Genomic DNA, 54,387 nt, shown 5'->3' on the forward strand with positions numbered 1-54,387 from the left:
TCGGAGTTGCCGTGGTTCTCCTCAGCCGCCTCGGCCGTCTTCTTGTCATTGCCGACGCCGTTGCCCGGCTTGGAGTCATCTTCAGCCGACTCCCTGGCTGCGGCCTTTTCAGCTCCTTGCTCCGAAGCATGCTCGGAGTTGCCGCGGCCCGCACTGTCGGCCGTTGCGACGCTAGGCTGAACGATCTCGTTCAGCCCCGACGAATCGCCGGTGCCCGCATTGATCGGCTCACTCTTCAATGTGGGATTTTCAACTGCCGTAACCTTCACGCTATGAGCAAGCACGATCGATGATGCGTGAGCCGACGCGGCAGACGCGCCATCGCTCTCTTCCGTTGCATCCGCCGAATCGCTGGCGACACTTCTCGACCTCGTCGACGCCCCCAATCCGGTCCGGGTCTGGCCGAACTGAAACCTCAGGCCATCGTCGGCCCGAATGTTCCAGAACCCAGCAGTCTCGACTGTGCTCTCGCCCGCCCCGCCAATGGCATGGACGTTGTCCGTACTCAGAACAGTCTCATCGGTTGCGGCCGCCGATGTCAGCGCTGCCTCGAGCTGCTCCAAGGTGATCGCGACAGCCGCGCCTTCCGGCTGGCCGACGAAATCCTGCTCCGCAACGGACACGATCCCCTGCAGATGGATCTCCACCAGGCCGCGATCGCCGATATCGAGACTACGATCGGTCTGATTGACATAGACGATCGTTTCATTGCTTGCAGGGTCGTAGATCCAGGCAAGGGTATGTGGCGGTATGGACTTGCTTGCTGCTGTCATATGCAGCCAGGCAAGCGCTCCGAAAGCCGCAAGATTGATCCTGCTCGAGCCGGATCCGAAATCAAAGGCAGCGTCGGAAGAGGTCGAATGGGAATCGATCGGGGAACGAGAAGCAACGTTTTCAACGTTGCCGCCCGTCAGCTGATCGCGGCCATCTCCGCCAAGATCGGCATCCTGACCAAGATTCAATAAGCCAAGCAGTTTTTGGAGGTCGGCACCCGCGCCGTCACCCGCAGCGCCATGACCGATCTGGCCTCCCCCGCCTTCTCCAGCGACGCTTTCGTTTCCAGTGTTCACAAACGCGGAAGACGGCTGGGACTCGTGCGAAGCCGAGGCAGAGTTGTCGACATGACGAGCGCCAGCATCGGCCAGTTTTGTGGTCGCACTCTCGCGGATGAAGCTCACGAAGCCGTCGAGCGACGCTTTGCCCGGATCGTGCGACTGCGCGCCGAGATGAGGGTCGTGCAGCGCATCGATCAACGCACCGGCGAGAGTGGCGAAGGTGCCATATCCTCCCTGAAGCGACATCGGATTGGACGCAAGCCGCGGGACGAGATGGTCCGGGGCCGGGTCACCTCCCATCTGTGCGTTTCCTCGCGGCAAAAGCGCGGGAAGATTGGGTGTGCTCGATCCGACGGGACCGTGGTCTTTCGATGGTTTGGAGACTGCAGACTGCTCGGCCGCGTGCAGTGCTTCGCTTGCCGCCGCCGGGTCCGTGACCTGGCTAACCTTGGCAAGAACGTCTCTCTGCGTGACCGGGGGCGTCTCGCCGGATTCCCAGGCGATGCGGTGCCGGAGAATGGCCTTTTTCCAGGGCTCATATTCGGCGTGCTCGCCCGCGTGGCCGATGCCGTCGTCATCCGGAAGCACGTCGTTCGCTTCCGACGCCTTGAGTTCGTCGGCAATGGCGACCACCAGAAGCGCCAGCGAGAGCGCGCTGAAGCCGGAGGCGCGTTGCAACAATGCGATGGTCGCGAGCACCGTTCTGTTGGTGATCTCGAGCTTCTGGAAAATATTGTACAGATGGACTTTGACCGTCCCATGGGACACGTCGAGCTGGCGCGCGATCTCCTTGTTCGACATTCCCTCCGACACCAGTCGAACGATCTGACGTTCCCGGTGCGTCAGCAGCTCCAGCATCTTTTCGATTTTGCCGCCGTCAACTTCCTTGCCGGTTGGCGAGAGATCGGACTGCTCCAGCGACACACCGCTCTTCGTCATCAGCCTCAGTGATCGCAGCATCGTGGCGGGAGAGGCATACTTCGAAATTGCGCTGCAGGTGCCGGCAGCAATAGCTGCGGTCAGTTCGTCGTAGGTGTCGGACTCGGTGAAGAACACCAGGCGCGTGGAAAGCTTCTCGGCTTTCGCGATCGCGATGATCTTGGAGACCGTCAGGTCCGGCAGGGTGTCGGCAACAAGCGCGACGTCGGGTGCCAATTTCCTGATGGCTTCGAGGCAGCTTGTCCCGTCGCTGGACGATGCGACGACGTCGAAGTCCTGCTGTGCCGCGAATACCGACTTCAGTCCCTGTAGAACGATCGGTTGTCGATCTGCGATCACGAGCCGGATGCGCTGAAATATCCCCTGCTTCGCAATGTCCAACATGAAATATGCCTCGCCCCGGTTCTATGTCCTTCGGCATATGGCCGGGGCCGGGTACGGGTATTAAAATACAATTAATCGTTTAGAGAAAGAGGCTTAGCGGGGTTAACCCGATCACAAATTGCAAGTTTTGACGGTATGATTTTGACGGTATGCAGGTGAGAGATATGTCCTTTGACCCGATGGGCGTTGCGGTTGACTGGCTTGATGCCTACCGCGCTGGCGATATCGAAGCGATCTTGGATATGTATGCCGACGATGCCGTGGTTCACTGCGGCTGCGGCTGCGTCAAAACCATCACCGGCCGCGAGGCACTTCGTGCCTATTGGGTCGATCGCCTCCGGGAATATCCGGCAAGCACCTTGGACGATCTCAATCCCTGGCACGACGGGACCATCCTCTCCTACGTCACCAGTGCGGGCGTCATGAGTGCGCTTTTTGCGTTTGACGCCGCCGGGAGGATCAAGGAGCTCGACTGCAGTCCTCCCCACCACTAGACCTGCGGCGTGATCCACGCCCGCTATGGGCCTCCGGCGGTCATTCAGGCTAACGCGATGCAACATCGTCGGCCGCTCGAACGCCGGCGTTAAGGAAGCTTGCCAGGCTGGCGGCCGTCAGGCGTCGATCTTCGCGAGAGCGCCACGATCGACCAGCTCGAGCCGCCGCTGCGTATTTCCGTCAAAGCGCAGCAGTCCTTCGTCTCGAAGGATCGAAAGGGCCCGGGAGACGGTTTCCAGGGTCAGCCCGAGATAATCGGCGATGTCGCGGCGATTCATCGGCAAGATCATCACATCCGGATGCTGCAGCCGTTCATCCATCTCGATAAGGAATGCCGTCACCCGCTCGAGCGACGTCTTTCGGCCGAGGAGAAGCATATGGCTCTCGGCGTGCTGAAGATTCTGGGTGACGAATTTGATGAGGTCCTTGGTACCCGCGCCTCCATGTCGCACTGCCTCCAGAATGCTGGTGCGTCGCATGAGGTGGACATTGGTTTCGACGATCGCTTCGGCCGTAAAACGGTGAGTCGTCTCGTTCTCGAACCCGAACATGTCGCCGGCCAGGTGGAACGCGTTGATCTGACGGCGGCCGTCCGGCAGGAGCTTGTAGGTGCGCACCGCGCCGGAGATGATCTGGTAGACATATTCGGGCTCTTCGCCCTCGCCGAAGATCTCGGCGCCCCTGCGATACCTGAATTCGCAGCAAGACATCCGCTCACCGGCCAGAGCAGCAAGCTGCCCGTCGATTTGCATGCGGGGTGCGGTGTTGATCCTCACCAGCATCGTTCGCTCTCCCTGAAGGTTGAGCACATGCTAGGCAAATGCGCGCAGGCGAAATTGATCAGGCTCAAATCCGGGAAAAACTAGCAATTGCCCGCGCGTTTTCAAGGCCCTTCTGGAGGAGCCGGGCAAAAGGAAGCCGCCAGCCCTTGGGGAAGCCGACGGCTTTGGGTGGGTTCGCGTAATGGGGCTACGCACCCCCCTTCCCTAGGTCAGCGGAAAGGCGGCCTATTGATCGAGATCAAACAAGCATCGCGATGGTCTTGAGGCGAGCCGAACGTAGCCTGGAGCACCGTGCCGATGGCGCGGTTATGTGCAGACGGACCCTCAACCTTTGATTGCTCAATCATGAATGTCTGTTACCGTGCACATACCGGGGCAGCATTTACGTCCTCGGATTTGGGAAGGACATAGTCATGAGATTCTCATCAAGTCTTGTCGTGCCTTCAACTATCGCCGCCTTGTCAACCGTCTTGCTCTGCGCCCCCGCGGCGTCGCAGATCCCAACCGGCTCCGCCGCCACGCTTCCTCCTGTAACGGTCGACGCGCCGAAGCAGGCGGCAAGGCCTCATAGTCCGGAGCGAGCGACGAACTCCGGGGTATCATCGCGCCGGACTGCATCAACCGCTCGGACGTCGTCTTCGGCCACACGGACGCCTTCCTATGCGCCGGGTTCTGTCATGGGGAGGATTGCCAGCCTGGAGAAAGTCGCCAGCAGCTGCAACGGTGGCTGTGCATCAAGCTTTCCCCACGGCAAGGAGCCCTGGGTCGGATGCAGCGAGTCGGGCGGCGGTCTGAACTATGGCCCCTTCTCGCCAACGTGCCGAGACACCATCACCCATACATCCTACGAGAATTGCGTCGAGACGAAGGTGTTCCTGGGCGAGTTTCGCAACAGAGCCCACTGGTTTTGCAGCAGCCTGCAGGCCGGCAACAGGTTTAAAGTCGCCGATCTCAAGCGGTCAGGACGCACGCGTTAGTTCCTTCTCTCCGCAGGCCTTCTGCTGCGGTTGAGCCCCAGCCCTCTCGTATCCCGGACTCGGTGCAGCGCATAGCGCTGCGTTGCGTCCGGGATACGCGAGCTGGGCTACGTAACGCACCTCAGAGATCGGCGCATTTGGCGTCGGGGACGCGAGTGTGACCCACCTCGCAAAGCGCAGCCCTCGGAGTCGCCGCCGCGGGTGCTGCGCCTTCCGCTGCCCGTGTCGGTGAAGGTGAAGGTAGCGGCACCCTAAGGGCACCGCGCTGCGCCAAAAAGCACGAGAGCGGAGATGCTCCTGGGATTGTAGCGTCTGCTTTACGCGCGGAAGACGACGTCGACGCAGAGCCGTTTGATGTCAGCGATGGGCCATTTCCGGATGTAAGCACCGCAACAAAAAGGAGATGAAGCCTCTTGCTTTAACGAAACTGAGCAACCGATCCCAATGGTGGACCAGACCATCGATCTTGGATCATGCGCGGGGTTCACTAGACGGTGGTCGACGTATCACGTCATGCTGCCCGGAATGAAACAGCGGACACGAGGATGTCCATCGATGTAGTGCTTCCAGACCATGGTCCGTCCTGCAAGATTGGGTTGCTTGATGACGGCGCCGTCTGGCACGAGCACCCATTCGTCGTCGATGCGAACGCGATATTGTCCGTGATCGGACTTCCAATTCGGTTCGGAGACCACGTAGGCGTCGGAGTCCTCACAGCACTTCCCGAATTCGCTTTGCAGACTCTCGAACCAGGGCTTCAGCGGGGAATTCGCATAGCGCCCGTCATCTCGCGCAAATGTCGCGGTCGACACCAGCAGCAGCAGGCAGACTTGAGCTGCCAAGCGCTTCATCGCTCTGATCGCCAGCATTTCGTCACCTCGGCCATCTCGGAAAATCAGTTTCGATTCAGCGCAGCTGGCGTAATGGGCACGGAGCGCAGGAACACGAAGCGGGAGGTCACTGGTATTTCCGCGTCGGCGCGACCATCCTGGCCGATGAGAATGAGACCCGCTCCCCCATTTGCCACGGTCAGGATGACCTCTTCACCAATCCATGTCCGGATCGGGTTCATCCCGATGACGAGAAACTCACCTACGGGCTGGTCCAGATATTGAAGTCTGAGCTGCGGAGCTATTTCGGGCGGTGCAAGCCCGAAGCCCAGTTGCTGCGCGAGTTCGTAGATTTGCCGCAAAGGCACCGTCTCACCCCTGAAGCCTAGATCGGCCGCGGTCACTGTCAGAAGTGTTACCGCCGTTCTGGTACCGCTGAGCGTAAACGCAGGTCGGGCAAGAGCCTCCGCAGCCGAGTTACCGACGCCGCAACCAATCGCACTCAGCGCGGTGAGGAGAGCAAACGTATCCGGGAACGTCCCGATGCTGATCGTTTTCCATTCGGCAACATCCGAAACGGACGTTACTGGACCCATGCGTGTCGGGACAACGGGCGCCGCCTTGAGCACTAACTGCCTCTGCAACACATCGCGCGCCGAGCATTGAGCGTGAGCGTCGTGCGCAGAGGCGAGAACGCATACGACCCAGATCAAGAGCCTCGCTGCAGTGGCAGCCGTCAGTGCAGCCATCCGCCTCATGACATCCTCCCTCGTGACGCGAGATCCGCAAGCAGTTCATACTGTTCAGCCGCGCACGAGGATGCGCCAAGGTCATGAGAAGCGCTTTACAGGCGCCTTCCATTCTTCTTACCGTCTGCTTACATATCAGCTCCACGGGTGCGATCGCACCGCAGGAGGATGCATTTGCTTTACTCCTTTTCGGATTTCACGCTGGATACGGAACGGCGGGAGCTGCGGCAAGGAGCCGAGACAATCTCTGTCGCGCCGCAGGTGTTCGATCTTCTGAATTATTTGATTCGGAACAGGGAACGCGTCGTCAGTAAGGACGAGCTCATCGCCGGCGTTTGGAATGGTCGCATCGTCTCTGATGCCGCGCTGACGACGCGCATCAATGGTGCCCGGAGTGCAATCGGCGACACTGGTGAGAAACAGGACCTGATCAAGACGCTTCCGCGCAAAGGTTTCCGCTTCGTTGGTGCAGTGCAGGAGGCCCGGAGGCCCGCAAATGAGACAGTGGGCGCAGTCGAGCGAACCGGCGACACAACGCCGCGCCTATCCATCGTCGTGCTACCCTTCGCGAACCTGAGCGGTGATCGTGAGCAGGACTATTTCGTGGACGGTGTTACCGAGAGTTTGACCACAGACTTGTCACGCATCAGTGGTTCATTTGTCATCGCACGGAACAGCGCATTCTCATACAAGGGTAGAGCAATCGATGTACGGCAAGTCGGCCGCGAATTGAACGTTCGCTACGTGGTCGAAGGTTCAGTACAACGCAGCGGTAAGCGGCTTAGGATGAACGTGCAGTTGATCGATGCGAATAGCGGCCAGCATCTTTGGGCGGAGCGCTTCGAGAAGCCCGTCGTCGACCTGTTCGACATGCATGACGAAATTGTATCCAGGCTCGCCAATACATTGGGTGCCCTGCTCATCGAGGTCGAGGCGCGGAGAGCCGAGCGTAAACTGGACCCTGATGCAATGGATTTGTACTTCCAGGGTCGGGCCTGGTTGAGGAAAGGCTCTACCCCCGAATACATAACTCAAGCGCGCAGCTTCTTCGAACGCTCTCTAAAGTGCGACCCCGCCAACGTCGAAGCGATGATTGGGTTGGCAAATGTTGATACGTCAGTTGGCGCCACCTTTACGACGGATGATGGGCCTGCGCGGTTTGCAGCGGCCGAAGCGATGGTGAATAAAGCATTGTCCATGAGGCCGAACCATGCGTCGGCCCACTTGGCTCGGGGTCGGGTCCAAATCTTTACGAACCGGCCGGCCCAAGCTATCCGTGAATTCGAGCATACGATAGCGCTGGATCCGAATAGGGCCAACGCTCACGCCGCCCTTGGTTTTGCCAAAATCTATTTAGGCCTCGCCGAGGAGACAGAAGGCCATATACTCGAAGCTCTACGTCTCTCTCCGCGCGATACTGAAGTCTACCAGTGGGCATCTTTTGTGGGCGTGGCCAAGCTGCTGCTTGGTTCCGACGTCGAAGCCGTCAGTTGGCTCCGACGAAGCACTGAGGCGAACCCCAACTTTCCTATCGCTCATTTGGCGCTCGCCGCTGCGTTGGGCCTGACTGGCGCGCTCGATGAGGCGCGAACTGCTGCAAGAACGGGGCTTGCACTAAACTCAGGTTTCACCATCCGTCGCTTCCTCACCGCTCAACAAAGCGACAATCCGACTTTCCTTGCTGGGCTCGAGCGCGCGTGTGAAGGCTTCCGCCTCGCTGGCGTGCCGGAAGGGTGATGGACGTTTCCAGTCAAAAACCGACTTCAGCGCGTTCCTGCGCTACGTCGGCTTCGGGTCACGAGCGGCCCATCAGGGCCAAGCAGCGCGGCGTCCGCTGCAAGCTGCCAAGCCGACGAAAGCGACCACCCGCCTCGCCTACGCCGTCCGCAACACCGGCGCCGGCGGCTGCGACGGGCGGATCAGCGCGAACGCGACCTGCACGATGCCGCCGGCAAGGCCGAGCGCGACGCCGATGCGCCAGGCCATGGTGTAGGAGCCGAGCGCGTCGTAGAGCACCCCTCCTCCATAGGCGCCGAGGAAGCTGCCGATCTGGTGGCTCATGAAGGCGAGGCCCTGGATCATCGCCTGCCAGCGCAGGCCGAACATCTCGGCGACCGCGCCCGCGACCAGCGGGCCGACGCCCATCCACAAAAAGCCCATGATCGCGCCGAACAGCAGCGTCGAGAACGATGTGGCCGGCAGCATGAAGTACCAGGCGAGCGCCAGCGAGCGCAGGATGTAGATGCCGCCCAGCAGCGCCAGCTTGTTCCAGCGCTGGCCGGCCCAGCCGAAGAACAGCGAGCCAAGCACGTTGAAGCCGCCGATCATGCCGAGCGTCTGCGCGCTCAGCATCGGATCGAGGCCGCAGATCGCAAGGTACGACGGCAGGTGCGTGGTCAGAAACACGAGCTGCATGCCGCAGACGAGATAGGCGCAGGTCATCACCACGAACGGCGCGTTGCCGAACGCCGTCCTTGCCGCCGTTGCGGCCGAGGCATCGCCGATGTCGTCAGCCGCCGGCTCCGGCAGCGGGATCTTGTCGATGCGACCGGCATACCAGGCGGCGGGGATCATCAACACCGACATGACGACGAAGCCGGCGAGCCCGATGCGCCAGCCGAAGCCTTCGTTGAGCATCTGCCCGATCGGCGCCGACAAGAGCGCGCCGAGCGAGCCCGCGCCGGAGACGATGCCGAGCACGGTCGAGCGCACCGTTTCGGGCACCGCGCGCGCCGCCACCGACATCGCGATCGCGGCTGCGGTGCAGGCCAGCGACGTCCCGATCAGCACACCGGCGCCGATCATGATGCTGACGAGCCCGTTGGCGGTCGCCATCAGGGCGAGCCCCGCAATGTACATCAACGCGCCCATGATCATGATGGGACGGAAACCGTAGCGCACGGTGAGCGCGCCGGCGGGCGGCTGGAGAAAGCCCCAGGCGAGGTTCTGCACAGCCAGCGCCAGCGTGAAATCCGAGATCGAAATGTGGATGTCATGCGTCAGCGGCTGCATGAAGATGCCGAGGCTCTGCCGCAGCCCCATGCTCAGCGTCAGCATGATCGAGGCGCCGATCAGGATCGGCAACGTCGGACGCAGGACCTGCAGCAGGGGCATTTTTCTTCTCCCTTTTGGGCGCGGCACGGGTGCCGTCGTCTGTTTTTGCCGATGATTTTGGTTACACAGACCTGTGTACTTAGGCTATAGTTGGCCACGGCTGTCAAGCGAACAGGATGCGCGCTACCGCATGGCTCCCCCGCCCGCCCCACAGACGATGAAAGAGCGGATCCTTCAGACCGCCGACAAGCTGTTCTATCTGCAAGGCATTCGCGCCATCGGCGTCGACACCATCGCGGCCGAGATCGGCATCAGTAAGCGCACGCTCTACAACCACTTCCCGTCCAAGGACGCGCTGATCGCGGCTTATCTCGAGCGCCGCTTCGTTCACGCCCGCCCTTCCGACAAGCCGCCGGCCGAGCAGATTCTCGCCACCTTCGATTCGCTGGAGCGGCGATTTGCGGCGAAGGATTTCCGCGGCTGCCCGTTCGTGAATGCGGTCGCCGAGCTCGGGCCCTCCGACCGCGCCGTGAAGAAGATCGCAATCGCCTTCAAGGAAAGCCGCCGCCTCTGGTTTCGAGACCGCCTGACCGAGCTCGGCGTTGCCGATGCGGAGGCGCTCGCAACGCAGCTCGTGCTCTTGGTCGACGGCTCCATCGCACAGGACCTCGTGCGCGACGATCCGGCGATGGCGCGCGCGGCGAAAGAAGCGGCGACGGTGTTGTTGCGGAACGCGGGGGTGGATGTGGGCGGCGACGGTGCGGTGAAGCACGTGAAGGGGCACAAACGCACGCCACAATAACCACTGTCGTCCCGGACAAGCGCAGCGAAGCGGAGTGCAGATCCGGGACCCATACCCACAGGGAGATGTTTGGCGAAGACTCGTGGTTGGCAGCTCGCGCAATAACCCTACCCTGGGGTTATGGGTCCCCGCGTTCGGACGACAGTTGCGGGTGGAGCTGCAGCACCCGTCCCACTAATCAACCCTGCCAATATGCTCCTGTTTTGCCCGACGGGTCAAATGCCGCTACCTCCAGCGCAAGCCGTCTTGCCACCCACGCAAGTCCTTGATCCGGCTAGCGCCGGCTACTGTGCATGGGGTTGTTTTCGCACTTTTGTTTTTGACGGTGTCGTCCCGGACAAGCGCAGCGCAGAGGGAGAAGTTTGACGAAGACTCGGAGTTACCAGCTCGTCTTATAATTTCTGCTTGGAGTTATGGGTCCCCGCTTTCGCGGGGACGACAGCGGAATATGAGGCGCTTACCGATCAGCCTCACGCCGCCTGCGACACCACGCGATTGCGGCCGTCGTGCTTGGCCCGATAGAGCGCGGTGTCGGCGCGCTTGAGGACGTCGGCGACCGCCTCGCCCTTCTGCTCCAGCGTGGTGAGGCCGATCGAGATCGTGACCTCGATGCGCTTCGCCCCTTTGTGGATCGCGAACGGCTCGCCCGCGATCGAGCGGCGCAGGCGCTCGGCGACCATGCCGGCGACGTGGAGATCGGTCTCCGGCATCACGATGACGAACTCCTCGCCGCCGTAGCGGCAGGCGAGATCAATGCCGCGGATCGACTTGCGCACGCGCACCGCAAATTCGCGCAAGACGTCGTCGCCGGCATCGTGGCCGTAATTGTCGTTGATCGACTTGAAGTAGTCGATGTCGAGGATCATGAGCGCCAGCGGCTTGCCGCGGGTCGCGGCCTGCTCGGCGAGCGTTGCCAGATGGCTCTCCATGTAGCGGCGATTGTGCAGGCCCGTGAGCGCGTCGGTGATCGCCATCTCGATCGAGTTCTGCACGTTGTCGCGCAAATGATCGGTGTAGCGGCGGCGGCGGATCTGGGTGCGGGCGCGCGCCAGCAGCTCGGTCTTGTCGATCGGGCGCAGCAGGTAGTCGTTGACGCCGATCTCGAGGCCGCGGAGCAGCCGCGTCGAATTCTCGGGGTCGGCGATCGCCAGGATCGGCACATGGCGCGTGCGCTCCAGCGAGCGCGCTTGGCTGCATAGGCGCAGGCCGTCGAAATTGTTGAGGTCGAGCGAGACGATCAGGAGGTCGTAATTGCCCTCGGCGGCATGGAACAGCGCCTCCGTCGGGTTCGGCTCGACGTCGATGGTGTGCTCGGCGGCGAGGATCGTCGCCAGCCGCTGATAGGAGGACTCGCGGTCGTCGACCAGGAGGATGCGGCCGCCCTTGCCGGTGTCGGCCACCGCGCTGCGCTCGGGCGCCTGCATGCCGATCTCGAGCGAGGTGATGGCGCGCATGCGCAGCTCATCGGTCATCATCTTCAGCCGCGTCAGCGAGCGCACGCGCGCGATCAGCACGACGTCGGAGACGGGCTTGGTGAGGAAATCGTCGGCGCCAGCCTCGAGCCCGCGGTTGCGATCAGATGGGCTATCGAGCGCGGTGACCATCACGACGGGAATGTGGTGCGTGGCCGGATCTGACTTCAGGCGGCGGCAGACTTCAAAGCCGTCCATGTCGGGCATCATCACGTCGAGCAGGATGATGTCGCACTCGGAGCGGCGAGCCATCGCCAGCGCCTCGGTGCCGTTCGAGGCGGTCATCACGTCGAAATATTCGGCGGACAGGCGGGCCTCTAGCAGTTTGACGTTGGCAGGAACGTCATCGACGACGAGGATACGCGCGGACACTTTGCACTCACTTCCTATCCGATAAAACGCCGGACCGTCTCTATGAATTTGCCGACCGAGATCGGCTTGGACAAATAAGCCTCGCAGCCGCCCTCGCGGATGCGTTCTTCGTCGCCCTTCATCGCGAACGCCGTGACCGCGACGACGGGAATGGCGCGCAGCTCCGGATCGTCCTTGATCCAGCGCGTCACCTCAAGGCCGGAGACCTGCGGCAACTGGATATCCATCAGCACGAGGTCGGGCCGCATCTTGCGCACCAGATCGAGCGCCTCGTAACCGTTGCTGGTGCCCGAAGTCTGGTAGCCATGTGCTTCCAACAGGTCGCGGAAGAGCTTCATGTTGAGCTCGTTGTCTTCCACGATCAGGACGGTCTTAGCCATCCCGCCCTCCTGATTGGCACGAAGCCGGATACATGTGACGCCTCAGGCGCCGCTCGCCGGCGCTTCGAAAACTGGATTCAAACTAGCCTCAGATTCGCTCTAGTTTCGTTAAACCCGAGGGGCCACTTTCTGCGATGTGGTTTCCAGTTGCTTGCCCCGGGATCGCAAGACTCAAGGCGGAGACTCGGGCATGATGCAAAGTAGACACCGAAAGTTAACGGAAAGGCAAACCGGGCCCGTGAAAAAGCCTGTTCACAACCCTCGCGAAGTCGCTGAAATCGTTGCGATTCAGGCGCTGTCCTTCGTCGCAAGCGAGCCGGAGCGGCTGGGCCTGTTCCTGGCCGAGACAGGTGTCGGCCCGGAGACCCTGCGGAACGCCGCCTCGGACCCGAATTTCCTCCTCAACGTGCTCGATTTCGTGCTGCGCGATGACGCCACCGTGAAGGCCTTCGCGGAGGCCTCGGAGCTGCATCCGACCAACGTTGCCGCAGCGCGGCAGGTCCTCGGCGATGCGCTGGGCGATCCCAATTGGGAGCGCGACGTGCCGTGAGCGCCCCCGTCCCGGCCGGGCCCCGCTGCTTCTGCCGGGACTGTCTGGCCGATCTGGATGTGGGCGTTCGCCGCTGCTCGGCCTGTGGTTCCCCTCGCCTCGTCCGCCACCGGGCGCTGGCGAGCCTGACCATCGCCCATATCGACTGCGACGCCTTCTACGCGACGGTCGAGAAGCGCGACAATCCTGACATCGCCGACAAGCCCGTCATCATCGGCGGCGGAAAACGCGGCGTGGTGTCGGCCGCCTGCTACATCGCGCGCACCTATGGCGTGCGCTCGGCGATGCCGATGTTCAAGGCACTCGAGGCCTGCCCGCATGCGACCGTGATCCCGCCCGACATGGCGAAATACGTCCGCGTCGGCCGCGAGGTCCGCCAGGCCATGCAGGCCCTGACGCCGCTGGTCGAGCCGCTCTCGATCGACGAGGCCTTTCTAGATCTGTCGGGCACCGAACGGGTGCACGGCATGATCCCCGCCAAGGTGCTGGCGCGCTTTGCCCGCGAGGTCGAGCGCGACATCGGCATCACCGTCTCGGTCGGCCTGTCCTGCAACAAGTTTCTGGCCAAGATCGCCTCCGACCTCGACAAGCCACGCGGCTTTGCCGCGCTCGACCAGGAGGAGGCACGCGAGATGCTCGCTTCGAGGCCGGTCGGCTTCATCTTCGGCGTAGGCCCCGCGACGCAGGAGCGCCTCGTGCAGCGTGGCTTCCGCATCATCGCCGACCTGCAGAAGGCCGACGAGATCGAGATGATGCGGCAGTTTCCGAGCGACGGCCGCAGGCTGTGGCGGCTCGCCCGCGGCATCGACGACCGCCGCGTCGAGGCTGATCGCGGCGCCAAGACCATTTCCAGCGAGACCACCTTCGAGACCGACATCCGCGACTTCGCGACGCTGGAGAAGATCCTGTGGCGGCTGTGCGAGAAGACGTCGTCGCGGCTGAAGAGCAGCGAGCTCGCCGGCTCGACCGTGACGCTGAAGCTGAAGACCGCCGATTTCCGCCAGCGCACCCGTTCGCAGTCGATCGCCGCGCCGACGCAGCTCGCCGCAAAGATTTTTTCGATCTGCCGCGAGATGCTGGCCACGGAGATCGACGGCACCGCCTTCCGCCTGATGGGCGCCGGCGTCAGCGCCCTGCGCGAAGGCTCCCCTGCCGACGACACCGACATGCTCGACCGGCGTGCCGCCCACGCCGAGCGCGCCGTTGACAGCCTGCGCAAGAAGTTCGGCAGCGCCGCCGTGATCCGCGGCATTGCCTATGACGGGCCGGAGAAGGCGCAGGAGTGATCGAGGCCTGCCCGGCTCAGTCGCGTTCGAAGATCCGTGCACCCGGATAAGCGCGCCTGGCATACTGAACGACCAACTGCCGATCCTGAGTTTCCAGGAACGGAGTTCGGATCTGACAAGACCCGACGATGAGGTGCCACAGGCCGTTGAGCTTTCGAATGACGACGTTCATTTGAGCTTCCTCGCAGTGACCCGAGTAGACTCAAATTGTAAGAATCCCCCGCCGTCGCTCAATTGTACCAGCGTAAGATCGGCGTATGAGAAGGATTGGAGGAGATATACGAAGGTATGTTGGTTGAGATTTCAACAGCCGCTGGCGCCAAGGGCTGCGCGGGGGCTCAAATGATCTTGGCGGCTCGGGGGCTGGCACCGTGACAGGCGAACGCGATCTCGACGCGCTGCTGCGTAACATGAAGCCGGAGATCCTGGACGGCATCTTCGTGTTTTGCGCGCTTGCGCCGGGCACGAGCATTCCAGCCACCATCAGCCCGATGCTGACGTTCCGCGAACGCGAAGGAACGACGCTGGTGCTCCTGCACGAGGAGGCCGAACGTGCCGGACTACGTCATGAATTTCGCTCGCGCCTGATCAGCTTGACGGTTCACTCCGCGCTGGATGCGGTAGGCTTTCTGGCGGCGATCACGGCGCGCCTCGCCGAAGCCGGCATCAGCGTGAACGCTGTGTCGGCCTTTCACCACGACCATCTCTTTGTGCCTGTCGACCAGGCCGATGAAGCGATGGCCGTTCTACTGGAGATGTCCGGCGCGTAGCCCGGATGAAGCGCAGCGCAATCCGGGACAGTATATCCCCAGCGACCGGTTTCCCGGATTACGCTTCGCTCCATCCGGGCTACGATATCGTTCCGTCCACGCCTCAATCCGCAACCGCCACGGCCTCGATCTCGATCAGCCATTCCGGCGCAGCGAGCGCGGAGACGCCGACGAGGGTCGAAGCCGGCGGCTCCATGCCCTCGAAGAAGGCCGAGCGGGCCTTGCCGATGATCGGGCGCAGCTCCGGCTTGTAGTTCACGACGAAGGTCGTGATCTTGACGATGTTGGAATAGCTCGCGCCGGCCGCCTTCAGCGCCAGCCCGAGATTCTGCATCACCTGCGTGGTCTGCGCGGCGATATCGCCCTCGCCGACAATCCGTCCCTCTTCGTCGGTCGAGACCTGGCCGGAAATGTAGATGGTGCGCGCGCCGGTGGCGGTGACGACGTGGGAATAAGCGGGATTGTGATGCAGGCCGCTGGGGCGGAGATGATCGAGCTTGGGCATGGAGGGGCTCCCGGAGTTTGTGGTTGGGAGAGAGCGTAGCTGGAGAGTGTGAAGAGAGCTAGTCTGTCACTGCGAGGAGCAAAGCGGCGAAGAGAGATCTCGTAGGGTGGGCAAAGGCGCACAGCGCCGTGCCCACGATCCTGCAGCTCGCCTGGGAAGTGGTGGGCACGCTACGCTTTGCCCACCCTACGGCAGTGCTCGCGCGGAGGGATCCGCCCTCAATTACAGGGCTTGCTGTCCTTCGCGTCGAACTTGCCCATCGCGCCGGAGATGACGAAATCGTTGTAGTCGAGCACGAGCTGGCGCGAGACGCCGTTCTCGTAGAGCTCGAACGCCATCGCGTAGATCGGGGTCTGCTCGCCTTCCTTCTGTTGGGCCTCGCGGTCGAAATAGCTGACGGTGACCGGCCAGCGCTTCAGCGACTTCATGTGCTCGTCCGACGTCGACGGATCGGACGAGGTGGCGCGGTCGACGGCGATCGGCTGGCCGATCACGGTCAGCGTGTTGTAGACCTTCTGGCCGTCGTCGGAGCCGTCATAGACCGAGAGCTCGAGCAGCGACTTGCCGTCCTTGGCGGCGGCAATGATGCGCTGGATCTGCTCGGTCGGGAACACGATCTTGCCGTCGAGCGTGAAACTCTTCGGCGCCGGCAGCTTCAGCTTGACGTTGATGTGGTCGCCGTCGCGCTCGGCCGAACCGTCGACCCGGCCGGCGTCGGCCTCGTTCATCCGCGTCTCGATCTTGAAGCGGTAGCTTTTTCCCGCGGCGTCCTCCCAGGAATTGGAGCGGAGGTCGCTGAGCGTGACCTTGCCCTCGCCGCTGTCGAGCTCGGAGACCTGGCGGAATTCGGAAGTGTAGCCCTCGCAGGAGCTGCCGCTGAAATTGTAGAGGATGCGGCCGCGCGCGCTGTTGACCGAATTGGAGCGCGACTTGACGAGGCGCAGATCATAGAGCGCCTGGTGCGCCAGGAACGGACCGTTGGCGGCAAGCGCCCCGCCGCCGGGGCCGAAAGCGGCCACCGCAAGCGCCATCACACCGAGCGAAGTCCGGAAAAGGTGCACCATGTCTGTTCCCTGAGGAAAGCGCAGATTCGTCATTTTAATGACCGTTCCATTGCGTCGCAACTGAGGCCGTTTCACGTAAAGTTGCGGCCCCCGCATTGAACTTGCTGGCCTGCCTCAACAAAATGCAGTCCCCTTCGGTTGCTTGCATGTGGCGGCTCGATGGGCGAAACAGGGCGCGCCCGGTCGCCTGCGGCGCCGGGGCGAATGATTTTGGACAACGAGGTCGGACATGGCGGGCACGGTCGAGCAGAAACTGGCGGAACAGGGCATCAAGCTGCACGAGGCCCCCACCCCCGTCGCCAATTACGTGCCCTTCGTGCGGACCGGCAACTTGCTGTTCGTCTCCGGCCAGGTCTGCTTCGACCCCGCCGGCAAGCTGATCGCCAAGGGCAAGCTCGGCGCCGGCGTCTCCATCGAGGACGGGGCGGCGGCCGCGCGCGGCTGCGCGGTCAACCTGCTGGCCCAGGTCAAGGCGGCGCTCGGCGACCTCGACAAGGTCGTGCGCGTGGTGCGCCTCGGCGGCTTCATCAACTCGGCGCCGGACTTCCTGGATGGGCCGAAGGTGCTCAACGGCGCCTCCGACCTGATGGTCGCCGCCTTCGGTGACAAGGGCCGCCACGCCCGCACCACCGTCGGCGTCGCCTCGCTGCCCGCAGACGCGGCGGTCGAGGTCGAAGGCGTGTTCGAGGTCGCCTGACGCGCATGCGCGCTCCGGATTGGCTGACAGCCCGGCCGGTCGCCCATCGCGGCCTGCACGACATTTCCCGCGGCATCGTCGAGAACATGCCGGGCGCGGTGCAGGCTGCGATCGCTGGCAATTTCTCGATCGAGGTCGATATCCAGCTCTCCGCCGACGGCGAGGCCATGGTGCACCATGACCACGCGCTCGGCCGCCTCACCGAGGCCACCGGCGAGGTGATCGGGAGGACCGCGGCCGAGCTGAAGGCCGTCAGGTTCAAGGACACCGACGAGCGGATGATGTCGCTCTCGGACCTCTGCGCCATGGTCGCCGGCCGCGTACCGCTGGTGATCGAGGTGAAGAGCCGTTTCGGCGGCGACCGCAAGCTGGTGAAGCGGATGGCCGAGGTGCTGGCATCCTATGACGGCCCCGCGGTCGGCATGTCCTTCGACCCCGACCAGGTGCTGGCGCTGCGCGAGCTCTTGCCCGCCCGCCCGCGTGGCATCGTCGCGCAGCGGAGCTACGAGGACGAATACTGGGCCTACCTGACCCAGGCGCAGCGCGACAGCATGCTGTACCTGCGCCACGGTTTCCAGACCCAGCCGCATTTCGTCGCCTTCAAGGTCGACCACCTGCCGGCCCCCGCCCCCTGGATTGCCCGCAATTTGTTCGGCTGCGCCCTGCTGGGCTGGACCGTGCGCACGCCGGAGCAGCGGACGCGGGTCGGGCAATACGCGGATCAGATGATTTTTGAGGGGTTCGTGCCGTAGCCTCTGGCGTCGTCCTGGCGAAAGCCAGGACGACTCGTGGATAGAGTTACGCACTCCAGTTCCCGCCCCCTTGAAGTCACTGCTGCAATGCACGATCTTGGGCGCAATGGCATCATCCGACATTACGCTCGAGGCCGTACCGTCCATTGGCGAAGTCTCGCCCGGGGATTGGGACGCTTGTGCCAATCCCGGCGGCCGCTGCACTGGGGCTGGAAACGGAACCTCATCCGCCTTTCCAGGCGATTCCCTCGGCCTCTCAAGACCCGCCTATAACCCGTTCGTCTCGCACGCATTTCTATCCGCGGTCGAGAAATCGGGTTCGGCAACGATCCGTACCGGCTGGGGCCCTCGGCATCTCGTGGCCAAGCTCGACGGCCGCGTCGCCGGCGTCGTGCCCTGCTATCTGAAATCGCATTCTCAGGGCGAATACGTCTTCGACCGCGGCTGGGCGGATGCATATGAGCGCGCCGGCGGACGCTACTATCCGAAGCTTCAGGTCTCGGTTCCCTTCACCCCCGCGACGGGACCGCGGCTGCTGGTCCGCGACGGCGTCGACCGCGAGCGGATCAGGGAGGCACTGGCGAGCGGGCTGGTGGCGCTCTGCGGCGTCAGCAAAGCCTCGTCCCTTCACGTCACCTTCGCGCGCGAGGACGAATGGAAGCTGCTCGCTGGGCACGGCTTCCTCCAGCGCACCGACCAGCAGTTCCACTGGCACAACCAGGGTTTTGCCAACTTCGACGACTTCCTGGCAACGATGAACGCGCGCCATCGCAAGTCGATCAAGCGCGAGCGGCGCGACGCGCTGGCGGCCGGGATCACGATCCATTGGCTCACCGGAAAAGACATCACCGAGGATGCCTGGGACGCCTTCTTCGAATTCTACATGGAGACCGGTTCGCGCAAATGGGGCCGGCCGTATCTCACACGCGAGTTCTTCTCATTGATCGGCGAGACCATGAGCGAGGACGTGCTGCTGGTGATGGCCCGCCGCAACGGCCGCTGGATCGCGGGCGCGATCAACTTCATCGGCTCGGACACGCTGTTCGGCCGCAACTGGGGCGCGGTCGAGCATCACCCGTTCCTGCATTTCGAGGTCTGCTACTATCAAGCGATCGATTTCGCCATCAAACATGGCCTCAGGAATGTCGAAGCCGGCGCGCAGGGCGAGCACAAGATCGCGCGCGGCTATCTGCCGAAGACGACCCACTCCGCCCATTTCATCGCCGATCCCGGCCTGCGCCGCGCCATCGATGACTACCTCAAGCGCGAGCGCGCCTATGTCGCCGAGGCCGGGCGCGAGCTTGCCGAGCTCGGCCCGTTCCGCAAAGGCATCGACGAGGCGCCTTGACGCCTTGCCGTGGCTGGTGACAGTAAGCGGAAAATTCCAAGGGTGAAATTCTCGGGAGCCCCCGCCATGACCGCCTACGACACCAACAACATCTTCGCAAAGATCCTGCGCGGCGAGTTTCCCTGCCACAAGGTCTATGAAGACGAGCACGTGTTTGCCTTCCTTGACATCATGCCGCGCGTGCCCGGCCACACGCTGGTGATCCCGAAGGCCCCTGCCCGCAACATTCTCGACATCAAGCCCGACGACTACGCCCATGTCGCGCGCGGCGCGCACAAGATCGCAGCGGCCGCGATGAAGGCGTTCAACGCCGACGGCATCACCGTGCAGCAATTCAACGAGCCCGCCGGCGGTCAGGTGGTGTTTCACCTGCACATGCACGTGATGCCGCGCCACGACGGCGTCGCCATGCTGCCGCCCGCGAGCCGCAAGGAAGACGTCAAGGTGCTGGAAGAGAACGCGACCAAATTGATCGCGGCGTTGAAGGCGGGCTGAGATCCGTAGCCCGGATGGAGCGAAGCGCAATCCGGGACAGCTCCCGCATTCCGCTCCGCTTCATGCGGGCTACGATCTCTCCTCCTCGTCATTGCGAGCGCAGTGAAGCAATCCAGACTCTTTCAGCGGATGCAGTCTGGATTGCTTCGTCGCAAGGCCTCCTCGCAATGACGGAGGAGAGACCTCACTCCGTCTCGAAATCACCCTTCTGTGGCGCCGCCAGTGGCGTGAACTCGCAGCGGTCGGGCTTGATGTCGATCAGCGGCGTGTTGTCGATGCAATCGAGGCCGCGCACCAGAATGGCATTGCCCTCGATCCCGACCAGCTTCACGATCGAGGTGCCGATCGGATTGGGACGCACCGGCGAGCGCAGCGAAAAGGTGCCGCGGGTCTTCTCGTTGTTCTTCGGGCTCTGCAGGATGATGTCGCGGCGCGACCTGTCGAGCCAGTAGAGCACTTCGAGATTGCTGTAGAAATCGACGCCCTTGATGGCCGGCACGAACGGCTCGAAGATCTCGAGCCGGCAGATCGGACCGTCCTGGCGCCCCTGCCGCGGCGTCTCCAGCCGCGAGGTCCAGGGCGTGCGGATGCGGCCGATGAAGACGAGGCCGGCATCCACGATGGATGGCAGCTCGATGGCGACCTCGCCCTCGCGGAGTTCGTTTTCGCGAACCATAATTCCTGTTCCTTAAGCCTGTTCGCCGGTGGTTTTAGCCCAACCACCACTTGCCGGCCAGCATGAAGACTTCGCCGGTGACAACGCCCGCAAAGATCGAACGGCGGGTCAGGAGGAAAACGATCAGGCCGGCACCGACCGCGCCGTAGCGCAGAACATCAGGCACGCTGGCCAACGCCCCGGGCGGCTCGACAACGATCTGGGCGATCACGCCGGCCAGGATCGCGGTCGCGACCGCTCTCACCCAGACCAGCAGCTCGGAGCCCTCGTCGATGCCTCCGCCGAACCACAGGCCCAGCATGCGCCAGATCTGGTTGGGAACGACGCCGGCGACGAACAGCACAACAAGCGCATGCCAGTCGCCGATCGCTTGCGCAAAGCTCATGCGCGCACCTCCCGCCACCAATGCACGCCATAGGCGATGGTACCGGCCGCCACGCCGCTCACGAGGATGTCGAGGCCGGAGTTCATCTTAGCCGCCAGAGGATAGAGCAATATCCCGAGCGTCAGCGCCACGACATCGGCAACCTCGCGGCTGTTGCGCGCGGTCGAGAACAGGAACGACAGCGGCGTCAGCAGCAGGATCGCCGCGCCAAGCGTCTGCGTCAGGTTGGCGGCGAGGAAATAGCCGACCGTGTTGGCGACGAGGCACACCGAGACCAGGCCACAGCCGAGCCCGTGGACAAAGGCAATGCGCCGCTCGCGCGGCACCAGCGGCAGGAAGCGGTGGCATTCGACCCACAGCGTCACCGCGGTCAGATGCGCGGCGAAGACCAGCTCACGCCGTTTCGTCGTCGGCGTGCGCATCAGCGGCAGCACCGAGACCACCATCGGAAACAGGCGGATGGCGCTGACGGTCACGGCGATTGCCGACTGGATGATGGTGGCGCCCGAGCCGAGCGTGGTGATCAGGATGATCTGCGCCGGACCTGCCCAGACGAACAACGTCGAGCAGAGCGCCCAGAGCAGGCTGAAATGGGTGTCGTGGGCGAGCGCGCCGATGCCGAGATAGGTCACGAACAGCACGATGGTGAGGATCGTCTGCGTGATCGAGCGCAGCCCCCACGCAAAGGCGCGCCACGGACTTTGCCATTGAGGTGAATCGAGCGGGGGAAGCGCCACGGGAGGGTTGGCCGGGGTTACGGAATCGTGGCTGCATAACGGGCAATGCGGCGGCCCGCGTCAAGGAAGCGCGCGGCGGGGCTGGCATGCGTGGAGAGACAGAAGCCCCTAACCGCTCACGCCCCGGTTCTTCAGCACGAAGCAGGCGCCGCCGGCCTTGCGGATCTTATTGCACAGATCGTCCGCCTCGTTGCGCGTGTCCGCGCCGATGCGCACCTGGTAGAACGCGCGCGTGCCGCGGCTGCGCATCACCGAGCTCAGCAGGCTCGGATCGCGCTCGCCGATCACCGCGCTCAGATGCGTGACCGCGCGGGAATACATCGCCAGCGCCTTGTTGCGGTCAAAGCCGGCGGCGAGCTGCACGCCCCAGATCTTCGCGGCGGCAAGCTCGACATGCTGCTCGAGCTCGGCGACGAACGGATTTGGCGCACGCTTCAACAGCGCCATGAGATCGCGGCAGCTCGTCGGTGGCGAACTCGGCGGCCCCTTGCCGGTGCTGCCCGCCTTGGCCCAGGCGTCAACGCTCGTGCCCGTGATGGCGTAGACATAGTTGCGGGTCTGCTCCGGCATCGGGCCGGTGCCGGCGAGCCATTCCTGTACGCGGCGCGGTCCGGCGTTGTAGGCGGCTGCGGCAAGGCCGAGATTGCCGAACTGGTTGCGCAGCTCGTTCAGGAATTCGGCCGACTTCGGCAATGCCTGAACCGGGTTGAAAGGATTGAGCAACCCGCGCTCGCTCGCGGTGCCCGGCATGAACTGCGCGATGCCCTGCGCATGCTCGCCGCTGCGCGTCATGGGGCCCACCGCATCGGCCTGGAAGCGGCTTTCCTGCCAGATCACGCGGGCGAAGAATTCCAGCGGCAGATTGGCATCGCGCGCGGCCGCCTCGACGATCAGGCAGATCGATTCCCGCGTGTCGCTCTCCCGCGCATTCGCCGGCTTTGGCGGCGGCATTGCGAGCTCCTCGACGCTGGGGACGGCGATATCGGTTTTCGCGGGCGAGCTGTCCCATGCTGCGGCCTGCGTCGCCGACGCGACCAGTGCGACAACGACAAGTGCTGCAATTCGCGCCAACACTGCCCAAGCATCGCTGTGGCGCGGGCCGGTGCGGCATGCGACAAGTTGTTCTGCCATGTGGCATCGTGCCATGGTTCGACGAGTTGCCAATATATGCTGACTGACCTGCTTCTCCCAATGCGTTCCCCTGCCAGACGGATCCGCGCGATCCTGGCCCTCGCCGCCCTCGTCCTGTCCACTGCTCCGGCCCTGGCACAGGTCAGCTGGCGGATGACCACGGAATACCCCAAAAACAACATTTCCGGCATCGGCCTCACCACTTTCGCCGATCGCGTCGCTGCGCGCACAAACGGTTTCGTGACCGTGACGAGCGCCTTCGACAACGAGCTCAAGATCAATTCGGGCGAGATGCCGCGGGCGGCGCTGGACGGCCGCATCGCCGGCGGCGATGCCTTTGCGGGCGCACTGTCCGGCCTCGATCCGGTGCTCGGCCTCTCCACACTGCCCTTCCTGGTGCAATCAGTCGACGTCGCGCGCGCCACCAATGCGCGGGCGCGCACGCTCTACGAGAAGGCGTTCGCCGCCCGCGGTCTGAAGCTGCTCTATGTAACGATCTGGCCGGCGACGGGCCTCTGGTCCGATCATGCGCTCGCAGGCGCCGACGATCTGCCGAAACTGAACCTGCGCGCCTACGACGCCAATTCCAGTGCAGTGATGCGCACCGCCGGAGCCAATGCGCAGTTCCTGCCGATGGACAAGGCGCTCGCCGGCCTGAAGGAGCACCAGTTGAACGCGTTCCTCACCTCCGGCGATGGCGGTGCGGGACGCAAGCTCTGGGACTTCCTGCCGCATTTCACGGCCATCAATTATGCGATGCCGATCTCGATCGCCTTCGTCCGCAGCGAGACGTTCGCGGAGCTGTCCGAGCCGATGCAGCGCGAGGTGATGGCGGCCGCGGCCGAGACCGAGCAGAGCCAGTTCGCGCTGCTCGCCCATCGCACCGCGGAGAATTACGCACGCATGCGCGACAACGGCGTCATCATCGCCGAGCCCGCGCCGCAATCTCTCATCGGAGCGCTCCGCAACGCCGCCACCAGCACGATCGCCGCCTGGGAGGCCCAGGCCGGCCCGGACGCCGCCGCGATCGCCGCATGGGCCCGGCGGCAATGACGCGGGCGGGCCTTGACTTGACGTCTGATCCGACTAGCAACGGGCGGCAGTCTCAACGCGGGTTCCACCCTGATGGCCACAATCTATTTTGACCTCGACGGCACGCTGACCAACCCGAAGCCCGGGATCACCCGCTCGATCCAGTACGCGCTGGAGCGGCTGAACCTGGCGGTGCCGAGCGAGGACGAGCTGACCTGGTGCATCGGGCCGCCGCTGCTTGCCAGCCTGAAGAAGCTCACGGGAAGCGAGGAGCTCGCCGACCGGGCGCTGCTGCTCTATCGCGAACGCTTTTCCGATATCGGCCTGTTCGAGAACGAAGCCTATGCCGGCATCGTGGACACGCTGACAACGCTCGCCGCGACGACGCCGCGCATGTTCGTGGCCACCAGCAAGCCCGCGGTCTATGCCACCCGCATCGTCGATCATTTCGGCCTGAAACCGTATTTCGAGCGCGTGTTCGGCTCCGAGCTCGACGGCACCCGCGTCGACAAGCGCGACCTGCTGCGCTACGCGCTCGACGAGGCCAAGGTCGATCCCGCCAGCGCCATCATGATCGGCGACCGCAGCCATGACGTGGTCGGCGCCCGCACCAACGGCATGACCGCGATCGGCGTGCTCTACGGCTATGGCAGCGAGGCCGAGCTGCGGGACGCCGGCGCGCATCGCATCTGCGCCGCGCATCCGGAGCTGCTCGGCCATTGCGTCGCGTAACGTAAGCCCGTCTTCCCGCGATTGCAGCGATCAGCTCGCTGCTGCAGCGATGTCCGTGGGGTCGATCGTGTCCACCGGCAGCGCGAACTGCTCGACGCGCTGGTATCGCTTCTTGTTCAGCAGCAGTCGCGTCACGTCGGGCCGCGAATAGTGGCCGGCGGGATCGGCCGCATTCTTGGCGATGCCGATGGCGCCGAGGTCGATCTCGGCAATCAACAGTCCCTCCTGGTCCTGCGCGAGCTTGTCGCCGATCTGGCTGCCGTCGGGGCCGTAGATCGCGGCAAAGCCGCCGCCAGCATGCAGCAGCGCGTGCTTGTCCGGCCGGTCGCAGAGCTCGTCGATCATCGCCTGCGACACCGTCGCGCACGGCGCCAGCACGAAGCATGAGCCCTCCACCGCATAGACGCGCGAGGCAGCGTTGTTGACCTCGGCGCCGAGCGCTGGCGCAAAGGGATCGTAGAGCGAAAAGCTCGGCCAGGCCGCGACATGCACCTGCTCGTTCTGGGCGTACATCGCGTATTTCGATAGCGGCTGGAGATGCTCCCAGCAGCACAGCGCACCGAGACGGCCGATGTCGGCCCTCGCATGGACGGCGAGGTCGCTGCCGTCGCCCTCGCCATAGACGGTGCGCTCAGCATGGGTCGGGCGCAGCTTGCGGCGTTTTGCAATTGTCTCGCCCTCGGGGCCAATCAGCCATTGGGCCAGATAAAGGCTGCCGCCGTCGCGCTCAGAGAGGCCGATCACCGCCGTCAGCTTCGCCTTGCGCACGGCATCGCGCAGGCGCTCGGCCTGTGGGCTGTCGTAGGACAGCGAATTGTCGAAATAGCGCTGCACGAAGCCGCGGCCGATCGTCCAGGCCGGCGAGTCCATCCAGATGTGCCAGGGGTAGCCGGGAATGAAGGCTTCCGGAAAGGCAATCAGCTTGGCACCCCTCTCGGCCGCCTCCCTGATGAGCGCGATCGATTTGTCGATCGAGGCGTCGAGATCGAGCCAGGCGGGCGCTGCCTGCACCACCGCCACCTTGTATCTGGGATGTTCGATGCCCATTGCCGCCTCCATTGCCGGTTGATCGCAGACCTCGTCCGATGCAGTCTATTTGACCAAGCCGGGCAGCCGGCGCTCGACCATGGCGGCACAAAAACTCGACCGGACGGGATCGCCGCCCGGTCCGGGATTTGCCTCTGGTCAGGCTGGATCTGCACCAATTTGCGATTTTGCACGATGTGAAAGGGAGGCTGTCCAAATGCCAATCCAGTTCACGACGGACGGCAGCCCCGGCTACCGGCGGCTCGCCCTGTGGCAGGACATCGTCTGCGACGTCTTCGTCGGGCTCGACTGCAAGTCCGACCTCGGCAGCGCCTTCCACGGCTCGGTGACCCAAGCCCCGCTCGGCAAGGCCGTGTGCTCCGATGTCTGCTCCGACCGCCAGCACGTGTTCCGAACGTCCTCGCGCATCGCGCGCTCGGACCAGGATTTTGTGCTGGTCGCGCTCGGCAATCGCGGCGACGGCGGCGTGATGCAGGACGGCCGCGAGACCGTGATCCATCCCGGCGAGTTCGCGCTCTACGACACCACGCGGCCATACGAGCTGAAATTCAACGACAGTTTTACGCAGACCATCTTCAAGGTACCCCGCGAAATGCTGCAGCGGCGGCTCGGCGGCACCGAGACGCTGACCGCAATCTCCTTCGGCAGCGATGCACCGCTGGAGCGGCTCGCCTACGACTTCATCTTCAGGCTCTGCCAGAGCGCGGACCGGCTCGCGCCGAACAATGCGGCCGCCCTGTCGGAGCAGGCCGTCGATCTCCTGGCGATGGCGCTGAGCGAACGTCTGGGCGCGGCGTCACTGCCGTCCTCGACCCATCGCTCCGCCCTGCTCTACCGGCTGAAGGCGCACATCCGCGCGCACCTCGCCGATCCCGATCTCACGCTGGCGGAGACCGCCGCCGCGCTCGGCATCTCGCCGCGCTATGTGAACGATCTTCTCGCCGACGAGGACACCTCGTTTCAGCGCTACGTCCTCGCCGAGCGTCTCGCCCAGTGCCGGCGCGATCTCGCCTCGCCCCTGCTCGCCCATCGCCACATCAGCGAGATCGCATTCGCCTGGGGTTTTAACGACCTTTCGCATTTCGGCCGCGTCTTCCGCGAGCATTTCGGGATGTCCCCGCGCGATTTCAGACAGAGCCAATTGCGGCACTGAGCCATCTTCGCGAGCCTTCGCCGCAGGCGAAGGCAACGCTCGCCAATTCCAGATTGTCTAGTCACTCCGCGTGCATCAGGCTGGCACGCATGAGGACTCACACGACGATCAGCGGAGCGGAGCTGCTGTTGAGCATGATCGCGATCCGGCTTGCGGTGCTGGTCGTGGTGGGGTGGAGTTTGACTCTGCTGCCGCAGCAGGCTCGCAATAGTGACCTTGCCTGCGCTCCCTCACCCGCAGCAAGGGGCGCGGCAAATCCTCCGGCGAAGATCGTCGGCCCACGCATTGCCGATGCCGCGCTCGATGACATGCTTCGGCACGACTAGCCCGCTCCGCAGCAAGGCCGGTATGTGAGCGCGTCGTAGGACAACGCACCTGCTTGCGCTAGTTTCGGCAACAAGGCCGCACCGGTCAATCAGCGGCCATCCGAGGAGCATGTCGATGGAATACCGACGCTTGGGCCGGTCCGGCCTCATGGTGCCTGCTTTGAGCCTGGGAACGGGCACGTTCGGCGGCGTCGGCCGCCTCGCCGCCTGGGGCACGACGGACGCGACCGAAGCGCGCCGCCTTCTCGATATCTGCCTCGAAGCCGGCGTATCGATGTTCGACACCGCCGACGTCTATTCGCTCGGCGAGTCCGAGCGCGTTCTGGGTGAGGCCATCAAGGGCCGCCGCGACAAGGTGCTGATCTCGACCAAGGCAACCTTCCGCTTCGGCGACGGTCCCAACGACATTGGCTCGTCACGCCAGCACCTGCTCGCGGCCATCGACGGCTCGCTGAGCCGCCTCGGCACCGATTACATCGACCTGTTCCAGCTCCATGGCTTCGACGCCTTCACTCCGCCGGAAGAGGTGCTCTCGACGCTCGACATGCTCGTGCGCGCCGGCAAGATCCGCTATGTCGGCGTCTCGAATTTTTCGGGCTGGCATTTGATGAAGTCGCTCGGCGTGGCCGACAAGCACGGCTTCCCGCGCTACGTTGCCAACCAGACCTACTATTCACTGATCGGTCGCGACTACGAATGGGAGCTGATGCCGCTCGGCCTCGACCAGGGTCTGGGCGCGGTGGTGTGGTCGCCGCTCGGATGGGGACGCCTCACGGGAAAAATCCGGCGTGGCCAGCCGAAGCCCGAGGTCAGCCGCCTGCCCAAGACCGCCGACTTTGGCCCGCCGGTGCCGGACGAGCACGTCTATCGTGTGGTCGGCGCGATCGACGAGGTTGCGAAGGAGACCGGCAAGAGCGTCTCGCAGATCGCGCTGAACTGGCTGCTCCAGCGTCCGACGGTTTCGACGCTGATCATCGGCGCGCGCAACGAGGCGCAGCTGCGCGAGAATCTCGGCGCGGTCGGCTGGACCTTGACCAAGGACCAGGTCGCCAAGCTCGATGCCGCCAGCAAGGTGACGCTGCCCTATCCCTACTGGCACCAGCGCACGACCTTCACCGACCGCAATCCGCCGGCGGTGTGACGAGCGCGCTTGAGCCGCATCAAGCCTGCTTGGGCCTTCTGATCACGCCCCGGCCGATCACGGTGGCGTTCGCCGCGCCGCTCGCCGGGCGCCTGGTCGAGCACTATCCGGCCGGCGCGGCGCAGAGCATGTCCGGGTGCAGGACGGGCAGTGGATGAAGGAGGATTGAGGCTGCGCCCACAACCTGTGCGTGGCTTAACCATCTGGACTAACGAAGTATTGCTCTCGCGCCCTGGTTGCGCTTCATTGCGGCGGGGAATAAGGGGCATTTCATGCGTTCATTTGGAATTGTGGCGCTCAGCGTCATGCTGGGCGGCTGCGCGTCCGTCACGCGCGGCACGACGGAAAATATCAGCATCTCATCGACACCTTCAGGCGTGGAAGCCGTGGTCAGCGGAATGGAGGTTCCGACCACCTGCACGACGCCCTGCTCCGTGGTCGTCAAGCGAAACGCCGACATCTCGATCACCTTCCAGAAGGAAGGTTACGAGCCGCAGGTCGTGCCGCTCAGCCGGGACATCCAGACCGGCGGCGCGGCGGGCTTTGCCGGCAATCTCCTGCTGGGCGGTGTCGTCGGCATGGGCGTCGATGCTGCGACCGGGGCTGCGACCGATCACAAGCCCAATCCGGTCATCGTGACGATGCAGCCGGCAGCCCCTGCCCGCAGCGCGCGACCGCCGGCGAAGAAGCCGCGGCCGCCGGCAGCAGCGGCGCCTCCGCCAGACACCGGCACCTAGACTGTCACGCAAACAAAAGGCCGGCTGTTCAGCCGGCCTTTTCGATTCATGTCGCTCGCGATCAAGCCTTGACCAGCGGGCCCTTGGAGGTCGGCCCCTTCGAGCCGCCGGGGCCGCCCGGCTTGTTGGACTTGCCCGGCGGGCGCTTGCGGGTGCCGGGCAGCTTCTCCTGCTTCGGCGTGACCGGGCCCTCGACGAACTCGAAGCCGATCTTGTCCTTGGTCTCGTCGGCCTCGTCCTTGACGAGAACGACGCGGACGTGGCCGCCGCCTTTCAGCTTGCCGAACAGCACCTCGTCGGCCAGCGGCTTCTTGATGTGCTCCTGAATCACGCGGGCCATGGGACGTGCGCCCATCTGCTCGTCGTAACCATGCTGCACCAGCCAGGCCTTGGCGGGCTCGGACAGCTCGATGGTGACGTCGCGGTCGCCGAGCTGCGCCTCCAGCTGAAGCACGAACTTCTCGACGACGGTGCCGATCACCTCGACGCTGAGATGGCCGAACGAGACGATGGCATCGAGACGGTTGCGGAATTCCGGCGCGAACTGCCGGTTGATGGCCTCGTGGTCGTCGCCTTCCCGCTTCGAGCGCGTGAAGCCGAACGCCTGCTTGGCGAGATCCGAAGCACCCGCATTCGTGGTCATGATCAGGATCACGTTGCGGAAATTGACCTGCTTGCCGTTGTGGTCGGTGAGCCGGCCGTGATCCATGATCTGGAGCAGCACGTTGTAGAGGTCGGGATGCGCCTTCTCGATTTCATCGAGCAGCACCACGCAATGCGGATGCTGGTCGACGCCGTCGGTCAGCAGGCCGCCCTGATCGAAGCCGACATAGCCGGGAGGCGCGCCGATCAGGCGCGATACGGTGTGCCGCTCCATGTATTCGGACATGTCGAAGCGCAACAGCTCGACGCCGAGCGACGCCGCGAGCTGCTTTGCGACCTCGGTCTTGCCGACGCCGGTCGGACCCGAGAACAGGTAGCAGCCGATCGGCTTCTCCGGTTCGCGCAGCCCGGCGCGTGCCAGCTTGATCGAGGCGGCGAGCGACTCGATCGCCTTGTCCTGGCCGAACACGGTGCGCTTCAGCGTCTGCTCGAGATGCTTGAGCACCTCGGCATCGTCCTTCGACACGCTCTTCGGCGGGATCCGCGCCATCGAGGCGATCGTGGTCTCGATCTCCTTGATGCCGATGGTCTTCTTGCGCTTGTTCTCGGCGACCAGCATCTGCGCCGCACCGGACTCGTCGATCACGTCGATCGCCTTGTCGGGCAGTTTGCGGTCGTGGATGTAGCGCGAGGAAAGCTGCACCGCGGCCTCGATCGCCTCATTGGTGTACTTCAGCCGGTGGTAGTCCTCGAAATACGGCTTGAGGCCCTTGAGGATCGCGATGGCGTCCTCAACCGTCGGCTCGTTGATGTCGATCTTCTGGAAGCGCCGCACCAGCGCGCGGTCCTTCTCGAAGTGCTGGCGATATTCCTTGTAGGTGGTCGAACCCATGCAGCGGATCGTGCCCGAGGCAAGCGCCGGCTTGAGCAGGTTCGACGCATCCATTGCGCCACCCGACGTCGCGCCCGCACCGATTACGGTGTGGATCTCGTCGATGAACAGGATCGCGTTGGGATGCGCTTCGAGCTCCTTGAGCACCTGCTTCAGACGCTCTTCGAAATCGCCGCGATAGCGCGTGCCGGCGAGCAGCGTGCCCATGTCCAGCGAGAACACGGTCGCAGCCGCCAGAACTTCCGGCACCTCGCTGTCGACGATGCGCTTGGCGAGGCCTTCGGCGATCGCGGTCTTGCCGACGCCGGCTTCGCCGACGAACAGCGGATTGTTCTTCTGCCGGCGGCACAGCACCTGGATCGCGCGATTGATCTCGGAATTGCGTCCGATCACCGGGTCGATCTTGCCGTCACGCGCCTTCTTGTTGAGGTTGACGCAATAGGTCTCGAGCGCCTCGCCCTTCTTCTTGGCGTCCTCGGTGCCCTTGGTCTCGGTTTCCTCGTCGACGCCGCGCACGGGGCGCGCCTCTGAGACGCCCGGCCGCTTGGCGATGCCGTGGCTGATGTAGTTGACCGCATCGTAGCGCGTCATGTCCTGCTCTTGCAGGAAGTAAGCGGCATGACTCTCGCGTTCGGCGAAGATCGCGATCAGCACGTTGGCGCCGGTCACCTCTTCGCGACCCGACGACTGCACATGGATCACCGCGCGCTGGATCACGCGCTGGAAACCGGCGGTCGGCTTGGCATCGTCGGCGCCATCCGTCACCAGGTTCTCGAATTCGGTCTCAAGATAGTTGACGAGGCTCGTGCGGAGCTTGTCGAGATCGACGCTGCAGGCGCGCATGACGGCGGCTGCATCGGAGTCGTCGATCAGGGAGAGCAGGAGATGCTCGAGCGTCGCGTATTGGTGATGACGCTCGTTTGCGATCGCCAGCGCACGATGCAGGGATTGTTCAAGGCTTTGGGAAAAAGTCGGCATTCGCGTCCTCTATGGCCCCCACCATCATGATCGCCATCGCCCGGTCAGGCAACAACAACCTTTGTCACATATAGTTATACAAGATCGCGGCGAAAGACCGGTTCCGCGACTCTGCAGCTAGCCACCTGGGCTATTTTCAATGCAAAACCCGTTCCGATTTGGGCAGGGCGGCACCGGTGCAGAATTCCTCAAATCCTGCCGGCTGCAGCAGACATCGCGCGCAGGCATCACGCGACAATCACATTGCGACAGACACGAGAGCCGTCCTCAAGACGCGCCGTAAGGTAACTTACCTTACTTCTTTTCCATCACGCATTGCAGCGGATGCTGGTGCTTGCGGGCGAAATCCATCACCTGCGTCACCTTCGTCTCGGCGATCTCGTAGGTGAACACGCCGCACTCCCCGATACCGTGATGGTGAACGTGGAGCATGATCTTGGTCGCCGCCTCGACGTCCTTCTGGAAGAACTTCTCCAGCACGTGGACGACGAATTCCATCGGCGTGTAGTCGTCGTTCAGGATCAATACGCGGTAGAGGTTCGGCCGCTTGGTCTTCGGCTTGACCTTGGTGATGACAGAGGTGTTCGGACCCGTCGGATTGCCGGAACGGTTCTCGTCATTGCTCATCCGGGGAGCGGGAGCGGCGATGGCCGCGGACAGGTCGAGTCTGGACAACAGTTGCGGCATGGCTCAGGCGTTCAAATTCCCCACGGAAGCGTATGACGGTCCGCCGCGGAGCCCCGGCCTTCGGAGCTTCACACGGGCGCGCCGCCTCGTTGGATCGCCGCTTCCAACCGGTCCGGTCCAAGCCGTATCGGTCGTCAACAATATGGGCCCGCCCCCGGCTCGCCGCAAGCGTGCAAAGGTCCGGCCGATGCGGCCGCGACGGTCCCGATTCCCGATCTGGACGATCCTGTCCGAGGTTAATCAATCCGGGCCGATTTGACAAAATCTTCCGCGCCGCCAGGTTAGAACATGTTGATCAGGAACCGGCCGGACAACTGAGCTGTGACGGTTTCGCGCCGGGTCATCTCCGGACTTCTACGGTCCGGTCGCACGGCCGGTTGAATCTCGTGGCGCGAAATCGGGCAAGGAAGAAGCTGCGCGAAACGCGGTCCCCCACGAGCATCATGATCTTCGTGCAGGTGAGCGCCAGGAGCGAACCGATGACGCGCGTACGGCAATATCGCGCGAGAGTGCCGACAATCTCGATCCGAAGCACGTCGAACGGACCGCCGGCGCATCGAGGAAGATCTCCGCCGGTCGAAGCTGCGCGCGGCGCGCTGGGACGATCCGTCGTGACAAACGAAAAGCCCGGCTGTTCAGCCGGGCTTTTGCTTCCAGAATATCCGGGAAAGCTTAGTTGGCGGCCGGGGTGAACTTCGACACGATGGTCTCGACCGGCTTGAACGCCTGCTTGGCGAGGTCGTTGTAAAGGCCGGCGATCTTCTGCGATTCCGCGACGAAGGTCTCGTAGGCGGAACGGGCGAAGTCGGTCTGGGCTTCCATGGCCTTGTCCAGCGACTTCACGCCGGAAAGCTTCTCGACGAAGGACTTGGTGTCTTCAAACGACTTCTTGGTGTAGTCGCCATAGGCGCTGGCGATCGCCTGGAGGCCGTGCTGCACCGAGGTCGCGGAGGCAACGCACTGCTCGAAGTGCTCTTTCCCGTAGTTCTGAAAGTCTTCAACCTTGAACATTTCGGAATCCTTTTCCCTGGCTCTCGTCGGGAAGCCCCGGCTCCCTGACTGTGCCCATAATTAGTGCAACGCACAATAAAGTCAAGAATCTTGTGCGTCGCACAAAAACTAGATGCAAATCGCGGAGATTCCCGGGGTTTCCCGCAAGGGTTCCTTAAGCTTTTGGAAACCGCGGCCCCCTACCCTGATTCCCTGGACGTGTTCAGCTTCTGCAATCGGCCAAAGCCGTTTGAGAACATCACCTTAGCCAGAACAGCGGCTCAGGCCCAACGTTCCCCGCAGCGAACACCCGCGGAGGGACAGCCTGAGCAGGTAATGATCCCGGGTCGATGGGCACAATTTCGCCTCACGGGCCGGTGATCAAGTCAGAAACGGGGACGGGGTTCCATGCTTCGTAAAAACTTGTCTTCCTCGCCCTTGGTGCGGGTTGGCGTTTTCGGGCTTCTTACGGTCACCACCGCAGTCATCTTCACCACCGATGCTGCCGAGGCGCGGCGCCACCGGCGCCACTACGCGCACCACCGGGTGCAGCGCGACGTATCCGAGAGCTCCAGCCCGAAATTCGCGTCCATCATCGTCGACGGCAATTCCGGCGCGGTGCTTCAGTCGAACAACCCGGACGGAATCCGCCACCCCGCCTCGCTCACCAAGATCATGACGCTCTACCTGCTGTTCGAGCGTCTCGAGTCCGGCAAGATGAAGCTCGACACCGAGATGCCGGTGTCCCAGCATGCCGCCGATCAGGATCCGACCAAGCTGAACCTGCGCGCCGGCCAGACCATCCGCGTCGAGGACGCGATCAAGGGTCTCGTCACCCGCTCCGCCAACGACGCCGCCGTGGTCATCGCGGAAGCGATCGCCGGCGATGAAGACGGCTTCGCCACCATGATGACGCGCAAGGCGCGCTCGCTCGGCATGTCCCGGACGGTCTACCGCAACGCCAACGGCCTTCCCAACGACGAGCAGGTCACGACCGCGCGCGACCAGGCCACGCTCGGCCGCGCCATCCAGGAGCGCTTCCCGCGCTACTATCGCTATTTCGCCACCTCGACGTTCAACTGGCGCGGCCAGTCGATCCGCAACCACAATCACCTGCTCGGCAGCGTGGAAGGCGTCGACGGCATCAAGACCGGCTACACCCGCGCCTCCGGCTTCAACCTCGTGTCCTCGATGCGCCGCGGCAACCGCCATTTGATCGGCGTCGTGCTCGGCGGCCGCAGCGGCGGCTCGCGCGACGCCATCATGCGCAACCTGCTCGCGGAGAACCTCGAGAAGGGCGCGACCACGCACACCGTTGCCGCCGTCACCGAGCGGGGCTCCGACACCTCCACCGACGTTGCCGACGCCTCGGATACTCCCTCGGCCCGGCCCGCTCCGCAGGTCCAGGCCGCGGCCCCTGCTCCCGAGGCCGCCCCGTCGCGTCTCGCTGCGCGCCTGTCGACGCTTGCCGCGGCGACGGCCGCGGTGCCGCCGGCCCCGCCCAAGCCGGAGGCCAGCAAGCCCGAGGTCCGGCCGACTGAATCCAAGATCGAGCCCGCCCCGCTCACCAATGGCGTGATCTCGAGCCAGCCGCTCTCCATCATCCCCGGCTCGTCCGAGCCGATGAAGCCGGTTCGGGTCAAGACCGTCCAGGTCAAGGCCGGCGCCGTCAAGGTCGCCTCCGCCGCCCCGGCTCCGGTCGCACCGCAGGTCACGAGCACGATCACCTCCCGCTCCGACGTCGCGGAAACCTCCGGCGCCGTCGTCGCCCGCGCCGATCTGATCAACAAGCCCGAGCCCCAGAGCCAGCCGGAAGCGCCGAAGGCGGACGTCGCCCGTACCGAGCTGCCGCGCCAGCCGGCCGGCTTCGGCACCGGTAATGGCATCCTCGGCGTGCTGCCGGCGACAACCGCCGCCGCGCCCGCCCCAGCCGCTCCGAAGCTTGCCTCCGCCGATCCGGCGCCGCAGCCGATCCAGATGAGCGCCACCACCAAGCCGGCCGTCCACAGCGGCTGGATCGTCCAGGTCGGCGCGCTCGAGAGCGAGAACGAAGCCCAGCAGCGCATCGACGCCGCGCGCAGTTCGGCCCGCGGGCTGCTCAGCAAGGCCGATCCGTTCACCGAGCCTGTCGTCGCCAAGGACAATCGCAAGCTCTACCGCGCCCGTTTCGCCGGGCTCGAGCGCGACCAGGCCGAAGCCGTCTGCCGCGCCCTGAAGCGCGCCGACATCTCCTGCATCACGGTCCGCAACTGATCGTCTGAACCGCCCCAATCAAAATGCCCGCGCCTTGCGCGGGCATTTTTGTTTCGGCATGCGCCGAGCCTGTTCCGCGACAACCTCTCGTCAACAATTTACGGTTAAATTTTTACTCAAGGGATCGACCACGCCGACAATGGCGGGCATCGGGGCGACGACAGACAGAGCAGCGGAGCTCACGCGGTACGGGCGTTTGTAGCGTGGTTCCGGAGTTAGCCGTTATGCGTGCGAAGCAGAGTATCCTTGGCCTCGTTTACCCGAGCAGCGAGATACGTCGAGCCCCCCTGGTCGGGATGGAGTTTCTTCATCAGGGATTTGTGGGCCCGGCTGATGTCGTCGCGCCCCGCCCCCGGCTGCAAGCCAAGGATCTGATAGGCTTCCTCCGCCGTCATTTTGCCACTCGCCGCCGTGCGGCGCTGCCCCCCTGCCGCATTGCCCTGCGCGTTCTGACGCCAAGCGGGAAACCGGCGGTCCAGATAGCTTTCGAGTAAGGCCACGCTCTCGGCGTCGAACGCCGGGACCATCGCCAAGAGGCCCGCGAGATCGAACTCGTCGAGATCGCGCCCCGCGTGAGGTCCGGCGACGATCCGGCCGCCGAGCTGGCCGGAATCGTGGTCGAGCCGCATGTCGAGGAATTGCGAGCGCACCCGCGAGGCCTGCCCGGACGCGGGCGCAGCGCCGCCGCCAAACAGCCCGCCGATGTTGCCGAAGCCGGCATTCGCCAATGGCGTCCAACCGAGCAGCCCGGCGCCGAAAATTCCGAGCGGAATTGCCACCGCCAGCTCGCCCCGCAAGCCCGTGAACGCCGCGACCGCCAGCGCCACAACACCACCGCCAAACTTGATGGTGCGCGCCAGCACCGCCGGATTGGCGGAACGGAACATCTGAAGCAACAGATAAAGCGTGATAACGGCGACGGCGCCGGCGATCAGGGTCATGGCCGGAATATAGTCGGCCTTGCGCCAAAATGCATGGCGTTCGCCGCCGAAGGCCAGCCTGAGCGCTACTTCATCTGTCCGATCAACATCGCCGCGCCGTTCGTGGTCGTCGCCAGCTTCAGCAGCGCCTCGCGGCCGCCGGCGGCATAGGCGGCAGCCGCACGCAACAGCTCTCGAAGCTGCGCCGCCGCGCCCGGATCGAACCGGCACCAGGCACCGCCGGTCAGACGCGCAATCTCGCGAAAAGCCTTTTCGGCCACGGCATCGTGGCCTTCCTGAAACAGGAAGACGGGCACCTTGAGCATGCCGAGCTCGCCGGCCTTGGCGCAGAGCTCGTCGATCTGCTCCTCCATGGCGTCGCCGACGAAGACGACGGCGCGCACGCCGGATGCGACTGCCTCGCGCCGTGCCTCGCTCAACACCTTGCCGATCTGGGTGTCGCCGCCGCGGCAATCGATCTTGCTCATCAGCGTGGCCAGCTTGGCGCTGTCGGAGATCCACCCTGAGGCGCGGCACTCGTTGAAGCCGCGATAGTAGACCAGGCGGATGTCGAGACTGCCGAGCGCCGCGGTTTCGCGAAACATGTCGGCCTGGAGCGCGCAGGCCATGTCCCAGGTCGGCTGCCGGCTCATCGTCGCATCCAGCGCAAAGATCAGCCGCCCCTTTGCACCGGGCGCATGAGGCGACAAGGCACGCGCCTTCGCGACGAAGGCAGCAATATCCTCCGAGGTCGACGTGCTAGCCTGCGGCACCGCGCCGCCGGCCTTCGTCGAAACGGCGTCACCGCGCGGCTTGATGGGTTCGCCCGACATCGCTGCTCAACCAAGCGTGGGCGACTAATGTGGTGAACGCAGGCAGCCCGGTCAATGTGCAAAGCCCCCGCGGGCGGACGCCGGCGGGGGCTTTGAAGATCGATATCGGCCTTTCAGTGAGGCGTCAGCTCTTGGCGGGTGCCATCAGAGCGACCGGACCGGGCTCGAGGATCTTGGGCGGGGACGACTGCGTGTCGACCGGCGCGACCTCGCTGTCCGTCGCGCTCAGGAACTTGTCGAGCATGCCCTGGATCGAGTTCTTGGCCGCATCCGGACCAGTGTCGCGCATGTCGTTGTGCTGGAATTCGGTCTTCACGACCTGGATGCCCGCCTTCTCGCACTCCTCGTCCGTCGGGATCACGCCCGCATCGGCCTTGAACTGCGGATCGGTGGAGCGGAACGACAGGATCTTGAACTTGCCGGCGGTGACGAAGGGCACGCGCAGATTGTCGAGCGTGACGACCTTCTTGACCTCGTCGGGATATTGCTTGGCGAAGTACATGGTGATGTCGCCGCCCATGGAGTGGCCGACCATCGTCACCTTGTCGTAGTCGGCGTTGGGCTGAACCTTCTTCATCTCCTGCATGGCGAGATGAATGTTGGCGACACCGCGCAGGATCTGCGGCAGCCGGCCGACATAGAGCTCGCCGGGCTTGGTCACCATCGGAGGATCGGTCGGCAGATCATGCTGCGGGCTCACGACCATGTAGCCGCGCGCAGCGAAGATGTTGGCGAGGAAGCCGTACTCGGTGTTCTTGACGGTATTGCCGTGATTGATCACCGCGACCGGCAGCGTGATCATGCCGGCGTTGGCCTGCATTTCCTTGTCGCGGCGCACCGCGATGTCGACAGGCACGGGACGGTTGTCGCGCGAAGCGTCGTAGAAGGTGATGGTCTCGTGCTTGATCGCCCACTTGCTCGCCGTGAAATAGGCGATGCCGCAGAGGGCACTGACCGAAACCAGAACGGCAATTCCACGCTTCATTTTCGTCCTCAGCCTCAGGCTCTTACGGCCTGAATCCCTGTTGAAAATCGTGTTCTTCCGAGGCTCTTCGGCCCCTGGTCGCCTATTCCCTAATATATGTCGCAGCAGCGTGACAGGAAGGCTAAATATTGTGAACCGCCAGCCCTTTCATTGTGCGGCGCACTCGTTTCTTGGGCACCCATTCCCATACCGCTACGTCAGGATGCAGGTCACCATCCGACGCAACCAGTCGCGATGGGGTTCAATTTCGCAGTAAATATGGGGTGAAACGGCCGAGCGCCGGCTTGGTTCCGGGCAGGAACCGAGCTCTAGATGGACCGGAAGTAGCGATATACCGCCTCAGGCGCCGAGGATGTCGTGAACCTCGAGCGGCTTATCGACCTGGCTGAACCATTCGGCGCGATTTGCCGCACGGCGGCGGCCGCGCTCGTCGAGCGGCAGCTTGAGCTGTCGGAGCAGGCTCGTCACCTCCTCCCGCGCAGTGAGATGGCCGAGATTGGGCCGCATGCCGAGCGTGGCCTCGTCGATCTCGTCGAGGGCGGTCAGGCCGCGCGGGAAGAACTCGCGGTAGACGACGCGCTCGGCGAAGCCGTCGACATAGCGGAAGCCGAGCCGCAGCGATAAATCCTTCAATCCGTCGGCAACGAGCTGCTTGTTGCGGGAGCCGAGCATGGACAGGCGGTTGCGCACCACGATCCAGTCGGTGGTCGAGCCGTCGAGCTGGCGGCGCTTGCGGCGGGTATCCCTCACCATCTCGGCATAGTGGCTCTCGCCCGTCACCGCGTAGTTGGCGGGGTCGACGGTACCGAGCACATCGAAATCGAGGAAGCTGTCGTTGATCGGCGTGACCAGCGTGTCGGCCATCGAATGGGCGAGCCGCATCAGGTAGCTGTCGGTGCCGGGCGTGTCGATGACGATGAAATCGAAGCTGCTCTCGACCGCCGAGACCGCCTCCATGAACTGCAGGAACTCGGAGTTCTCGTTCTCGGCAATCTGCATGGTCTCGCCGAGCTTGATGCAGCGGTGCACCGGCAGCTCGAGGTCAAGCTTGGTGCGGCGGGCCCAGGCGGCGCGGTTGTCGATGTAGTGGGTGAAGCTTTGCTGGCGACAGTCGAGGTCGATAGTGGCGACGCGCTGACCGGCCTTCAGGAGCGCAACGGCGATGTGCAAGGCGGTGGTCGATTTGCCGGAGCCGCCCTTCTCGTTGCCGAGCACGACAACATGCGCCGAGCCTGACTGGCCTTGGCTTGCTTGGACGAGCATAGCGATCCTCAACACCCCTAACGAATATCTTCGAGTCGGCCGCGTCTGCGGTCAAGTGAAATGCGTGACAGGTAATGCAAATCGCAGCGCGCCGTTCTTCATCATGAATGGCGGCGCCATTCATCGTCTGTGATCCAGCCCACAACGTCGCGATATCGCGCGTGGCTTTGCGCGGGATGCTGTGCCGCATGCGGGTGCATGGCGTCCACGACTGCCACTTGTTAAGGTTAGCCGGCCAGGCGCCGAGCCGTTCCCCGCTGATTCCCAACCCCGCCGAGTCCTGATGTCGCCAAGTCCCCTGATCGCCCGCACGGTCCCCGCGCTCCGGCGCGCCGTCGACAATCTTCGCAAGCGAAAGGCCACGATCGCGCTGGTCCCGACCATGGGGGCGCTCCATGACGGGCATGTGTCGCTGGTGCGTCTCGCCAAACGGCGGGCCAGCCGCGTCGTGGTGTCGATCTTCGTCAATCCGACCCAGTTCGCTCCGACCGAGGACTTCGGTGCCTATCCGCGCACCTGGAAGTCGGACATCGCCAAGCTCGCGGCCGAGGATGTCGACATCGTCTGGCATCCCGGCGTCGAGGCCATGTACCCGGAAGGCTTTGCCACCCGCATCGTGCCCGAGGGGCCGGCGCTGGCGGGCCTCGAGGACCGCTTCCGGCCGCACTTCTTCGGCGGCGTCGCCACCGTCGTCGGCAAGCTGTTCACGCAATGCCGGCCGGATGTCGCGATCTTCGGCGAGAAGGACTTTCAGCAATTGCGGGTGGTGACGCAGATGGCGCGCGATCTCGACCTCGGCGTCAAGGTGATCGGCTCCCGCACCGTGCGCGAGCGCGACGGGCTCGCGATGTCATCGCGCAACGTCTACCTCTCGGCTGAGGAGCGGCAGACCGCGACCACGCTCTACCGCGCCATGAAGGAGAGCGCCGGCCGCATCCGAACCGGCGAAGCCATCGCGCCCGCGATGGCGCGCGGGGCCGAGATGATCAAGGCCGCCGGCTTTGCGCTCGACTATTACGAGGCCCGCCATGCCGCGACGCTGGCAGAGGTCACCTCGCGCAAGGACGGGCCGCTGCGTATCCTGGTCGCGGCCAAGCTCGGCACCACCAGGCTGATCGACAATATCGCGGTTTAGAGCAATCCGAGATCGCGCAGCTCGCGCCGCATCGGCTCCGGCATGGCCGCAATCGAGCCGGCGGCAGACTTGCCGAGATCGGCCGGCACGGAATCCTCTGTGAGATAGCGCCAGCCCTGGAACGGGCGCATCGGCCGCGGCGAGACCGAGATCACCTTCGGCTGCATCACGATGCGGCAGCGTCCGATGCCGTCCTTGTCGCGGAACGGCTCGATGCCGATGATCTTTTCGCGTGCCGCGATCTCGCCCTTGATGACCCAATAGAGCGATCCGCCGGCGAGGATCTCGGCGTCACGCTTGGGCACCATGCGGGTGATGTGGATGTGGTGTTGCGGCAGACCCTTCTTCTTGGCGGTCTGCATCCGTTCGGCCACCCACTCCTTCAATTCCTTGACGGAGTCGCAGCCGACGGCGAGCTTGATCAGATGGAGTGGCATGCCCCAGCATTAGCCGGGCAGCCACGCATTTGGAATGCCGAACTACTGGTTATCCGCAGCCGGAGCAGCCGGCGCGGAAGCCGGCGGCGCGAGCGGAACCGGTGCTGCCGCGGGCGCACGCGCGGCCTTCGGCGCCGGCGGCTTCTTGGCAGCCGGTGCCGCGGGTGCCGCAGCCTGCGCCGAGGTCGCGGCCGGTGCGCGCGGTGCTGCTGGCGCAGCGCCAGCGGCAGGCGCCGCCTGCTTCGTCGCCGCAGTGGGCGGCTCCGGATTCATGATGCTCACCGGAGGCGTCGACGAGGCGCTCGGGAACTCCGCATTGGTCGGCTTGCCCGTCGGCATCGACGGCGGCAACCCCGCGAGCGTGGCAGCGGCAGGCATCGACGGCGCCGCCCCGGGTGCATTCCAGGTCGGCGCATAGCGTGCGACCAGCGTGTCGTAGAGATGGGACTCCATGTTGGCGGCGACCTGCTGCTGATCGGTCAGCGAGCGGAAGGCGGCACAATCGAACTGCGTGCAGCCGTCGCGCGCGACCAGCACCTGCGCGACGAGGCCGTAGCGATCGCGCTCCAGCGACTTGCGCAGCACCTTCATGTCGAGCGTCAGGCTCTTGTCGGCGGTGGCGGCATCGCCGAGCGCGGTGAGCCGGTCGATCCTGGCCGCAGTGTAGGCGACGGCCGCCGCTGCCGTGTCGGGTGCGCCGAACAGCGCCTTCTCGCAGCCCGCGGCCACGGCATCACCGGCGAGACCGTCGAGACAGGACAATGCCGGCAGGCTCGCGGCAACCGCGGCCTGTGCGCGCGATTCGGTCGGCGTGTCCTGCCCCGCCGTTCCATAGACGTGAACCATGGCAGCCCCGGCGATCGCGATGGACAGCAGCGTGATGACCGTCAGCGCGCCGTTGGCGAGCGACTTCTCGGCGCGGAGCAACGTGATCAGCAGGATCAATCCGAAGAATCCGGCCGCGACCAGCGTCATCCACATCGGAAGGGCCGGCGAGCGCCAGATTTGGTCGAGCGAAGTGGCCGATGCCCAGTTCATGCGCGACGTCCCCTCACGCGAGCAAAGAGCGAATGGTCAAAGCGAGCACCGCGAGTCGGCAACTGCCCCCGCCCCACCCTGCGAAGGCGAAGCGGGCCTTTTGACGGCGAGCGGAGCAAATTCGTCCGCGATGGCAATGGGCGGTGCCGGCGGCGCGTCAGGACAGCGCCAGCTGACTTTCCTTGGCGACCCGTTCGAACGCTTCCGTCGAGCTCTTGATCCGGTACTGGCAGTCGTCGCCTTCCGTCGGCAGCAGGCGGATGACCTCGTACGAGCCGCTGGCAGCGGGGCGCGCGACGTTGCTGGCCGTGAACAGAACGCGCGTTCCAACGGGGAATTTGTGCTTCAACACCCTCTCCATTACTCAAACAACGCCTGCCTCGCCCATGGTCCCACTGCGATGGCCGGCCGGAAACCCGCGTGCTGTATAGCATGCATGCGGCGTTTTTGACCAGCCTCATGCAAGCCTGGTGAATGCACAAATTTTGAAGTCTTTTCAGGACGATAACGGGGAACCGTGGCCCCCTTTGATATCGCTGGAACCAGGCCCTACGCGGTATGGGGCAGATGGCCCTGCGGGCTGGCCTGGTCGACAGCCTTGGGCAGTTCCTGGGCGAGGATCTCACCGAGCTTGTCGACCGGGATGTTGTAGCGGGCGGCGAGCTGGCGGACGGTGTCGTTGCCAAGCACGGCGCGGAGCTGGTCGGCCGAGATCGGCAAATTGTGGCCGTTGCCGAGCCAGGATTTGACCTGGTCGCCGAAGCCGGCCTGCTGGAGCTTTGCGACGATCGCGCTGAGGCCGCCCTGGTTGTTGCTGCCGAGCAGTTCGTTCAGCACGGCCGGCAGCACGGCGGCACCAAGCTGGCCAAGTGCGCTGCGGAGCGCGGGATTGTTTTCCAGCGAGTCCAGGATCCCCATGGCGCCCTCTCCTAAGCCGTCGTTGCACCGTGATTGAGCGCCGCTGTCAGACATGCCGTCAAGCCGCGCTCAATCACAATCATGCTCACGCGTCCTCGAACTTCGCGATGAGAAGCGTTTCGGCAATCCCCTCGCGGGTCCATTCCTGGAACGCCGGCAGCGCCATCATCGTATCCATGTAAGCCTTGGTGTCCGGCGCGACGTCGATCGCATAGGTGCGGAAGCGGTGCACGACCGGGGCATACATCGCATCCGCCGCGCCGAAGCGGCCGAACAGGAACGGTCCCTGCGACGGTCCCTTGGCTCCGTAACGCGCCCGGCACTCGCGCCAGATCTCCTCGATGCGCGCGACGTTGGCCTTCGCATCGGCCGACAGCGCCACGGGACGGATCGGCCGGTGCAGGTTCATGCCGCATTCGCTGCGCAGCGGCACGAAGCCGGAATGCATCTCGGCGCAGACCGAACGGGCATGGGCGCGGGCCGCGGCGTCGTCGGGCCACAGCTTCTTCTCCGGGTAACGCTCGGCGATGTATTCGATGATGGCGAGCGAATCCCACACCGTCACGTCGCCGTCGACGAGCACGGGCACCTTGCCGGCGCGGCTGAAGGACAGAATCTGCTCCTTGTCGGCGGGATTGTCGGTGTAGAGCGGGATCAGGGTCTCCACGAATGGGATGTCGTTCGCGCGCAGCGCGAGCCAGGGCCGCATCGACCATGACGAGTAGTTCTTGTTGCCGATCGCGAGCTTGAGCGTTGCCATGTCACCAGTCCTTCCCGAGACGTCTTGAAGCGAGCTGCTTTTAACGCCATCGCCTGCCGCCAATCAATCGTTGCTGCGCCCGGCCATGCGTGGCAATCGTTGCGATCCCCGAGGGAGCAACACATGAGCAGGCACTGGGTCGACATCACGGCGGTCGGCTTCTTCATCATCGAATGGCTGGCCTATGCCCTGACGCTGGAACACTCGGCCTATGGCCGCGACAGCCTGTCGGCGCGCATGAACCGCTATCGCGAGGTCTGGGTGCGCCGCCTGCTCGACCGCGAGACGCGCATGGTCGACATGCAGATCATGGCCTCGCTCCAGAACGGCACCGCCTTCTTCGCCTCCACCAGCCTGTTCGCGCTCGGTGGCGCGCTGGCGCTGCTGCACGCCACCAACGATGCGATCACGATTCTGAGCAAGCTGCCGATCGATCTCAGCACCTCGCCGGCGATGTGGGAGCTGAAATGCGTCGGCCTCGTGCTGATCTGTGTCTACGCTTTCTTCAAGTTCGCCTGGGCCTATCGCCTGTTCAACTATGTCGCGATCCTGTTCGGCGGCATGCCGCCCGCTTCGCAACGCGACACGCCGGCGGCCGAAGCCCATGTCATCCGCACCTCGCGCGTGTTCGAATCCGCCGGCCGCCATTTCAACCGCGGCCAGCGCGCCTTCTTCTTCGCGCTCGGCTATCTCGGCTGGTTCGTCAGCCCCTGGGTGCTGTTCGTGACCACGGCCGCGGTGGTGATCGTGACGTGGCGGCGCCAGTTCGCGTCCAGCGCCTGGGCGGCGATGGCGCCGGAGGCGGGCGATGGCGAGGAGATCAAGAAGCGCGGTCATTGAAGCTCTCGTATCCCGGACAAGCTGCAACGCGTAAAGCGTTGCGGCGCAGAGCCGGGACCCAGAGCGCCACACGGACTGCTCGGGGGATGGGCCCCGGCTCTGCAGCGCATCGCTGAAGAAGCGCTGCGCTGCGTCCGGGGCACGAGAGCGCAATGTGCGCGCATACTCTCTCCACGTCGTCATTGCGAGCGCAGCGAAGCAATCCAGAATCCCTCCGCAGAAACCCTCTGGATTGCTTCGCTGCGCTCGCAATGACGGAGTGTGTGGCATCTGCTTCGTTCTCCAAATACCGCCGTCATTCCCCGCCTTGTGCGCAATTGCGCACTGGAGCAGGGAATCCTGTACCCCGCGGCTCCTCGGCTGAACCACGACTGTCTCGGAGAAAATGACGACCACATGATCGCCCCTCAAGGATGAGCCGGGATGAGCAATATCTACGACAAATCCGAATTTCGGTAAAGTGGAATATTTTTGGCGCAACGGCCTGACAGTGACATCCACCGAAAACGTCGGCTGGTTTGCCCGTCGGACAGTGACGCCGGGGGCCGCGTGGAAAATCCATGAAACGGGCAGTCGAAGGCTGGACTGTCTGATCTCTCGTTGTCATTGTATTCGCGGTTTCCGGCAGAGCTACGAGCGCCGGACCAGGAAACGACCTATGGTTTTTCAGGGGGGCAAAATGAAAAATAAGGTTTTGATTGCTGCCGTCGCGGCGGTTCTGGGGCTATCGACGGCGAAGGCAGCTCCGCTCTACGAGTGCCATGGCGATCCGTCCTGCCAGGCCAAGCGCGACAGCATGTCTCGTGCGACATATGACCGAAACATCAGGCGATGCCTCGCCTCAGCTGGCGCCACGATCGAGCAATGGCGGGCCCATGCCGTCCCGAGAGGACCCGCCGACAAAGTCCGCGCCTGCCTCGCCGCCAACGGATAACGCGAGCAGGCCCCTTACCCGCCGCCGAAATCCCGCGGGCTGAACGGCAGGTCCAACACCTTCCATTCCTCGTATTTGTCGGCCGGCAGCATCTTGTAGGGCTGGCAGGCCTGCAGCGCGCTCGTTGCGGACTTCACGATGGCCACGCCCTTCGCGGATGGCGGGGCTTCGAGCAGGATCGGCGGGCGCGCCAGCGTGCCGTCGGTGGCGAACACCGTGCGGAGCTTGATGTGCACGTTGTCGGTCGGGTCGACCCCGGCCGGCAGCTTGGCGCAGCCTCTCAAATGACGGCGAAGCGCGGCGATGACTTCGGCCGGCAGCTTGGCTGCAATTGAATCCTTGGCATCGCCGCCATCGTCCTTGGGGGCATCTTTCGGTAGCTCGGGCGGCAGTTCGGGCGGCAGCCCGAGCATGACGCCGTACTTGACGGTGACGTCAGGCTCCGGCGCCTGATAGGCCGGCGGCGGCGCGGCCTGCGGCGGCTGCATCGCCTGTGGCGGCTGCGGCGCCGGCTGGGGCTGCGATTGCGGCGGCGGCAGTTGCGACGGCTGAGGCTGCGGTTGCGGCGGCTGTGGCTGCTGGACCTGTGGCTGCGCGGTCGCCTCAGTTTGCTTCGGCGCCTGCGAAGGTTGCGGCTGCGGCTGTTTCTGCTCCGGTTCGGGCGACGCCTTCTGCTGCGATGATTGCGATGCGGCCTGCTGCTTGGCCGCAGGCTTCGGCGCTGTTTCCGCCTTGTCCTTGTCGCTAAAATCCAGCTTCGGCAGCTTCAGGTCGGGGACCTCTTGCTTTGCCTTCTCCTCTGCCTTCTCTTGGGCCTTCTCCTCCGCCTTGGCCTCCTCCTGCTTCACCTGCTCCGGCGTGACGATGTCGACCGAAACGGTCTCGGGCGCCTGGCTACGAAACGGATGGACCTCGCTGATCACGATGATCAGCGCCACCAGCGTCAGATGCGCAATCGCCGACGCCGCAATGTCCGTCCGTATGATCTTCCGCAGTTCCATCGCCCGGTCTTGGGTTGCCGCCCTGCTGTTAGCATACCGCGATCTCCCCTCAATCCCATTTCGGTGCGAAGCCGAAATCGGTCAGTCGGCCCTTGGGGCTGGCCAGCGCGGCGACCTGCGCCATCTCGTCGTCCGAGAGCTCGAAATCGAAGATATTGATGTTCTCCGACAGGCGTTCGACGCGCGAGGTGCGCGGGATCGCAGCGACATTCTGTTGCAGCAGCCAGCGCAGGCAGACCTGCGCCGGCGTCTTGCGATGCGCGCGACCGATGGCGACGAGGGTCTGGTCGGACTTGATGCGGCCCTTGGCGATGGGGCTGTAGGCAACCAGCGCGAGGCCGTGCTGGTCGCAGGCCGCCCTCACCTTCGCCTGGTCGAGATAAGGGTGGAATTCGATCTGGTTGCAGACCAGCGGCTCTGATGACAGCGCCACCGCCTGCTCGATCAACGCCACCGTGAAGTTGGAGACCCCGATGTGGCAGGTCAGCCCCATGCGCTTCGCATGCGACAGCGCGCCAAGCGTCTCTACCAGTGGCACATGCGGATTGGGCCAGTGCAGCAGCAGCAGATCGACGCAGGGAAGCCGCAGGCGCGCGAGGCTCTCCTTGACCGAGCGCTCGAGATCGTGGGGCGCGAAATGGTTGGTCCAGACTTTCGTCGTGAGGAAAATGTCGTCGCGGCGCACGCCTGAGGCGCGTAAGCCGTCGCCGACCTCGCGCTCATTGTCGTAGACCTGGGCGGTGTCGATGTGGCGATAGCCGAGCCGCAGCGCCTGCTCGACCACACGGGCGCAGGTGCGCCCTTCCAGTTCCCAGGTCCCGAGCCCGATCGACGGGATCCTTACACCATTGGCCTCGACGAACAGCATGAGGAGTCCTCTCTGTTACGCAGCCCCGGCCGACATTATGAACCTCACCCGTCATGGTTGCCAACGGACGTCGGTGCCTGCGGGGCGGATATTCAGGGCAATGCTAACAGGAGGTTCGCAGCCAGCCTTGACGTCAGGCCATGACGTCAGGCCTTGGCCAGCGCCTGGAACACCGTGTCGGGCGCATGCGCGATCACCGCGAGCAGCGCGCGGGCGGGTCCCCGCGGGGCGCGCTTGCCCTGCTCCCAGTTGCGGATGGTCTCGACGGGAACACCGAGCTTGGCGGCGAACTCCATCTGGGTCAGGCAGGCACGGCGCCGCAGGTCGCGCACCGCGAGCGAAGAGGTGTCGCCGGACGCGGCATTGGCCGCCGGCTGGACCGGAAATTCCTGTCCGTCCCGCAACTCGACGATCCGTCCATCCGCCTTCAGCCGCAACCGCATGTCCATTCCCCCAAGCGCAGGCGATGATGCGGCAGGTCGCTTAAGTTCGGATTAAAGATAGCGAGGTCTCGTGCCCCGGACGCAGCGCAGCGCTTCTTCAGCGGTGCGCTGCTGAGCCGGGGCCCATTTCACCGCGGCGGACCGTGCCGCCTTCTGGGTCCCGGTTCTGCGCAGCAGCGCTACGCGCCGCAGCGCGCCCGGGACACGAGCGCAAGGACCGCCTACTTCAACCCGAACCAGAGCGTCGCGATGCCGAGGAAGGAGAAGAAGCCGACGACATCCGTCACCGTGGTGACGAACGTGCCTGATGCCACCGCCGGGTCGGCCCTGACGCGTTCGAGCGCCATCGGGATCAGGATGCCGCCGAGCGCGCCGGCGACGAGGTTGCAGATGATGGCGAGCCCGATGACGATGCCGAGGCCCGGGATCTTGAACCAGGCGACCGCCGCGATGCCCGTGATCACAGCGAAGGCGAGGCCGTTGACGAGGCCGACCAGGCCTTCGCGCATCACCACGCGCCAGGCGTTGGAGGAGCCGAGCTCGCGCGTCGCCAGCGCGCGCACCGCGACCGTCATGGTCTGGGTCGCGGCATTGCCACCCTGGCTCGCCACGATCGGCGCCAGCACCGCGAGCGCGACCATCTTCTCGAGCTGGCCCTCGAACAGGCCGAGCACGGAGGACGCGAGGAACGCCGTCGCGAGATTGACCAGCAGCCAGTTGAACCGCGCGCGCGCAATGGTGAACACGGTGTCGGACAGTTCTTCGTCGCTGGTGACACCGCCGAGCGCCTTGAGGTCTTCGTCCGCCTCTTCCTCGATGACGTCGACGACGTCGTCAACGGTGATGACGCCGACGAGGCGGTCCTGGGTGTCGAGCACGGGGGCTGCGACCAGATTGTACTTGCCGAACATGCGCGCCACCTCCTCCTGGTCCTCCAGGACGGAGACGCGGCGGCGATCCTCGTCGGTCAGCTCGGTGAGCGGCACTGGACGGCGGGCGCGCAGCAGCACGTCGAGCGAGACCGCACCCTGCCAATGCTGGTCCTTGTCGACCACGTAGATCTCGTAGAAGCGGTCGGGCAGGTCCGGCGTCTCGCGCATGTAGTCGATCGCCTGCCCGACGGTGAAATCCTGGGGCACGGCGATGAACTCGGTCTGCATGCGGCGGCCGGCGGAATTTTCCGGATACAGCAGGCTGCGCTCGAGCGCGACGCGCTCCTGCAGCGGCAGCTTCTCGAGGATTTCCTCCTGCTCGTCCTCGTCGAGGGTCTCCAGCAGCTCGACCGCGTCGTCGGATTCGAGCTCGCGGACGCCTTCGGCCACCGTCTCCGGCGGCAGCTCCTCGAGGATCTCCTCGCGCACGGCCTCGTCGACCTCATTCAGCGCCGAGAAGTCGAAGTCACGCCCCGTGAGCTCGACCAGGCGGACGCGGTCGTCGGGCGCGAGCGCGCCGATCAGATCGCCGAGGTCCGCCTCGTGCAGCTCCGCGACACAGGCGCGCAACGCGGCGCTGTCGCCGGCCTCGATCGCATGGGCGATTTCCTCGACGAATTCGTGACGAATCTCGCCGTCTTCATTGCGCATCGGGACGTGGTCGAGTACCGAATCCGCAGCGGATGGGGCACCGTCCATATGTTCATCCATGGTGCGCCTCGCCGTTTGACAGGTTGGAACGAGTGGTCTGAGCTGATGGTTCAGGCAATACCCACAAGGCAACTGCAAGCGCAATGGCAAAGATGCTTCGGCTGAAATGGACATCGATGTCGGCGGGCGCGGTCCTTGCGGCCCTCACCGGCATGGGCTCGGCGGATGCCGCCGAGTGCCCGCGCAAGGATGCGCTCGGTACCTCGCGTATCCTGAGCGTCGATGCCAAGGCCACGCCGCGCGTCGGCCTGAAGAGCTTCCCGCAGACGCTGGCGCTGGCCGATCACGAGGTCGTGCTGACCTTCGACGACGGCCCGCATCCGCCGACGACGTCGAAGGTGCTGGCGGCGCTGGCGCAGGAATGCGTGCGCGCGACGTTCTTCCTTATCGGCCTGCACGCCTCCGAGCACCCCGAGATGGTCAAGCGCATCGCGCGCGAAGGCCATACCATCGGCCATCACACCTTCTCGCATCCGTTCATGGCGCGGATCCCGTTCGACAAGGCCAGGAGCGAGATCGACCGCGGCATCGCAGCCGACGAGATGGCGCTGCACGGGGTCTCGACGACGACGCCCTCGACGCCGTTCTTCCGCTTCCCCTATTTCGAAGCGACGCAAGGACAACTCGACCTGCTGCAATCGCGCGGCATCGTCGTGTTCGGGGCCGATCTCTGGGCCAGCGACTGGAACGAGATGACGCCGGAGCAGGAATTGAAGCTGGTCACCGAGCGCCTCGCTGCGAGCGGCAAGGGTATCATCCTCTTCCACGATCCGAAGGCGCGCACGGCGGCGATCATGCCGGCCTTCCTGCGGTATCTGAAGCAGAACGGGTTTCGGGTGGTTCACGTGGCCCCGGCGGGCACGTCACAGAAAAGCGCCGATGCGCGCTGATGCTGGAATGTCACGGCGGCGCAAAATGGGGTGATTTTGGCCCTATTAACACTCTGTTCATGCTACGGCATGCAATGATGGAAGGGTATGGCGGCTGAACCGTTTCCAGGCGTCTCCGACCTACTATGGCGGCAATCGCATGAGGCAGACGGGATTCATGATCGGAAGTAGCGTTGTGGTTCGGACGCGATCGTGGATCGTCCTGTGTCTGGGTTTTCTGACCGTGGGCGCACCGGCAGCCTATGCGGCCGACTGCCCCGGCCACCCGGACGCGCTCGGGACGTCCCGCACCCTCGTGGTCGATCCGCGCGAGCATCCGCGCATCGGCACCATGCAGTACCGCGAGACGCTGCCCCTGAAAGACCACGAGGTCGTCCTGACCTTCGACGACGGCCCGCTGCCGAAATATTCCAACCAGGTCCTCAAGATGCTCGACGACGAGTGCATCAAGGCGACCTTCTTCATCATCGGCCAGCAGGCCAAGGCGAACCCGGAAGGCGTGCGCAAGCTGGTCGCGGCGGGACACACCGTCGGCACCCACAGCATGAGCCATCCGCTGACGTTCGACCGGATGCCGGTCGAGAAATACGAGCCCGAGATCAACGGCGGCATCGAGTGGACCTCGGCCGCGATGACCGATCCGTCAAAACTCGCGCCGTTCTTCCGCATTCCCGGCCTGATGCGCGCCGAGGGTGTCGAGAACTATCTGATCTCGCGCGGCATCCAGGTCTGGAGCGCCGATTTCCCGGCCGACGACTGGCGGCATGTGTCGTCCGATCGTGTCTACCAGCTCGCGATCCAGCGGCTGGAGGCCAAGGGCAAGGGCATCCTGCTGCTGCACGACATCCAGGCGCGGACGGTTGCAGCGCTGCCAAAAATCATCCGGGACCTCAAGGCGCGCGGCTATCGCATCGTGCATGTGGTGCCGGCGACCCCTGACCGGCCGGCAACGCCGACCACGCCGGTCGAATGGTTGCTGCATCCGCCGACCGAGACGACGCCGATCGCGCGCTGGCCGGCCGTTCCGAATTTCGTGTTCACCGAGACCCGGACGCTGCCGGCGCCGGCGCTGGCCGACCTCAATGCGCAGACCGAGCACCAGCCGCTGCTGCCGCGCCGGACCAAGGGGCAAACGGATATCGCATCCACCCTGCCCGTGCCCGGCCACGATCTCTTCTCGATTCCGGAGGGCTCGGTCGAGGTGCTGCTCTCCACGACCCTGTCGCGGCGCGCCGCGACGCGGATGGCCATGGCGGCCGAGACGCCCCGCGCGGGCAAGGACAAGGCTGCAAAGGGCAAGGCCGTCAAGCCACACGCTGCCCGGACGGCGCGTGCGGCGCCTGTCACCCCCAAGCATGCCGCGCAAGCCAAGCCCCGCCCGACCCGCGTTGCGACCAGCGTGAAGAAGCGCGCCTAAAGCGGCTATTGCCGCATGATCGCGGCGACGCAGAGCAGCACGATCAGCGCCAGGAAGAACAGGTCCATATAGGACTTGAGCTCGCCATCGCGGCGCAGCCGTGCGACGTCGGCAACGACCTGCTTGCGCGCACTGGTTCCGCCCGAGCCGTCGTTGATCGGGGCCTGAAGACGCTTCGTCTCGGCCTCCAGCTTCTCGATCTTCTGGAAGAAGTAGAACGCACGCAGCGTCGAGGCGGCTCGCATGCCGGCATAGACCAGCACCAGGATCGCGAGGATCGCCCGGTTCGGATACTTCTCCATGAAGTTCAGGCTGAAATAGACCACCGCCATGAACGCGAAGTTGGTGACGAAGCGGTAGACGAAGCTGAGAAAAACCATGCTGGCTTGAGCCTTGAGGGCGCACAGGCGGGCGCGCGTGCGAATGCGGGATCGGGGAGCCAGACCGGAACTGCCAGCCGGATCCCTGCAGACGCCCGTCTACGCCAAGATTGTTTCAACAAAGATACCACGGCCCTGCAATTTGCCGCCTTTTAGCCACGCGCTGCCATAATGCAAGGGCGCGCCTGCCGGACGCGGGCCGTCCGCGACGGCTCAATGGCGATTTGGCGGAAGTCGCGTTAGACTGGGCGGCGCCGCCATATCTGGGGTCTGCCGATGCCGAAGAAGGGAATCACGGGCCACGACGAATGGGTTCTGACCGAGGCCCTCGCGACCGCGCTGGTCGCGCTGGAGCAGCTCGCGCCGAAGCACCAGCCGAGCGCGCATATGGACGACATCCGCAAGATGCTCGCGAACGGCAAGGAGCCGGCGGCGGTGAGCCTGCACCTCGCCCAGGCCAAATGCCGCCTGTTTCCGGATATGGATCCGCTGGAGATCTACAAGGAATACGGCATCGGCGAGGAATACGGCTGAGGCGCATTCGCCCCCGGCTCCCTCACCGGCCTCCGGCCGCCGCTAGTTTCCCGACACCTTGAGCAGCGGGCACTCGCTTTGGCTCAGGGGAAGATAGGCGTCATCGGCCGGTATCTTCTCGACGACCTTGTAGTAGTCCCAGGGGGTTTTGACGTCCGCGGTCTGCTTGACCTCGACCAGGTAGAAATCGTGCACGAGCTTGTTGTCGGCGCGCAGCCGCGCTCCCCGGGCATAGAAGTCGTCCACCGGCATCGCGCGCATCTTCTCCAGCACGGCGTTCGTCTCGTCCGTTCCGGCCGCAGCCGCGGCCTTTAGATATTGCAGCACGGCGGAGTAGACGGCGGCCTGTGGCGCGGTCGGCATCGCCTTGTGCAGCTTGAAGAACCGCTCGGCGAAGGCGCGCGTCTCCTCATTCAGATTCCAGTACCAGGCCGTGACCGTGGTCAGCCCCTTCGCTGTTTCGACGCCCATGGCGTGGACGTCGGTCAGGAACATCAGCTCGGCGACCGGCTTCTGCGGCCCCGTCGTCATTCCGAACTCGTTCCACTGCTTCATCGAGGTCACGAGCTGCTCGCCGGCATTGGCGAAGGCGACGACCTTCGCCTTCGAGGCCTGGGCCTGCAGCAGGAACGAGCTGTAGTCGGCATTGCCGAGCGGGTGAAAGACCGCGCCGAGCGATTTGGCGCCGGCCGCAGCCAGCACGCGCTGCGACACCTCCACCATGTTGCGCCCGAACGCATAATCGGCCGCGATGAAGAACCAGCTGTCGTAGCCCTGCGACACCAGCCTGCGAACGGATCCTGCGACCAGGTTGTAGTTGTCGTGCAGCCACATCAGGCCAGTGCGCGAACATTGCTTGCCGCCGATATCGGTGGTCCCGACCGCCGAATAGATGACGATCCTGTTCTTGTCGCGCGCGATCGACTGGATCGCGAGCGCCACCGCGGAGTTGCCGACATCGGCCACCATGTCGACGCCGTCAACGTCGAACCATTTGCGCACCACCTGGGCGCCGATATCAGGCTTGTTCTGATGATCGGCAATGACGATGTCGACCTTCAGCCCCGGCGACGTCTTCTGGAAATCCTCGACGGCCAGCTTTGCGGCGACGACCGAGCCGGGTCCGGCGAGGTCCGACAACGGTCCGGCCTGATCATTGACGATGCCGATCCTGATCTGCCCGCCGGAGAACTCGGCGGCCGCGCTTCGCGCAATCAGCGCGACCGGACCCAGCGCCAGGACAAGAGCCAGGCTCATCCGGCAAAGCCGTCGCTGCCACGACCGCAACTCTCCAACACGACAAGGCGCCATTGCCCCCTCCGTTTCAGCATCGCGACGCATGTCGGCGATGACCTGCGCTATCCCCGTTGACCCACGGCCTTCCTGACGAACTCCAGCCGCCGCGCCTGTGACGGCGCCACGCGCTCCTGCATCGCCGCGACGATCGCGGCCGGCGCCGTATCCGGCGAGCCGGCCTCAAACGGTGGCGCGGGATTGTATTCCATGCGGAGCTGGATCATCTCGGCGGCGGCGCGGCCCCGGAGCATCGAGACCAGCGTGAGCGCGAAATCGATTCCCGCCGTGATGCCGCCGCCTGTGATGCGATTGCGATCGATGCACACCCGCTCCCGCGAGACCGAGGCGCCGAAGAACGGCAGGGCATCGACGGCCGTCCAGTGCGTCGCCGCGCGATATCCCTGCAACAGGCCGGCGGCGCCCAGCACGAGCGAGCCGGTGCAGACCGACGTGACGTATCTGGCGCCCTTCTCCTGCTCGCGCAGGAACGCGAGGACCTCCTCGTCGAGCATCAGCTCGTCGGTGCCATAGCCCCCGGGTACACAGATCACGTCGAGCTGCGGACAATCGGCAAAGGTGACGGTCGGCGTCAGC

56 protein-coding genes (1 of these 56 only partly in view) are annotated in these 54,387 nt (G+C 64.5%); 22 read left to right on the forward strand and 34 right to left on the reverse strand.

Annotated elements, in window-relative coordinates:
• Positions 1–2,378, reverse strand: a 2,378-nt coding sequence (locus tag IQ16_RS07550; RefSeq protein ID WP_145831347.1) for a response regulator transcription factor, incomplete at its 3' end; no start/stop codon positions are given.
• Positions 2,379–2,542: 164 nt separating this feature from the next.
• On the opposite strand from IQ16_RS07550, the gene IQ16_RS07555 reads away from it, so the two are divergent.
• Positions 2,543–2,872 (forward strand): nuclear transport factor 2 family protein, encoded by a 330-nt coding sequence (locus IQ16_RS07555; protein WP_018646949.1) that lies wholly within the window; start codon positions 2,543–2,545, stop codon positions 2,870–2,872.
• Between the two features lie 117 nt (positions 2,873–2,989).
• Here the strand turns inward: IQ16_RS07555 and IQ16_RS07560 are convergent, their stop codons facing one another.
• The 3 genes from IQ16_RS07560 to IQ16_RS07575 all read right to left on the reverse strand — a co-directional run bounded on the left by IQ16_RS07560 (position 2,990) and on the right by IQ16_RS07575 (position 6,220).
• A complete protein-coding gene (locus IQ16_RS07560; RefSeq protein ID WP_026312611.1) occupies positions 2,990–3,655 on the reverse strand; it encodes a helix-turn-helix domain-containing protein in 666 nt (221 codons plus the stop codon).
• Positions 3,656–5,138: 1,483 nt separating this feature from the next.
• On the reverse strand, positions 5,139–5,501 hold the full coding sequence (locus tag IQ16_RS07570; RefSeq protein WP_018646947.1) for a hypothetical protein: 363 nt from the start codon (positions 5,499–5,501) through the stop codon (positions 5,139–5,141).
• A gap of 26 nt (positions 5,502–5,527) precedes the next feature.
• Complete coding sequence (locus tag IQ16_RS07575) at positions 5,528–6,220, reverse strand: hypothetical protein (protein WP_018646946.1); 693 nt, start codon at positions 6,218–6,220, stop codon at positions 5,528–5,530.
• A 159-nt stretch (positions 6,221–6,379) separates the two neighbouring features.
• Here IQ16_RS07575 and IQ16_RS07580 point away from each other — a divergent pair, with 159 nt between their 5' ends.
• Positions 6,380–7,948: a winged helix-turn-helix domain-containing tetratricopeptide repeat protein gene (locus IQ16_RS07580; RefSeq protein ID WP_018646945.1), complete on the forward strand. Its 1,569-nt coding sequence runs from the start codon at positions 6,380–6,382 to the stop codon at positions 7,946–7,948.
• Between the two features lie 138 nt (positions 7,949–8,086).
• Here IQ16_RS07580 and IQ16_RS07585 read toward each other — a convergent pair whose 3' ends face one another.
• Positions 8,087–9,325, reverse strand: coding sequence for an MFS transporter (locus tag IQ16_RS07585; protein ID WP_018646944.1), 1,239 nt, complete (start codon positions 9,323–9,325; stop codon positions 8,087–8,089).
• 130 nt (positions 9,326–9,455) lie between these two features.
• On the opposite strand from IQ16_RS07585, the gene IQ16_RS07590 reads away from it, so the two are divergent.
• Positions 9,456–10,067 (forward strand): TetR/AcrR family transcriptional regulator, encoded by a 612-nt coding sequence (locus IQ16_RS07590; protein WP_026312609.1) that lies wholly within the window; start codon positions 9,456–9,458, stop codon positions 10,065–10,067.
• Between the two features lie 470 nt (positions 10,068–10,537).
• Here the strand turns inward: IQ16_RS07590 and IQ16_RS07595 are convergent, their stop codons facing one another.
• Complete coding sequence (locus IQ16_RS07595; RefSeq protein ID WP_018646942.1) at positions 10,538–11,911, reverse strand: PleD family two-component system response regulator; 1,374 nt, start codon at positions 11,909–11,911, stop codon at positions 10,538–10,540.
• Positions 11,912–11,925: 14 nt separating this feature from the next.
• The gene (locus tag IQ16_RS07600; protein WP_008566616.1) at positions 11,926–12,291 is read right to left on the reverse strand and encodes a response regulator; all 366 of its coding nucleotides are present in this window, start codon (positions 12,289–12,291) and stop codon (positions 11,926–11,928) included.
• A 238-nt stretch (positions 12,292–12,529) separates the two neighbouring features.
• Between IQ16_RS07600 and IQ16_RS07605 the strand changes: the two genes are divergently transcribed.
• Together IQ16_RS07605 and IQ16_RS07610 are read left to right on the forward strand one after the other, a co-directional pair.
• On the forward strand, positions 12,530–12,841 hold the full coding sequence (locus IQ16_RS07605) for a DUF3572 domain-containing protein (RefSeq protein ID WP_018646941.1): 312 nt from the start codon (positions 12,530–12,532) through the stop codon (positions 12,839–12,841).
• Entirely contained in the window at positions 12,838–14,127 is a 1,290-nt protein-coding gene (locus IQ16_RS07610) for a DNA polymerase IV (RefSeq protein WP_018646940.1), read from the forward strand. The genes IQ16_RS07605 and IQ16_RS07610 overlap by 4 nt, the downstream gene beginning before the upstream one ends.
• Before the next feature lie 16 nt (positions 14,128–14,143).
• Here IQ16_RS07610 and IQ16_RS45520 read toward each other — a convergent pair whose 3' ends face one another.
• Entirely contained in the window at positions 14,144–14,299 is a 156-nt protein-coding gene (locus IQ16_RS45520; protein ID WP_008548553.1) for a hypothetical protein, read from the reverse strand.
• A gap of 199 nt (positions 14,300–14,498) precedes the next feature.
• Between IQ16_RS45520 and IQ16_RS07620 the strand changes: the two genes are divergently transcribed.
• Complete coding sequence (locus IQ16_RS07620) at positions 14,499–14,897, forward strand: ACT domain-containing protein (protein WP_018646939.1); 399 nt, start codon at positions 14,499–14,501, stop codon at positions 14,895–14,897.
• Positions 14,898–15,000: 103 nt separating this feature from the next.
• Here IQ16_RS07620 and IQ16_RS07625 read toward each other — a convergent pair whose 3' ends face one another.
• Together IQ16_RS07625 and IQ16_RS07630 are read right to left on the reverse strand one after the other, a co-directional pair.
• Positions 15,001–15,402 carry a RidA family protein gene (locus IQ16_RS07625; RefSeq protein WP_018646938.1) on the reverse strand — a complete coding sequence of 134 codons (402 nt, stop codon included), beginning with the start codon at positions 15,400–15,402 and terminating at the stop codon, positions 15,001–15,003.
• A 218-nt stretch (positions 15,403–15,620) separates the two neighbouring features.
• A complete protein-coding gene (locus tag IQ16_RS07630) occupies positions 15,621–16,466 on the reverse strand; it encodes a cell envelope integrity EipB family protein (protein ID WP_026312608.1) in 846 nt (281 codons plus the stop codon).
• Between the two features lie 229 nt (positions 16,467–16,695).
• Here IQ16_RS07630 and IQ16_RS07635 point away from each other — a divergent pair, with 229 nt between their 5' ends.
• From IQ16_RS07635 to IQ16_RS07650, 4 genes are all read left to right on the forward strand, one after another.
• Complete coding sequence (locus IQ16_RS07635) at positions 16,696–17,163, forward strand: RidA family protein (protein WP_014494672.1); 468 nt, start codon at positions 16,696–16,698, stop codon at positions 17,161–17,163.
• 5 nt (positions 17,164–17,168) lie between these two features.
• A complete protein-coding gene (locus IQ16_RS07640; RefSeq protein ID WP_018646936.1) occupies positions 17,169–17,915 on the forward strand; it encodes a glycerophosphodiester phosphodiesterase in 747 nt (248 codons plus the stop codon).
• A 106-nt stretch (positions 17,916–18,021) separates the two neighbouring features.
• Positions 18,022–19,263 (forward strand): GNAT family N-acetyltransferase, encoded by a 1,242-nt coding sequence (locus tag IQ16_RS07645; RefSeq protein ID WP_026312607.1) that lies wholly within the window; start codon positions 18,022–18,024, stop codon positions 19,261–19,263.
• 66 nt (positions 19,264–19,329) lie between these two features.
• Complete coding sequence (locus IQ16_RS07650) at positions 19,330–19,758, forward strand: HIT family protein (RefSeq protein WP_018646934.1); 429 nt, start codon at positions 19,330–19,332, stop codon at positions 19,756–19,758.
• 184 nt (positions 19,759–19,942) lie between these two features.
• Here IQ16_RS07650 and tsaA read toward each other — a convergent pair whose 3' ends face one another.
• The 4 genes from tsaA to IQ16_RS07670 form a co-directional block, all read right to left on the reverse strand.
• Positions 19,943–20,434, reverse strand: coding sequence for a tRNA (N6-threonylcarbamoyladenosine(37)-N6)-methyltransferase TrmO (gene tsaA / locus IQ16_RS07655; RefSeq protein WP_018646933.1), 492 nt, complete (start codon positions 20,432–20,434; stop codon positions 19,943–19,945).
• Between the two features lie 34 nt (positions 20,435–20,468).
• Entirely contained in the window at positions 20,469–20,819 is a 351-nt protein-coding gene (locus tag IQ16_RS07660; RefSeq protein WP_018646932.1) for an AzlD domain-containing protein, read from the reverse strand.
• Positions 20,816–21,556 (reverse strand): AzlC family ABC transporter permease, encoded by a 741-nt coding sequence (locus tag IQ16_RS07665; protein ID WP_018646931.1) that lies wholly within the window; start codon positions 21,554–21,556, stop codon positions 20,816–20,818. Before IQ16_RS07665 ends, IQ16_RS07660 begins: the two co-directional genes overlap by 4 nt.
• Before the next feature lie 108 nt (positions 21,557–21,664).
• Positions 21,665–22,687, reverse strand: coding sequence for a lytic transglycosylase domain-containing protein (locus IQ16_RS07670; protein WP_244635578.1), 1,023 nt, complete (start codon positions 22,685–22,687; stop codon positions 21,665–21,667).
• A gap of 36 nt (positions 22,688–22,723) precedes the next feature.
• Here IQ16_RS07670 and IQ16_RS07675 point away from each other — a divergent pair, with 36 nt between their 5' ends.
• Positions 22,724–23,740: a TRAP transporter substrate-binding protein gene (locus IQ16_RS07675; RefSeq protein WP_026312606.1), complete on the forward strand. Its 1,017-nt coding sequence runs from the start codon at positions 22,724–22,726 to the stop codon at positions 23,738–23,740.
• 72 nt (positions 23,741–23,812) lie between these two features.
• Entirely contained in the window at positions 23,813–24,451 is a 639-nt protein-coding gene (locus IQ16_RS07680) for an HAD family hydrolase (RefSeq protein ID WP_018646928.1), read from the forward strand.
• Between the two features lie 30 nt (positions 24,452–24,481).
• Here the strand turns inward: IQ16_RS07680 and IQ16_RS07685 are convergent, their stop codons facing one another.
• Complete coding sequence (locus IQ16_RS07685) at positions 24,482–25,498, reverse strand: carbon-nitrogen hydrolase family protein (RefSeq protein WP_026312605.1); 1,017 nt, start codon at positions 25,496–25,498, stop codon at positions 24,482–24,484.
• Positions 25,499–25,694: 196 nt separating this feature from the next.
• Here IQ16_RS07685 and IQ16_RS07690 point away from each other — a divergent pair, with 196 nt between their 5' ends.
• The 4 genes from IQ16_RS07690 to IQ16_RS07705 all read left to right on the forward strand — a co-directional run bounded on the left by IQ16_RS07690 (position 25,695) and on the right by IQ16_RS07705 (position 28,855).
• Positions 25,695–26,651, forward strand: coding sequence for an AraC-like ligand-binding domain-containing protein (locus IQ16_RS07690; protein ID WP_018646926.1), 957 nt, complete (start codon positions 25,695–25,697; stop codon positions 26,649–26,651).
• A 134-nt stretch (positions 26,652–26,785) separates the two neighbouring features.
• Positions 26,786–26,977 carry a hypothetical protein gene (locus IQ16_RS07695; protein ID WP_244635615.1) on the forward strand — a complete coding sequence of 64 codons (192 nt, stop codon included), beginning with the start codon at positions 26,786–26,788 and terminating at the stop codon, positions 26,975–26,977.
• 115 nt (positions 26,978–27,092) lie between these two features.
• Positions 27,093–28,118 (forward strand): aldo/keto reductase, encoded by a 1,026-nt coding sequence (locus tag IQ16_RS07700; protein ID WP_026312604.1) that lies wholly within the window; start codon positions 27,093–27,095, stop codon positions 28,116–28,118.
• 272 nt (positions 28,119–28,390) lie between these two features.
• Entirely contained in the window at positions 28,391–28,855 is a 465-nt protein-coding gene (locus IQ16_RS07705) for a PEGA domain-containing protein (protein ID WP_018646922.1), read from the forward strand.
• A 61-nt stretch (positions 28,856–28,916) separates the two neighbouring features.
• On the opposite strand, the gene clpA is transcribed toward IQ16_RS07705, so the two are convergent.
• The 3 genes from clpA to IQ16_RS07720 all read right to left on the reverse strand — a co-directional run bounded on the left by clpA (position 28,917) and on the right by IQ16_RS07720 (position 33,026).
• Positions 28,917–31,328, reverse strand: a complete 2,412-nt coding sequence (gene clpA / locus IQ16_RS07710; RefSeq protein WP_018646921.1) for an ATP-dependent Clp protease ATP-binding subunit ClpA — start codon at positions 31,326–31,328, stop codon at positions 28,917–28,919.
• Between the two features lie 294 nt (positions 31,329–31,622).
• Positions 31,623–31,955 carry an ATP-dependent Clp protease adapter ClpS gene (clpS, locus tag IQ16_RS07715; RefSeq protein ID WP_026312603.1) on the reverse strand — a complete coding sequence of 111 codons (333 nt, stop codon included), beginning with the start codon at positions 31,953–31,955 and terminating at the stop codon, positions 31,623–31,625.
• Positions 31,956–32,687: 732 nt separating this feature from the next.
• Positions 32,688–33,026 (reverse strand): phasin family protein, encoded by a 339-nt coding sequence (locus tag IQ16_RS07720; protein ID WP_018647402.1) that lies wholly within the window; start codon positions 33,024–33,026, stop codon positions 32,688–32,690.
• A gap of 387 nt (positions 33,027–33,413) precedes the next feature.
• Between IQ16_RS07720 and IQ16_RS07725 the strand changes: the two genes are divergently transcribed.
• Entirely contained in the window at positions 33,414–35,258 is a 1,845-nt protein-coding gene (locus IQ16_RS07725) for a D-alanyl-D-alanine carboxypeptidase (RefSeq protein WP_018647401.1), read from the forward strand.
• 215 nt (positions 35,259–35,473) lie between these two features.
• Here the strand turns inward: IQ16_RS07725 and IQ16_RS07730 are convergent, their stop codons facing one another.
• The 4 genes from IQ16_RS07730 to IQ16_RS07745 form a co-directional block, all read right to left on the reverse strand.
• A complete protein-coding gene (locus IQ16_RS07730; RefSeq protein ID WP_018647400.1) occupies positions 35,474–36,199 on the reverse strand; it encodes a DnaJ domain-containing protein in 726 nt (241 codons plus the stop codon).
• Positions 36,200–36,264: 65 nt separating this feature from the next.
• The gene (locus IQ16_RS07735; RefSeq protein ID WP_018647399.1) at positions 36,265–37,011 is read right to left on the reverse strand and encodes a vWA domain-containing protein; all 747 of its coding nucleotides are present in this window, start codon (positions 37,009–37,011) and stop codon (positions 36,265–36,267) included.
• A gap of 124 nt (positions 37,012–37,135) precedes the next feature.
• Complete coding sequence (locus IQ16_RS07740) at positions 37,136–37,996, reverse strand: alpha/beta fold hydrolase (RefSeq protein WP_018647398.1); 861 nt, start codon at positions 37,994–37,996, stop codon at positions 37,136–37,138.
• Positions 37,997–38,335: 339 nt separating this feature from the next.
• The gene (locus tag IQ16_RS07745) at positions 38,336–39,259 is read right to left on the reverse strand and encodes a division plane positioning ATPase MipZ (protein WP_018647397.1); all 924 of its coding nucleotides are present in this window, start codon (positions 39,257–39,259) and stop codon (positions 38,336–38,338) included.
• Between the two features lie 283 nt (positions 39,260–39,542).
• On the opposite strand from IQ16_RS07745, the gene panC reads away from it, so the two are divergent.
• Positions 39,543–40,394: a pantoate--beta-alanine ligase gene (gene panC / locus IQ16_RS07750; protein WP_018647396.1), complete on the forward strand. Its 852-nt coding sequence runs from the start codon at positions 39,543–39,545 to the stop codon at positions 40,392–40,394.
• On the opposite strand, the gene IQ16_RS07755 is transcribed toward panC, so the two are convergent.
• The 5 genes from IQ16_RS07755 to IQ16_RS07775 all read right to left on the reverse strand — a co-directional run bounded on the left by IQ16_RS07755 (position 40,391) and on the right by IQ16_RS07775 (position 43,547).
• Positions 40,391–40,831, reverse strand: coding sequence for a DUF1489 family protein (locus IQ16_RS07755; protein ID WP_018647395.1), 441 nt, complete (start codon positions 40,829–40,831; stop codon positions 40,391–40,393). The two genes, panC and IQ16_RS07755, sit on opposite strands and share 4 nt — an antisense overlap.
• Before the next feature lie 42 nt (positions 40,832–40,873).
• Complete coding sequence (locus IQ16_RS07760; RefSeq protein ID WP_018647394.1) at positions 40,874–41,869, reverse strand: hypothetical protein; 996 nt, start codon at positions 41,867–41,869, stop codon at positions 40,874–40,876.
• 157 nt (positions 41,870–42,026) lie between these two features.
• Positions 42,027–42,230 (reverse strand): hypothetical protein, encoded by a 204-nt coding sequence (locus IQ16_RS07765; protein ID WP_018647393.1) that lies wholly within the window; start codon positions 42,228–42,230, stop codon positions 42,027–42,029.
• 188 nt (positions 42,231–42,418) lie between these two features.
• The gene (locus IQ16_RS07770) at positions 42,419–42,787 is read right to left on the reverse strand and encodes a YidB family protein (RefSeq protein WP_018647392.1); all 369 of its coding nucleotides are present in this window, start codon (positions 42,785–42,787) and stop codon (positions 42,419–42,421) included.
• Between the two features lie 85 nt (positions 42,788–42,872).
• Positions 42,873–43,547, reverse strand: coding sequence for a glutathione S-transferase family protein (locus IQ16_RS07775; protein ID WP_026312694.1), 675 nt, complete (start codon positions 43,545–43,547; stop codon positions 42,873–42,875).
• A 123-nt stretch (positions 43,548–43,670) separates the two neighbouring features.
• On the opposite strand from IQ16_RS07775, the gene IQ16_RS07780 reads away from it, so the two are divergent.
• Positions 43,671–44,387, forward strand: coding sequence for a DUF599 domain-containing protein (locus IQ16_RS07780; RefSeq protein ID WP_018647390.1), 717 nt, complete (start codon positions 43,671–43,673; stop codon positions 44,385–44,387).
• A gap of 948 nt (positions 44,388–45,335) precedes the next feature.
• On the opposite strand, the gene IQ16_RS07790 is transcribed toward IQ16_RS07780, so the two are convergent.
• From IQ16_RS07790 to mgtE, 4 genes are all read right to left on the reverse strand, one after another.
• A complete protein-coding gene (locus IQ16_RS07790; RefSeq protein WP_018647389.1) occupies positions 45,336–46,322 on the reverse strand; it encodes a hypothetical protein in 987 nt (328 codons plus the stop codon).
• Between the two features lie 49 nt (positions 46,323–46,371).
• Complete coding sequence (locus IQ16_RS07795; protein ID WP_018647388.1) at positions 46,372–47,190, reverse strand: aldo/keto reductase; 819 nt, start codon at positions 47,188–47,190, stop codon at positions 46,372–46,374.
• A gap of 146 nt (positions 47,191–47,336) precedes the next feature.
• Positions 47,337–47,639: a helix-turn-helix domain-containing protein gene (locus tag IQ16_RS07800; protein ID WP_018647387.1), complete on the reverse strand. Its 303-nt coding sequence runs from the start codon at positions 47,637–47,639 to the stop codon at positions 47,337–47,339.
• A gap of 215 nt (positions 47,640–47,854) precedes the next feature.
• A complete protein-coding gene (gene mgtE / locus IQ16_RS07805) occupies positions 47,855–49,276 on the reverse strand; it encodes a magnesium transporter (RefSeq protein ID WP_018647386.1) in 1,422 nt (473 codons plus the stop codon).
• Positions 49,277–49,392: 116 nt separating this feature from the next.
• Here mgtE and IQ16_RS07810 point away from each other — a divergent pair, with 116 nt between their 5' ends.
• Together IQ16_RS07810 and IQ16_RS07815 are read left to right on the forward strand one after the other, a co-directional pair.
• The gene (locus IQ16_RS07810; protein ID WP_026312693.1) at positions 49,393–50,166 is read left to right on the forward strand and encodes a polysaccharide deacetylase family protein; all 774 of its coding nucleotides are present in this window, start codon (positions 49,393–49,395) and stop codon (positions 50,164–50,166) included.
• 157 nt (positions 50,167–50,323) lie between these two features.
• The gene (locus IQ16_RS07815) at positions 50,324–51,583 is read left to right on the forward strand and encodes a polysaccharide deacetylase family protein (RefSeq protein ID WP_020608106.1); all 1,260 of its coding nucleotides are present in this window, start codon (positions 50,324–50,326) and stop codon (positions 51,581–51,583) included.
• Positions 51,584–51,588: 5 nt separating this feature from the next.
• On the opposite strand, the gene IQ16_RS07820 is transcribed toward IQ16_RS07815, so the two are convergent.
• Complete coding sequence (locus IQ16_RS07820; protein ID WP_018647383.1) at positions 51,589–51,963, reverse strand: hypothetical protein; 375 nt, start codon at positions 51,961–51,963, stop codon at positions 51,589–51,591.
• 276 nt (positions 51,964–52,239) lie between these two features.
• Between IQ16_RS07820 and IQ16_RS45525 the strand changes: the two genes are divergently transcribed.
• Positions 52,240–52,497, forward strand: coding sequence for a hypothetical protein (locus IQ16_RS45525; protein ID WP_018647382.1), 258 nt, complete (start codon positions 52,240–52,242; stop codon positions 52,495–52,497).
• A gap of 42 nt (positions 52,498–52,539) precedes the next feature.
• Here the strand turns inward: IQ16_RS45525 and IQ16_RS07830 are convergent, their stop codons facing one another.
• Together IQ16_RS07830 and IQ16_RS07835 are read right to left on the reverse strand one after the other, a co-directional pair.
• Positions 52,540–53,754 carry an ABC transporter substrate-binding protein gene (locus IQ16_RS07830; RefSeq protein ID WP_018647381.1) on the reverse strand — a complete coding sequence of 405 codons (1,215 nt, stop codon included), beginning with the start codon at positions 53,752–53,754 and terminating at the stop codon, positions 52,540–52,542.
• 101 nt (positions 53,755–53,855) lie between these two features.
• A protein-coding gene (locus IQ16_RS07835) for a DJ-1/PfpI family protein (protein WP_018647380.1) crosses the window boundary here: on the reverse strand, positions 53,856–54,387 show its 3' portion. The gene runs 155 nt beyond the window's last position; the window shows 532 of its 687 coding nt (coding positions 156–687); its start codon lies off the right edge, out of view — the gene reads right to left on this strand; its stop codon occupies positions 53,856–53,858.

The sequence above is a fragment of the Bradyrhizobium huanghuaihaiense genome, assembly GCF_007830635.1.
GTDB lineage: Bacteria > Pseudomonadota > Alphaproteobacteria > Rhizobiales > Xanthobacteraceae > Bradyrhizobium > Bradyrhizobium huanghuaihaiense.

Coding starts and splice junctions, on each gene's coding strand:
- IQ16_RS07555 (WP_018646949.1), top strand. CDS start 2,543: ATGTCCTTTGACCCGATGGGCGTTGCGGTTGACTGGCTTGATGCCTAC.
- IQ16_RS07560 (WP_026312611.1), bottom strand. CDS start 3,655: ATGCTGGTGAGGATCAACACCGCACCCCGCATGCAAATCGACGGGCAG.
- IQ16_RS07570 (WP_018646947.1), bottom strand. CDS start 5,501: ATGCTGGCGATCAGAGCGATGAAGCGCTTGGCAGCTCAAGTCTGCCTG.
- IQ16_RS07575 (WP_018646946.1), bottom strand. CDS start 6,220: ATGAGGCGGATGGCTGCACTGACGGCTGCCACTGCAGCGAGGCTCTTG.
- IQ16_RS07580 (WP_018646945.1), top strand. CDS start 6,380: ATGCATTTGCTTTACTCCTTTTCGGATTTCACGCTGGATACGGAACGG.
- IQ16_RS07585 (WP_018646944.1), bottom strand. CDS start 9,325: ATGCCCCTGCTGCAGGTCCTGCGTCCGACGTTGCCGATCCTGATCGGC.
- IQ16_RS07590 (WP_026312609.1), top strand. CDS start 9,456: ATGGCTCCCCCGCCCGCCCCACAGACGATGAAAGAGCGGATCCTTCAG.
- IQ16_RS07600 (WP_008566616.1), bottom strand. CDS start 12,291: ATGGCTAAGACCGTCCTGATCGTGGAAGACAACGAGCTCAACATGAAG.
- IQ16_RS45520 (WP_008548553.1), bottom strand. CDS start 14,299: ATGAACGTCGTCATTCGAAAGCTCAACGGCCTGTGGCACCTCATCGTC.
- IQ16_RS07625 (WP_018646938.1), bottom strand. CDS start 15,402: ATGCCCAAGCTCGATCATCTCCGCCCCAGCGGCCTGCATCACAATCCC.
- IQ16_RS07630 (WP_026312608.1), bottom strand. CDS start 16,466: ATGGTGCACCTTTTCCGGACTTCGCTCGGTGTGATGGCGCTTGCGGTG.
- IQ16_RS07635 (WP_014494672.1), top strand. CDS start 16,696: ATGGCGGGCACGGTCGAGCAGAAACTGGCGGAACAGGGCATCAAGCTG.
- IQ16_RS07640 (WP_018646936.1), top strand. CDS start 17,169: ATGCGCGCTCCGGATTGGCTGACAGCCCGGCCGGTCGCCCATCGCGGC.
- IQ16_RS07645 (WP_026312607.1), top strand. CDS start 18,022: ATGGCATCATCCGACATTACGCTCGAGGCCGTACCGTCCATTGGCGAA.
- IQ16_RS07650 (WP_018646934.1), top strand. CDS start 19,330: ATGACCGCCTACGACACCAACAACATCTTCGCAAAGATCCTGCGCGGC.
- tsaA (WP_018646933.1), bottom strand. CDS start 20,434: ATGGTTCGCGAAAACGAACTCCGCGAGGGCGAGGTCGCCATCGAGCTG.
- IQ16_RS07660 (WP_018646932.1), bottom strand. CDS start 20,819: ATGAGCTTTGCGCAAGCGATCGGCGACTGGCATGCGCTTGTTGTGCTG.
- IQ16_RS07670 (WP_244635578.1), bottom strand. CDS start 22,687: ATGGCAGAACAACTTGTCGCATGCCGCACCGGCCCGCGCCACAGCGAT.
- IQ16_RS07675 (WP_026312606.1), top strand. CDS start 22,724: ATGCTGACTGACCTGCTTCTCCCAATGCGTTCCCCTGCCAGACGGATC.
- IQ16_RS07680 (WP_018646928.1), top strand. CDS start 23,813: ATGGCCACAATCTATTTTGACCTCGACGGCACGCTGACCAACCCGAAG.
- IQ16_RS07685 (WP_026312605.1), bottom strand. CDS start 25,498: ATGGGCATCGAACATCCCAGATACAAGGTGGCGGTGGTGCAGGCAGCG.
- IQ16_RS07690 (WP_018646926.1), top strand. CDS start 25,695: ATGCCAATCCAGTTCACGACGGACGGCAGCCCCGGCTACCGGCGGCTC.
- IQ16_RS07695 (WP_244635615.1), top strand. CDS start 26,786: ATGATCGCGATCCGGCTTGCGGTGCTGGTCGTGGTGGGGTGGAGTTTG.
- IQ16_RS07700 (WP_026312604.1), top strand. CDS start 27,093: ATGGAATACCGACGCTTGGGCCGGTCCGGCCTCATGGTGCCTGCTTTG.
- IQ16_RS07705 (WP_018646922.1), top strand. CDS start 28,391: ATGCGTTCATTTGGAATTGTGGCGCTCAGCGTCATGCTGGGCGGCTGC.
- clpA (WP_018646921.1), bottom strand. CDS start 31,328: ATGCCGACTTTTTCCCAAAGCCTTGAACAATCCCTGCATCGTGCGCTG.
- clpS (WP_026312603.1), bottom strand. CDS start 31,955: ATGAGCAATGACGAGAACCGTTCCGGCAATCCGACGGGTCCGAACACC.
- IQ16_RS07720 (WP_018647402.1), bottom strand. CDS start 33,026: ATGTTCAAGGTTGAAGACTTTCAGAACTACGGGAAAGAGCACTTCGAG.
- IQ16_RS07725 (WP_018647401.1), top strand. CDS start 33,414: ATGCTTCGTAAAAACTTGTCTTCCTCGCCCTTGGTGCGGGTTGGCGTT.
- IQ16_RS07730 (WP_018647400.1), bottom strand. CDS start 36,199: ATGACCCTGATCGCCGGCGCCGTCGCCGTTATCACGCTTTATCTGTTG.
- IQ16_RS07735 (WP_018647399.1), bottom strand. CDS start 37,011: ATGTCGGGCGAACCCATCAAGCCGCGCGGTGACGCCGTTTCGACGAAG.
- IQ16_RS07740 (WP_018647398.1), bottom strand. CDS start 37,996: ATGAAGCGTGGAATTGCCGTTCTGGTTTCGGTCAGTGCCCTCTGCGGC.
- IQ16_RS07745 (WP_018647397.1), bottom strand. CDS start 39,259: ATGCTCGTCCAAGCAAGCCAAGGCCAGTCAGGCTCGGCGCATGTTGTC.
- panC (WP_018647396.1), top strand. CDS start 39,543: ATGTCGCCAAGTCCCCTGATCGCCCGCACGGTCCCCGCGCTCCGGCGC.
- IQ16_RS07755 (WP_018647395.1), bottom strand. CDS start 40,831: ATGCCACTCCATCTGATCAAGCTCGCCGTCGGCTGCGACTCCGTCAAG.
- IQ16_RS07760 (WP_018647394.1), bottom strand. CDS start 41,869: ATGAACTGGGCATCGGCCACTTCGCTCGACCAAATCTGGCGCTCGCCG.
- IQ16_RS07765 (WP_018647393.1), bottom strand. CDS start 42,230: ATGGAGAGGGTGTTGAAGCACAAATTCCCCGTTGGAACGCGCGTTCTG.
- IQ16_RS07770 (WP_018647392.1), bottom strand. CDS start 42,787: ATGGGGATCCTGGACTCGCTGGAAAACAATCCCGCGCTCCGCAGCGCA.
- IQ16_RS07775 (WP_026312694.1), bottom strand. CDS start 43,547: ATGGCAACGCTCAAGCTCGCGATCGGCAACAAGAACTACTCGTCATGG.
- IQ16_RS07780 (WP_018647390.1), top strand. CDS start 43,671: ATGAGCAGGCACTGGGTCGACATCACGGCGGTCGGCTTCTTCATCATC.
- IQ16_RS07790 (WP_018647389.1), bottom strand. CDS start 46,322: ATGGAACTGCGGAAGATCATACGGACGGACATTGCGGCGTCGGCGATT.
- IQ16_RS07795 (WP_018647388.1), bottom strand. CDS start 47,190: ATGCTGTTCGTCGAGGCCAATGGTGTAAGGATCCCGTCGATCGGGCTC.
- IQ16_RS07800 (WP_018647387.1), bottom strand. CDS start 47,639: ATGGACATGCGGTTGCGGCTGAAGGCGGATGGACGGATCGTCGAGTTG.
- mgtE (WP_018647386.1), bottom strand. CDS start 49,276: ATGGATGAACATATGGACGGTGCCCCATCCGCTGCGGATTCGGTACTC.
- IQ16_RS07810 (WP_026312693.1), top strand. CDS start 49,393: ATGTCGGCGGGCGCGGTCCTTGCGGCCCTCACCGGCATGGGCTCGGCG.
- IQ16_RS07815 (WP_020608106.1), top strand. CDS start 50,324: ATGATCGGAAGTAGCGTTGTGGTTCGGACGCGATCGTGGATCGTCCTG.
- IQ16_RS07820 (WP_018647383.1), bottom strand. CDS start 51,963: ATGGTTTTTCTCAGCTTCGTCTACCGCTTCGTCACCAACTTCGCGTTC.
- IQ16_RS45525 (WP_018647382.1), top strand. CDS start 52,240: ATGCCGAAGAAGGGAATCACGGGCCACGACGAATGGGTTCTGACCGAG.
- IQ16_RS07830 (WP_018647381.1), bottom strand. CDS start 53,754: ATGAGCCTGGCTCTTGTCCTGGCGCTGGGTCCGGTCGCGCTGATTGCG.